Genomic DNA, 55,133 nt, shown 5'->3' on the forward strand with positions numbered 1-55,133 from the left:
GGCTTCACGCCTCGACGGTCTCGCGCGCCATCTCGGGGCGGATGATCCAGACCCCGACACATGCGCTGCCGCTGAAGGCGTTCTTCTCGCGCGCCGTCTCATCCATGGCAGGGGCGCCCGCCGTCTCGCGCGACAGCGCGCTTTGCTTTGTCGAAACCACCGTGCGCAATGAGGACAAGACGCAGCCGCTCTCGGATGACGCGATTGTCGAGCTTGCCGAGCGGGCCGGTCTGCGGATCGCCCGGCGCACCGTGGCCAAATATCGCTCCATGCTGGGGCTCGCCTCGTCTTACCAGAGGCGGCGTGCCGCGGTGGCTGAGTAGGGGGCCGAGTAGGGGGCCGAGTAGGGGCGGCCGAGTCCGGGTGCAGTGATTCTGTCGGGTATCCGTGAGATGTGACCTATTGATGACCCGAACCGCTTTGAGCTGCGTTTTTCTGACGGAAACGGCGCGCGGCTGCTGCAAGCTTGGGCATCGGGCGGGCTGCTGCGTGGGCGAGAGGTATCCTGTTGCCGCTGCCGTGCGAAAGCCCCTCGGATTCTGCCTTCAGTTGATAGAGTGCTCGAACGGACGCCGGGGAGAGGAGCCCCGATACGCGCCCGTTGAAGACGACATCTGGGAGGACGTCACTTCAGGAGAGGGCTCGACATGATCTCTACGACCACGCACGACCCAAGAAATTCCGAGGCGACACACATGCCTGCTGGCCGTGGCGCGGCCGAGCGGCACGCGCTCGATGCGGTCTTCGAGATCGCCAAGTCTTTTGCAACGGCGCCCGATCCGATCGACGTGGTGCCGGACATTTTAAATGTTCTTTCATCTTTCCTCGATCTGCGACACGGGGTTCTGGCCTTGCTGGCAGAGCCCGGCAGCGCGCCGCCCCCCGGCACGGTGAACCCCTATCATATCGCCGCCACCGCTTTCGTGCATGACGAGAGCATGCCGATCGCAGAGGTGATCCCGGACAAGGTGGTGCAGATGGTGTTCCGCTCGGGGGTGACGCTGGTCTCTTTCGATCTGGCCGATGAATACGGGCCGGACGCGGTGCCCACGCGGCTGCGGGACTGCGGGCAGACCTTGGTGGCCGTGCCGCTGCGCGACCCCGAGCGCAGCCAGTTCGTGCTGGGGGTGCTTTGTGCCTTCCGCAGCCATGACAGCGATCTCACCGGCGCCTCGGATCTGGATGTGCGGGTGATGACGATGGTGGCCGCGCTGCTCGAACAGGCGCTGCGCTTCCGCCGCCGCATCGCCCGCGACCGCGAGCGCGCGCTGACCGACACGCGGCGCATGCTGCAAAGCGTCACCGACGGCCGGACCCGGCAGCGCCCGCCGGTCAACATCGACGGCATCGTCGGCGACAGCCCGGCCATTGCCGATGTGATCGCGCAGGTGAAACGGGTGGCCGGAACCCGTGCCCCGGTGCTGCTGCGCGGCGAAAGCGGCACCGGCAAAGAGCTGTTCGCCCGCGCCGTGCACACCGCCTCGGACCGGGCGCGCGGGCCGTTCGTGCGGGTGAACTGCGCCGCGCTGTCGGAAACGCTGTTGGAGTCGGAGCTTTTCGGCCATGAGAAGGGCGCGTTTACCAGCGCCGGGGCGCTGAAGAAAGGACGGTTCGAACTGGCCGACAAGGGCACGCTGTTCCTTGACGAGATCGGCGAGATCTCGCCCGCGTTTCAGACCAAGCTTCTGCGGGTTTTGCAGGAGGGCGAGTTCGAACGGGTCGGCGGCACCAAGACGATCAAGGTCGACACGCGCATCGTCGCCGCCACCAACAAGGATCTCGAGCGCAGCGTCGCCGAGGGCAGTTTCCGCGCCGATCTTTATTTCCGTATCTGCGTCGTGCCCATCGTGCTGCCGCCCCTGCGCGACCGCAAGAGCGACATCCGCCCGCTGGCGCAGCTGTTCCTCGATCGGTTCAACCAGATGAACGGCACCAGCGTGGTGTTCGCGCCCGATGCCTTCGAGACGATCTGCAAATGCAGCTTCCCCGGCAACGTGCGCGAGCTGGAAAACTGCGTGAACCGCGCTGCGGCGCTGTCGGATGGCGTGGTGGTGCTCGGGCAGGAACTGGCCTGTCAGCAGGGCACCTGTCTGTCGTCGGAATTGTCGCGGCTACAGGAAGGCGCGGCCTCGCCGATTGGCGGGCTTGGTGTGGGGCGGGTGGTGACACCCACCGTGCGGCGCACACCGCCGCCGCCGCCCGCACCGCCCGTGGCCAGCAGCCCCGACGACACCTTGGGGTATCCGCGCCGCAAGACCGCCAATACCGCCCGCGAAGATCTGATCGCGGCGATGGAAGAGGCGGGCTGGGTGCAGGCCAAGGCCGCGCGGCTGTTGGGTATGACACCGCGGCAGGTGGCTTACGCGCTGCAGAAACACGGCATCGAGGTGCGCAAGATCTGATCCCTCCCAAGCGCGCCTATGGCGGCCCGGTCCGAAACGGATCGGGCCGTTTGCGTTCGCCAATCCCTGCCTAACCACGCGCGTTTGTAGGGCCACGGCGCTTGGGATGTTGCAGGCTTTGTGCCCTTAGCGACATCCGGCGCGACAATCGCCCGCCGGAATGTCGCAAAACCCAAGGCCCCGGCGTTTGGCACGGCGCTTGCTGAAAGACATGGAAACGCTCCGAACCTCCAGCATGAAGGAAACGCGCGCATGTCCAATGTCATTTCGATCGGCGACCTCTCGGTCGGCTCCAAGGATACGCTCACCAAGGCGATGGAATCCGAAGGCTGCTCCTCCTCGGCCTGTGGCTCCTCCGATGCGCCCGAGGATATGGACCCGGCCACTTGGGAAAAGGTGAAGGATCACCCGTGCTATTCGGAAGAGGCGCATCACTACTTCGCGCGCATGCATGTGGCCGTGGCGCCCGCCTGCAACATCCAGTGCAACTACTGCAACCGCAAGTACGACTGCGCCAATGAATCCCGCCCCGGCGTGGTCTCGGAACGGCTGACGCCGGAAAAGGCCGCGCGCAAGGTGATCGCCGTAGCCAATGAGATCCCGCAGCTTTCGGTGCTTGGCATCGCCGGGCCGGGTGACAGCGCCTACGATTGGAAAAAGACCCGCGAGACCTTCCGGCTGGTCCATGAGCAGTTGCCCGACATCAAGCTGTGCCTCTCGACCAACGGTCTGGCGCTGCCCGATCACGTGGATGATCTGCTCGACATGAACATCGACCATGTGACGCTGACGATCAACATGATCGACCCCGAGGTCGGCACGAAGATCTACCCGTGGATTTTCTGGGACCACAAGCGCCGCACCGGGCTCGAAGCCAGTCAGATCCTGCACGAGCGGCAGATGCAGAGCCTCGACATGCTGCACGAGCGCGGCATCCTCGTGAAGGTCAACTCGGTGATGATCCCCGGCATCAATGACGAGCATCTTCTTGAGGTGAACAAGGAGGTGAAGAAGCGCGGCGCATTCCTGCACAACATCATGCCGCTGATCTCGGCCCCCGAGCATGGCACGGTCTTTGGCCTCGAAGGCCAGCGCGGGCCGACCGCCGCCGAGCTGAAGAAGCTGCAGGACGCCTGCGCGGGCGGGGCCAACCTGATGAAGCACTGCCGCCAGTGCCGCGCCGATGCGGTGGGCTTGCTGGGCGAGGATCGCGGGCAGGAGTTCACCATGGATCTGGTGCCCGACGAGGTGACCTATGATCCCTCGAAGCGCGAAGCCTACAAAGAGTGGGTCGCCGAAGAGCGCGGCGAGCGCCGCGCCGCCGCCGAGGAAGCCAAGGCCGAAACGCAGGCCGCGGTGGCGGGCGATGCCGGTGCGATGCTGATCGCGGTAGCCACCAAGGGTGGCGGGCGGATCAATCAGCACTTCGGACATGCCACCGAATTCCAGATCTTCGAGGTGGATGCGGACGGCGTGCGCTTTGTCACCCACCGGCGCTGCGACAATTACTGCGTCGGCGGCTACGGCGAAGAGGACAAGCTCGATCTGGTGATCAAGACGCTCGAAGGGATCGACACGATCCTCGTGGCCAAGATCGGCGACTGCCCGCGTGAAGACCTCGAAGCCGCCGGGATCGAGGCCATTCAGGACTACGCCTATGAGTACATCGAGACCGCGGTCTCGGCGGTCTACCGCACCAAGGCGGGGCTTCCCGCCGCTGAAATCGCCTGACCGCAAGTTCCCCCGGAGGGCGCAGCCCGCGCCCTCCGACAGCCGTTCGCATCAGGAGTGAGCACGCCATGGCCCTGACCATCGTCCAGAGCAATTGCACCGTCTGTGGTGCCTGCGAGTTTGAATGCCCCAACGCCGCGATCCGCTTCGAGGATGACACCTACATCATCGACGCCGACCTCTGCACCGAGTGCAAGGGGCACTACGATATCCCGCAATGCGCCGAGATCTGCCCGGTGCCGGAAACCTGCGTGCCGGCCTGAGCATGCCCGATGGACCAGAGCCTCTCGACTGGCAGGGCGCGCCGCTTGACTGCACGGACTGCCGGTTTCGTGCCCGGCTGGCACCGGGGCGCTGCGGGCTGGGTTGGTCCTGCCTGCAGGACCGTTATGCCAAGCGGATCGAGCGGTTCTTTCTGCTCAACCGCGATCTGGCCGACGAATGCCTGACGCACCCTTACTTCGAGGTGCGGATGAATGCCGCAAGGGTGGCCTCGGTCTTTCGCCTGCCGCGGATGCTGTCGGACCCGGATGCCGGGGTGCGCGCCATGGCGATCCTGCGCCTGCCCAGCGTGCAGGCGGCGCGGCGGGTGCATGATCCGGACCGGCGGGTGCGCATCGCCGTGGCGCATCGGCTCGATGTGGACGCGCTGGTGGCGATGGCTGACGACGCCGACAGCTACGTGCGCAGCATCGTCGCACGGCGCGCCGCGCCGGGAATGCTGCCGGTGATGCTCGGCGATGACGACCCCGAGATCCGCCGCATCGTCGCGCGGCGCATCGGCGAGGGCTGGCTCGACCGGCTGCGGCTTGATCCCGACCCGCTGGTGCGCCGCGAGGCGGCGGCGCGCTGCCCGGCGCCCTTTGTCGGGGACGCGGACATGCGGGTGCGCCACACGGTCGCCGAAAATGGCACCACCGCCGAGGCCGAGGCGCTGCTCGACGATCCAGAGGAAATCATCCGCGAGACCGCCCGCGCGCGGCTCGCCCAGCTGAAGGAGAATGCCTGATGTCTACCGATGACCGCGAGATCGAGGTCTACCGCGACCCGGCCTTCGAGCCGGGCGACAAGGTGATCTCGAAAAAGAACGTCAAGAACGATGGCACCATGGCCGGGGTCGAGATCGGCGAGACCGTGGTGCGCAAGGGCGACGAGGGCTACGTGCGCGATATCGGCGTGTTCCTCCAGCAGTTCTATATCTACGCGGTCGATTTCGTCGGGCGCGGCAGCATCGTTGGGATGCGCGAACGCGAGCTTATTGCGGCCGACCCGGACGCGTCGCGCCGGGTGGACGACCCAAGCGCGCTGCAATCCCACATCGTCACACGCACCAGCAGGGAGGCGGCAGAATGAAGGTCATCATCCGCGAAACGCCGAAGGGGCTCGAGGCCTATGTGCCCAAGAAGGACCTCGAGGAAATGGTCGTCGAGACCGAGAACGAGGGGCTCTGGGGCGGCTGGGCCCGGCTGTCGAACGGCTGGGTTTTTGCCATGCCCGCCTTTGACGAACCGCCACGTCTGCCGATCACCGTGGACGCGCGCCGCCTGACCACCGCCGAGGAGGAGTGAGCCATGTCGCCCTATGACCAGCTTGAACAGGCGATGATCGAGGTCGCCGCCGGACGTCGCATCGCCTATCTCGGCCCCGAGGTCTCGGCGCTCTCGGGCGGCAGCGCGCCAAGCTCTCCGGCTGCGCTCTGTGCGCAGATCGAGGCGCAGGTGCGTGCGCCGCGCCGGGTGCAGGGCAACCTGTGGTCGGTTGCGCAATATGTCGAGAGCCGCAAGTTCCGCGCCACGCTCGACAAGCTGGTGCAGGACGCCTTTGCCGGAGATACGCCCGGCTCCAATCCGGTGCACGACTGGCTGGCGCGGGTACGCCCCTCGATGGTGGTGGACACATGGTATGACGACGGGCTGCTGCGCGCCTTCGATGCCGCAAGCCAAGGCACCGAAGATTGGGGGCTGGTGCAGGGCGTCAGCCGCAATGGCGAATGGATCGACATCTTCACCCGCGCCTATGACAACACTGGCGCCGAGGTCGAAGCCGCCGATCCCGCGTGGAAGACCTTGATCTACAAGCCGCACGGGCTGGCGCGCAAGGGTGGCTCGATGCTGATCTCCGACAGCGATTACGTCGAGGTGCTGACCGAGATCGACATCCAGCGCCCGATCCCCGAGGAGGTGCAGCGCCGCCGCACCGGCACGCCCTTCCTGTTCCTCGGCTGCCGGTTCGATGACCAGATGCTGCGCATCTTCGCGCGGCAGATCGCCAAGCGCTCGGGGCAGGGGCATGTGATCGTCACCCCCGGCCCGCTGAGCCGCATGGAGGCGCGCTTTGTCGAGGAGATGGGTGCCACATGGCTCGACCTGCCCGCCGAAGCAGTGGCCGAGGCGCTGTCGGTGCCCGAGGGCTGAACAGCGCCCGCCCGCTTGGGCCCGGCCCCCGCATGCGCGGCCTTTTGAGCTGTTGCCTTCAGCCCGTGTAGTCCGCGTCGGAGACCTTCTCCAGCCATGTCACCGGGGTGCCGTCGATGCTTTCCTGAATGGCAATGTGCGACATGGCAGTATCGGGCGATGCGCCGTGCCAGTGTTTCTCGTCGGCGGGGAAGAAGACCACGTCGCCGGTTGTGACCTCTTCGATCGGGCCGCCTTCGCGCTGCACCCGGCCGCGGCCAAAGGTGATGATGATGGTCTGTCCCGCCGGATGGGTGTGCCACGCGGTTCGGGCGCCGGGCTCGAAGGTGACATGGGCACCGCTGGTGCGGCCCGGCGCGTCAGCTTGGAACATGGGGTCGATCCGCACGGTTCCGGTAAAGTAGTCCTCGGGACCGGGGGCGGAGGGCGTGCTGCCAGCTCGGATGATCTTCATGGAATGTCTCCGTTGGTGAGGCGGCGGGGCCGTGGCCGCGCCGCGGGATTTCAGTCTGCGCGGCTCTCGAACACCTGCCGCGCCACGGGCATCGCCGAGAACACCTTGGGCCAGCCCGCATAGAAGGCAAGATGCGAGAGCATCGCGCCTGCCTCGTCCTGCGTCAGCCCGTTGTCCATCGCGCGGTTCAGGTGAAAGGTCATCTGCTCGGCTTGGCCGGCGGTGATCAGCGCGGCGACGGTGACCATGCTGCGGTCGCGGGGCGCAAGGGCCGGGCGCAGCCAGAGGTCGTTGAACAGCAGCTCGCGCGTGGTGTGGACGACGCCGAGGCTAACATTGGCGAAATTGGACTGAACCGTCTCTTCCCGCGCGGCTTCGGCCTCTGCGTCCAGCGGCAGGAGATCGGGGGCGAGAGCGGGCAGCTCTTCGGTGGTCACGCCGCGCGCGTCATAGACCGGGGCCATGGCCTCGGCAGCTGCGGTGGCGTTGCCCCAGCCGGTGTAGAACGCGAGATGGGTGATGGTTTCCGACAGTTCCGCCGGGGTCACGCCCGCGTCGAGTGCCAGTTCGGTGTGAGGGCCGAGCGTGTCCGCCTCTTGGCGTGTGACCAGCGCCGCGAAGGTAACGAGCGCGCGGTCGCGCATCGAGAGCGTCTCATCGGTCTAGACCGAGCCGAAGAGGTCTTCGGTGGCATAGGCGGCGAGGGCCGGAGCCACCGCATCGGCGGCGGCAGGAAGGGTCCGGGCAATGTCCTGCGCCGCGGCGGTGGTGCTGGCGAAAGCGAAGGCGGAGGCAATGATCTGGGTTTTCATGGGAGCATCCTTAGTATCGGGGACTTGGCGAAGTGGCGGGGACCGGTCGCACCGGTCTCCGGTTGCAGGCATTCGGTCTCAGCTGCCGTAGTCCTCGTCGGTCACGAGCTCCCCCCATGTCACCGCGGAGCCGTCCTGAACCGCCTGGATCGCGTAGTGGGTGACAGAGGTTCCTGCTGTCGCGCCGTGCCAATGGTTTACGCCAGCCGGAGCGAACACCACATCGCCGGTGCGCATCACCTGTTTGTCCGCACCTTCTTCTTGGTACCAGCCGGTCCCTGCGGTCACGACGAGATATTGGCCCACCGGATGCGTGTGCCACGCCGATCGGGCGCCGGGCAGGAAGGTCACTTCACCTGCGCTGACATCGTTCATCTCGGGGCCGAAAACCGGCGCGACGAAGACCGTGCCGGTGAAGGTCTCGGGGCTGCCGATCTGGCCGCCCCGCTCCAGAGGCGTGGTCTGCGTCATCTGCTGGGCGAGGGCTGCGGGGGCGGTGAGGCTCAGTGCAAGCGCGGCGAGGGTCATCTTCATTGGGGCGTCTCCTTGATCGGGAAAGGGGCGATGAGACCTGCCCCACATTCGGGGGCAGGCCCGGGGACTTACGCGAGATGGCCTTTGAAAAACGCCTGAAGGCGGTCGAAGGGGATGATGTTCTTCTGGTCGTAGAGATCGCAGTGATCCGCACCGTCGATGATCACCAGTTCCTTGGGGTCGCGCGCCGCGGCATAGGCGTCTTCGCTGAAATAGCGGGAATGCGCCTCGGACCCGGCGATGATCAGCGCCGGACGCGGCGAGATTTCATGGATGTAGGTGAGCTGCGGCATGTTCATGAAGGACATGGCCGAGGTGACGTTCCAGCCGCCGTTCGAGTTCAGCGAGCGCGGGTGATAGCCGCGGTCCGTCTTGTAGTAGGCGTGATACATGGCGATTACCGGGTTATCGATGCCGTCCAGCGTGTCGGGCAGACCACCGGCCAGCTTCGGAGCCTCCTCCGACGCGGCGTCTTCCCAGCGTTGCAGGCTCATGGCGGTCAGCGCCTCGGTGCGATCTTCCTCGGTCATCGCATCGAAATAGCCGCGGGCGTTGACCCGGCTCATGTCGTACATGGACGTCACAGCCACTGCCTTGACCCTCTTGTCGGGCGAGGCGGCGTTGAGCGCCATGCCGCCAAAGCCGCAGATGCCGATCATACCGATGCGGTCGCGGTCCACCGCGTTCTGCAGGCCAAGGAAGTCGACCGCGGCCATGAAGTCCTCGGTGTTGATGTCGGGCGACGCGACGTAGCGCGGCGCTCCGCCGCTTTCGCCGATGTAGGAGGGATCGAACGCCACGGCGGCAAAGCCGCGCTCGGCCATCTCCTGAGCATAGAGGCCCGCGGCCTGCTCCTTGACGGCGCCGAAGGGGCCGGCGACCGCAAGGGCCGGAAGAGGCGCGTCGCCGCGGTCTTTCGGCAGGTAGAGATCGCCCACCAGCACGATGCCGTAGCGGTTGGTGAAGCTGACCTTGCGGTGGTCGACGCGGTCGCTCTGCGGGAAGGTCTTGTCCCACTCGGTGGTCGCCTGCGCCAGTACGGCTTCGGCGCTCAGCGAGGCCATGCCAAGAGCGGCGGCGCCCATTCCGGCAGTCAGCAGCAGCTCGCGGCGGGCGGGGTTTTGGGGATCGGTCGGGGTGGTCATCTTGAGAACTCCGGTTCGGATGTGTCGTCTGCCCTCCAATCTGGAGCTGCCCCCGGGGCCGGATAAGGTCGCTTGGCCTTATCGTTGCTATGAGCTGGATTCATGCTTGGGCGGCGCTTTTCCTTTGCGTCAGGCTGTTCGTTGCCCCAGAACACCGCGAGCAACAGAAGGAGCGCGCCATGGACCGTGAATTGCTCGGCGATCTTTCGACCCTGCTTGCCGTCACCGAAGAGGGCAATTTCACCCGTGCCGGGCACCGTCTCGGCGTGTCGCAATCCGCCGTGAGCCACACGATCCGGCGGCTCGAAGACAAGATCGGCGTGCGGCTGCTCAACCGGAGTGCGCGGAAGGTGACCCCCACCGATGCGGGCGAACAGCTTCTCGCGGCGCTGCGCCCCAGCTTTCAGCAACTCGGCAACCGGATCGAGGAAATCCGCACGCTTGGCGAGCGTCCCTCCGGGCTGGTGCGGGTGACCTCCAGCGTGCCCGCCACGCGCGACATCCTCTGGCCGGTGGCCTCGCGACTGGTGCGCGACTATCCCGACGTGCGCATCGAGATCAGCAGCGAAGGCCGGCTTTCTGACCTTGCCGAAGACCGCTCTGACTGCGCAATCCGGCTCGGCGAGCACCTAAGCCCCGACATGATCGCGGTCCCCGTAGGGCCGCAGCTGGAAATGGCAGCGGTCGCCAGCGCGGACTACCTCGCGCGGCGCGGCACGCCGACGCACCCCGACGATCTTGATGCCCACGACTGTATCCTGATGCGGCATCGATCCGACGGGCCGGTCTATGACTGGGAGTTCGAGATCGAAGGCACTGAGGTGGTGAAGAAGCTGACCGGTCCCTTCATCCTGAACGACCCCGGCCTCGTGATGGAAGCGGTGCGGGCTGGTCACGGGTTCGGCTACCTGCCGCTGCCGGAAGTCCGCGCTGACCTCGATACCGGACGTGTGCGCAGGGTCCTGGCGGACTTCTGCCCGCCCTTCGACGGCTACCATCTGTGCTACATGGGGCGGCGGAATCTTAGCTCGGCTCTACGGCTTTTGATCGACCGGCTACGTTCGGCACGATCATGACGTGTGCTCATGGAAGTGATCTTCGGGTCACCAGAAATGACGGCGTCGTTTGGCTGAATGCGAGGGTGCGACGCCGAAACGCTGCTCGCTGCCAGCACTGGCGCTCAGGGGACATTGTAGCAGATCAAGCCGTCTGATCTCTGCAGCGAAGCGAACCGGCGAAAGGCATCTGGCGTGGGCTTCGCTGCCTACAGCACAAATGATCGCTCACGGCCTAAATGTGGGGCGTGACCCTGCAACTCATAGGTCAGGGAATACAGACCTTGAGTAGGCAGATGGAGAATGCCGAGGGCGCCTGAGCGGTATTTTCATTGGCCTAAATGGTGCAGGGGAAAAGCGTTGCACCGGATGTTGGACCTAAGCCCCCTTCTGTTCCCTCATCTACACCGAGACGTTTGCGCTTGATGCCTTTGAGACATCTCCGGTGGTCTCATCACAGCGCTCTGCAATGGACCAGGATCAAAGTCTCCGGGCGCTGTTGTGCGCCCGGAGCGGCTAGAGGCACCGCTTTAGGTGAAGATCATATCATCGTCGGTGCCGTCGATCTGGACCACGAAGTCCGTGTCAGGAAGTCCGGCGGCAACGTCCCCATCCTCCGTCGGGCCAGTTTCGGTCGCGCCGAGGGTGAAGGCCAGTTCGAAGTCGTCAACGTCGATCGCCTGTTCGACCGAGATATTGTTGATCCGCAGCTTGTCGTTGCCGTCGAGACCTGCGATTGCGAGATAGATCTCGTCAAAGTCGATGCCCGGATCGATGAGAGCAGTCTTAACCGTGGTGAACGGGTCCAATTCAAATATGCCCGTCGCGAAATCCGGATCCGAGTCCGGGTCGGGACCATCCGGTCCATAAGCCTCCCACACCATATAGAGCGGCGCGGTGTTGCCGATGCCACCGCCGACCGGATCAAGCTCAAGCGAGAATGCCGAAACGGTTCCGGGGCCGGGGGTGGTGATCTTGATGGCTTCAAGCTGCTCTATGTTGCCGTTGCCGACACCGATGCCGCCCGCATTGTTGGGATTGAGGAAGTAGGAGCCGTCTCCGAACTCTGTGTCCCATGTGCCCGCCAGATCAGCCAAATCATTAACCGATCCACCGTCAAAGATGATACCTGAAGGCTCTTTGGTTTCTTCGGGCCCGCCGGGGTTCACTCCGCCACCGAAGTCCAACGGGATCAGGTCTGTCGGCGCATCCTGCAACAAGGTGAATAGATAGCTTGCCGTGGGATCAGTGTCGTTGATCTCCAACGTGTAAAGCGACTCGCCATCGAACTCCCCGCCGCTGATGGTGCCGGTCACGGTCATTGTCGCGGCATCATAGCTCGATGACACTGTGACCTCGCCGCCAGCGCTGTCGCCGTTGGTATCATACCAAGTAAAGTCCGAAGGCACGCTGGTCACGCTTAGCGTGGAGAGATCGGCCCCGGGGTAATAGTCGAACGTATCTGTACCGGTTGCGCCGTAGACGAGTTGCAGAACGCCTTCGATCGGGTTGTCGACATCGTTGTCGTTGTCTTCATCTGGGGTTGGCAAGTCTCCGAGGAACGGATTGTCATCCATCACGTCGATGGTCACCGTCAGGGCCTGGGAGCCGCCGTTGCCGTCAACCACATAGAGGTTAAAGATGTCCTGAGGTGAACCGCTGTTGTCGTCATGGTCAGCCGGATTGGTATGCAGATAGGTCACCGTGCCATTGGCGTTCAACGTCAGTGTGCCGTAATCTCCGCTCATCGCGCTGGTGTTGGACCCGGCGGCGTCTTGTGCGAGATAGGGGCTGTCGCCCGTGTCGACGTCAGCGATATTCAGGTCGATCGTCTGCGAGATGTCGCTGTTCCCCCCGATGTCCGGAATACCATTCGGTTCCGGCTGCGTACCCGTTGCCAGACCGCGCTCCCAGACTGTGGCTGATCCGTCCGTGCCGGTCGGGTCATCGTTCTCGCCTTGGATTTCGATAACCACAAGAGCGTCGTCGCTGGAACTCAGGGCTCCGTCAAAGGCGGTATATTCAAAGGCGACATAGGCAGAATCTCCAACCGAAAGGTAATTGAAACTGCCTTGCGGGTCGTAGCTGAAGCTGCCGTCGGAATTGAATACGATGTCTCCGGTTCCGGTGGCATCAGAGTTCGCTTCTGCCACTCCCGAGGCGTTGGAGTGGTAGACGTCGGTCTTGAGAACCGCGCCGAGAATGTCATTTTCTGGATCGCTGTCATTGTCCAGAACCCCAATGCCGCCGCCGGGCGTGTCATCGGCATTGAACAGTGTCAGACCGCCTTCTTCTGAAACGGTATAGCTGTCATCCGTCGCCGTAGGTGGCGTATTCGTTGGACCGACAACCACGGTGACCGTCGCTGTGTCGGTTGCACCCCACTGATCGGAAATCGTGTAGGTGAAGGTGTCCACGCCAATGAAGCCGGCATCAGGATCGTAGCTTACAGTGCTGCCATCCGTCGTGACACTGCCGTTGGCACCATCGGTGGTGCTCATGATGTGGATTGTGTCGCCACCGCTATCAGCGTCGTGATCCGTCTCGTTGTCGAAAGTGTCTATGTCGAAGTCATTGGCCAGCACGTCGATCACGGTGGGGCCTGAATCATTGTCGATCACCGAGCCGAAGGTGTCATCGACCGCCGTAGGATCATCGTTGACCCCGGTAATGGTGATCGTCACAAGTTCGGAAGTGGTTCCTTCGCCAGTCGTGTACTCGACGGTGAAAGTGTCGGTCACTGTCGCGCCCCAGGCGAGGGAGTCAAAGCCATATGCGAGCAAGATGTCGTCGCCATCGTCCGCATTCCGGATCTCATCACCCGTGTTGTCGACATAGAGCGGCAGGAGATAGTTCGTGTCGTATGTGAAGATCCCGTTTGCCTTGAACTTGAACAGCGGGTTCACAGGGTTGCTGGTGACAAAACCTTTTTCCCCCGGCCCAAATTGAACATTCAAGTTTCCGGAAAAGTTCTCAGATACGCCTATGTTTGGGTTACCAAGTGCCATGCCGATCTCCAATGGAAATGCTTATGGAAACTGGCGGCTGCAGTAAAGCGCGTTCTCATTCGACATTACCTCAGGGTGAGGTGCGAATAATGGTGATTTAATTTTTCATGATATTGAGATTAGCGCACCCGAGAATTACCGCGCCGACAGGTTCTTTTGAAATTGGGTTAAGTGGAATAAATTTGGCCTCCTGCAATAATTCTTTGCTACCGGTCTCGAATGAGAATAGGTGCTAAGAGCGGTACTCGCCGGTTGGAAACTAGAACGAGTAAAGCTCTTATAATTCTGGAAAAGGAGAAAATTGCGCTGCTCGTCGGTCGAAACTGCGAGCTGCGCAGCACCATGAAAGCGTCGCGCAAAGAAAATTCTTACGGTCAAATTAACTCCGGCGGTGACAGATAAGCTGACCATAGAGAATTGGGTCTGCGAACGACTCACCAATCTGAGGTCTTACTTTTAACATAAAGTGTCTGGATTTTCACGTGGTTTCGCAAATTTATCGAGTGTCTACCTTGAGTTGTTTGGCGCAATCATATTGCAGCTTTTAGGCCGGGCATTGACTTTCTCGACTGTGGAGCTTTCAAGCAGTGTTGGCGTGTCGAAATCTTCATCGCAATCGACAAAACGCCTGCCTTGCAGCCTGGGAAGCAGACTACTCGAAGGGACGAGCCGGGCCAGGTGGAGTGTCGGTGTTCTGTCAGCGCAGATGTGCTACACCGTAGCGATCCAGTATCGAAATTCCCGGTGAACTTGGGTAAACCCCGGAAATCCACGCATCGCGTGCTAGAAGGGGCTCGCCCGGAGTTGAGGTCAAGGTGTTGAAAAATAGAGTGGAATATGCAGCCCGTTTGAGCGTCGCGCCCATGATGGATTGGACCGACCGGCACTGCCGGTATCTGCACCGTATCCTGTCGCGCGAGAGCCTGCTTTACACCGAGATGGTCACGTCGCCGGCGCTGGTGCGCGGCGGGGCGTTGCATCTGCTCACTTATGATCCGTCGGAGCATCCGGTGGCGCTGCAGCTTGGCGGCTCGGACCCCGAGGAGCTTGCGCAGGCGGCCAAGCTGGGGGCCGAGGCAGGCTATGACGAGATCAACCTCAACTGCGGCTGCCCTTCGGACCGGGTGCAGTCGGGCACTTTTGGCGCGGTGCTGATGAAACACCCGCAGTTGGTCGCCGATTGCGTCGCGGCCATGCGCGAGGCGGTGGACGTCGAAGTGACGGTGAAATGCCGCATCGGTGTCGACGAGCAGGAGCCGCGCGAGGTGCTGCCCGAGTTTCTGGAAAAGATCGCCGCAGCGGGCTGCACGCGGGTCACCATCCACGCGCGCAAGGCGTGGCTGCAGGGGCTCAGCCCCAAGGAGAACCGCGATATCCCGCCGCTCGATTACGAGCTGGTGCATGAGATGAAGGCCGCCTTCCCGCAGCTCCATGTCTCGATCAACGGCGGAGTGCGAAGCCTCGATGAGGCCGAGGCGCATCTGGCGCGGGGCCTCGACGGGGTGATGATTGGCCGCGCGGCCTATCACCAGCCGTGGGACGTGCTGGCCGAGGCGGATGCGCGTATCTTCGGGCGGGACGTGGAGACCGTATCGCCGGATGCGGCGGTCGCCGCCATGCTGCCCTATATCGAGCGCCATATCGCGTCGGGCGGGAAGCTGCATCAGATCACACGGCACATGCTGGGGCTCTATGCGGGGCGTCCCGGCGCGCGCAAATGGCGGCAGGTGCTGTCCGAAAAGTCGACGCGCGACGGCGCTGGCCTTGAGGTGATCGGAGAGGCGCAGGGCCGGATGCGCGACGCCGCCGCTTAAGCCTCGCCGCTGCGGCGTCCGGCGCGGCCGCCGCGGCGCTGGCGCAGCAGCGCCTTGCGTTCGGGCAACGCGTCCATGATGGCGCGGCGTTCCTCCGGCGTGTAGCCGCCCCAGCCCGCGATCTCGTCGAGCGTGCGCAAACATCCGGTGCAGAGCCCGGCCGCGCGATGCACCACGCAGATATTGATGCAGGGGCTTTCTATGGGGCTCTGATTGCGCGCATCGCCGGTCATCGGCTCAGGCCTCGCGGATGTGGCGCAGCCGGTCCAGCGCGCCCTGCAGGATGAAGCTCGCCGCCACATGGTCGATCAGTTCGGCGCGCTTCTTGCGCGAGGTGTCGGCCTCGAGCAGCGCGCGTTCGGCGGCGACGGTCGACAGGCGCTCGTCCCAGAAGCTGATCGGCCCATCCCAGAGGTTCGACAGGTTGCGCGCGAAGGCGCGTGTCGATTGCGCACGCGGGCCTTCGGAGCCGTCCATATTGCGCGGCAGCCCGAGGATGATGCCGCCGACCTCGCGATCCCGCACGATCTTTAGCAGCGCCTCGGCGTCGAGGGTGAATTTCTTGCGTTTGATCGTCTCCACCGGGGTGGCGACCGAGAGCAGCCGGTCCGAGAGCGCGACGCCGATGGTCTTGGTGCCAAGGTCGAGCCCGGCAATGGCCCGCATCGGCGGCAGGGCGGCGGCGAAATCGGCGATGTCTTCGTGGATCATCTCGGGGCGTCCTGTGGTGGTTTCGCGCTGTTTAGGCCAGCTCGGGCGGTGAGGGAAGGGAGGGGCGCTGCCCCTCTTGGCCTGTCGGCCAATTCACCCCGGCGTATTTGGAAAGAGAAGAAGGGCCCCGGAATCGTCAGTCGGTGAGACCGGCGCGGGCCGCGCCTTGGCGCACCGTGGCGAGCGCCTCGGGGCGGGTGGCGAAGACCTGCTGCGCTTCGTCCCAGATGGATTGCGCGCGGTCGGTCTGGCCGAGCACGCCGAGCGCGGTGAGCAGGCGGGCCCATTCCTCGGGGCTGCCGCCCTGATCGGCCAGTCGCTGCGAGAGATTGTCGACCATCCCCTCGATCATCGCCTGACGGTCGGCTTCGGACATCTTGGAGGCCGCCTGCATGTCTTCTGTAGTTGGGCCGGGGAGCGCACCCGGAAGATCGGCGCTGGCCATCTGCGGCAGGGTGTAGTCGTTGATCCCGGCGCGCTGCGCCATCTGCGGCATCTGCTCGGCGATGGCGGGCACCCAAGGCGCGCCGGCGTCGCTGTCGCGCAGCAGATTGTCCCAGATGCGGAAGGCGCTGTCCGGGCGGCCGGTCTGGGCCATCATCAGCCCGCCGTAGTAGCGCGCCACGCCGTTTTCGGGATCGCGCTGCATAACCTGATCGAGCACTTTTTCGGCCTCGGGCGAGACGTAGCCACCCGCGGCTAGAACCATCATATCCGCCAGATCGGCATAGTCTTCGGCACCGGCAGTATCGGCCTTGAGGTCGATCACCCGGCGCTGCGCCGCATAGGCGGCGGCGTAATTGCCAAGCGCCGCCTCGGAGCGGGCGAGCAGCATCTGGCCCTGCAGATCGTCCGGGCGCTCTTCAACCGCGCCGCGCAGGCGGGTGACGAGCTGGGCGTATTCCTCGGGCGCGTCGCTGGGCGGGCTGGCGGGCAGGGCGGCTTCGGCCTCCTGTTGCGAGGGGCGGGTCTCGCGCATCTCTTGCGCTGCGGCGATACGGTCGCGCAGCGTCAGATCGCCATAGCCGGGTGCGCCGAGCGTCAGATAGAGCGCATAGCTGCCGCCGATCAGCGCGAGCAGCAGCAGCGCGGCACTCACCCGGCGCGGCCCGCGTGCGGCGCCGCTGGCGGGCGCGGCACCGGCTTGATGGGCGCGGCTGTCGGCGGCGAGAATGCGGCGCGACACTTCGGTGCGCAGCCGCTCGGCCTCGGCCTCGCCGATGGTGCCACGGGCGCGGTCGCGGTCGATCTCGGAAAGCTGGTCACGGTAGACCTGCAGGTCGGAGGCCTCGGCCCCGGTGATCTCGCGGCGCGCGCGCAGCAGCGCCACCACCATCGGGGCGGCCACGGCAAGCACCGCAAGGCCGGTCACGATCCAGAAAATCATCATCCCAAGCTCTCCTTCTGCCCTCCATGTATATGCCCGCGCGCCGGGAAAAAAGGGCAAAGCCCTGCAGCTCTTTGCCGCGTGTTCACCGCGCGGCAAGACAGGCGGTTGCACCGCGCGCCGCCGCGTGCAGGAATTGCAGCAGCCAGTGGATTTTTCACAAAGCGGATTCGAGACCCATGAAACGCTATTCGGTATTTGCCATCGCCCGTGAGGCCGCCCGCTACCACACCGGCTGGGCGCGCGCCTGGCGCAAACCCGAGCCGAAGCGCCGCTATAGCGTGGTGATCATCGGGGCGGGCGGACATGGTCTGGCCACCGCCTATTACCTCGGCAAGAATTTCGGCATCACCGATGTGGCGATCCTCGAGAAGGGCTGGCTCGGCGGCGGCAACACCGGGCGCAACACGACGATCATCCGCTCGAACTACCTGCAGGACCCTTCGGCGGCGATCTATGAGAAGGCCCGCTCGCTCTATGAGGGGCTTAGTCAGGACCTCAATTACAACGTGATGTTCAGCCCGCGCGGCGTGATGATGCTGGCGCAGACCGAGCACGAGCTGCGCGGCTATCAGCGCACGGTTCACGCCAACCGACTGCAGAACATCGAGACCGAGATGATCGGCCCGCGCGAGGTGAAACGCCTGTGTCCGATCATGAACATCGACGGGCCGCGCTATCCGGTGCTGGGCGCGCTCTGGCAGGCGCGCGGCGGCACGGCACGCCACGATGCGGTGGCCTGGGGCTATGCGCGGGCCTGCTCGGACATGGGCATGGACATCGTGCAGAATTGCGAGGTGACCGGCATCCGCTCGGAGGGGGGCAAGGTGCAGGGCGTCAGCACCACCCGCGGCGAGATCGACTGCGACAAGCTTGGCATTGTGGTGGCGGGCCATTCCGGCGTTCTGGCCGAGAAGGCGGGCTTCCGGTTGCCAATCGAGTCGGTGGCGCTGCAGGCGCTGGTCTCCGAGCCGATCAAACCCTGCATGGATGTGGTGGTCATGGCCAATACGGTGCACGGCTATATGAGCCAGTCGGACAAGGGCGAGATGGTGATCGGCGGCGGTACCGACGGCTTCGTCAACTACACCCAGCGCGGCAGCTTCCAGCATATCGAAGAAACCGTGCGGGCGCTCACCGAGACCTTCCCGATGATCAGCCGCCTCAAGATGCTGCGGCAATGGGGCGGCATCGTCGATGTGACCGGCGACCGCTCGCCGATCCTGTCGAAGACCCCGCTGGAGAATTGCTTCCTCAACTGCGGCTGGGGCACCGGCGGCTTCAAGGCGATCCCCGGCTCGGGCTGGGGCTTTGCCGAACTGATGGCCAAGGGGCACTCATCTCTCACCGCCGAGTTCGGGCTGGACCGGTTCCGCGAAGGCCGGTTCATCGACGAAAGCGTGGCGGCGGGGGTGGCCCATTGAGTGCCGCCACGAGCCCCTTCAGAGGCGCCGCTACCCGCGCCTCAGCGGCCGAGCGCGCTGCGCGGCAGGGTGACGGGCAGGGGCGCGGCCAGCCCCATCAGCCCGGTCTGCGCGCCTTGGCCCGCGTTGCAGGGCGGGTGCCAGCTGTCGATGAACTCGCGGGCGATCATCTGCCGGTCCTCGGGGCGCGACAGCGCCACGGCACCCACGGTGTCGAACCCCATTTCGGCGGCGCGGGACCACGGGCCGTTCTCGCGCTTGTCGGCCTCGAGCTGCGCGCCAAGCGCCTCGGCGTCGCCCACATAGAGGATCTGCGCCTGCACGGCGCGCCCCTCGGGCAGGCGCATCAGAAGATACACCGCGCCTTCGTCGGCAAAGGCGGTGTCGGCGGTGAAAAGCTCAACCGGGTAGCGGCGACCGCGATGGCTGGTCAGGGTCAGTGTCAGAAGTCTGCTCATGGGGCCTCCTTGCGTGGCTTCTTGTCTTCCGGTTCGGGCCGGCGTTTCCTCACGGTAGGTCGGGGCGGTGACCAATCATTGACCAAGCGCAACGCAGCGCTGAATTCCGCGTGTATCCAGCGTGTACGCCCGCAAATCAGGCGCGCGCAGGGGGGAGGTGCCCGCACGATGAGCGGAAAATGGATCATTGCCGCATTGCAGCGGAACGGAACCGCCCGGCTGCGCGTTGCGGTCACGCAACGCAGCACCCAAGGAGAGCGCCCATGGCAGGCCACGCCACGCCGCATGACACACCCGCGGCAGAGGCCCGCGCCGCAGATCGCGCAACTGGCCGGGACGCTCCCCGCAAGAGCCGCTCATCGGCGCGCAGTGGCCTCGTGGCGCTGCTCTCCCTGCTTCTGGGCGTGGCGCTCGTGGTCATTGCCGTTGTCCTCTGGGCGCTCTTTGGGGCCGGACCAGAGGCGGGTGCAGGCGACCAAAGCAGCGCTGCCGCCAGCGCCGACAGCCAAAGCCTTGTGGAAGCGGTCGAAGGCGAAAGCGGCACGCTTCAGGACACCGCCGAGCCGCCCGCCGCTGCGGACTGACGGCACCGCTCTTCCTCCGATCCGCCAAATTCCCGCCCCCGCCGCTCCGGCGGGCTGGCGGCGCTCTGCCATGCCCCTGTCTTCCCCAAGCAAAGGAGAGGTCGCATGCTGATCCTCACCTGTCCCTGCTGCGGCCTCGAGGCTGCAGAGATCGAACTCGCCCCCGGAGGCGAGGCGCATTTGCGGCGCGAGGGCCCCGGCAGCTCCGATGCCGAACTTGAGGCCTATCTCTTCAACCGCCACGCGGCGAAAGGCCCGGTGCTGGAACGCTGGCGCCACGCCTATGGCTGCGGCAAGTGGTTCCTTGCGGCGCGCGACAGCGTGACGATGGAGGTCTACGGCACCTACAGCGCCCGCGCGCCCGAACCGCCCGAAGAGATCCTCGCGCGGATCCGCGCCCGCCACCCGGACTGGCAGGTGCCCGCATGAGCTTTCACCTTTCGGCAAATACTCCCGCCGGAGGCTCCGGCGCGTTCCAGACAGCGAGGCACCGCATATGAGCACCCGTCTGGCCAAGGGCGGTCGTTTCATCGACCGCTCCAAGAGCATCCGCTTCACCTTCGATGGCACATCGATGAGTGCCTATCCCGGCGACACGCTGGCCTCGGCGCTCATCGCCAACGACCGGCTGCTGATGGGGCGCAGCTTCAAATACCACCGCCCGCGCGGGGTCATCGCCTCGGGGGCGGAAGAGCCGAACGCGCTGGTCGGGCTTGGCACCGGCCCGCGCTTCGAGCCGAACCAGCGCGCCACGACCACCGAAGTCTTTGACGGGCTCACCGCCGAAAGCCAGAACCGCTGGCCCAGCCTCGAGCATGACATCGGCGCGGTGAATGCGGCGCTCTCGCGTTTTCTGCCCGCGGGGTTCTACTACAAGACCTTCCTCTGGCCGCGCGCCTTCTGGAAGCATCTCTACGAGCCGGTCATCCGCCGCGCCGCCGGACTCGGCAAGGCGCCGCATCCGGAAAGCCGCGACGCCGATGGGTACGAGCATTTCCATGTCCACACCGACGTGCTTGTGGTCGGCGGCGGCATCGCGGGGCTGCAGGCCGCCAAGACCGCCGCGCGGGCCGGGGCCGAGGTGTTGCTGATCGAACAATCGCCGCATTGGGGCGGGCGGGCGCCGGTCGATGGCGGAACGATCGACGGCATGACGCCCGAGGCGTGGGTCGAGGCGACTCTGGCCGAGCTTGACGCGCTGCCGAACCTGCGCCGCGTCGCGCGCTGCATGGGCGCGGCGGTGCAGGATCATGGCTATGTGCTTGGCTACGAGCGGCTGACCGATCACGCGCCGGGCGCGGCGGGTCCGCGTCACCGGCTCTGGCGGATCCGCGCCAAGCGCATCATCACCGCCACCGGCGCGATCGAGCGACCGCTGAGCTTTGCGGGCAATGACGTACCGGGGGTGATGCTGGCCTCGGCGATGCGCGACTATGTGGTCAACTATGGCGTCACGCCCGGAGAAAAGGTGGTGATCGTCACCAACAATGACGACGCTTATCGCACCGCGCTGACGCTGGTCGATGCCGGTGTCATCGTCGAGCGGGTGCTCGACGCGCGGCCTATGGGCGGCGGCAAATTGATGGAACTGGTGCGCGAGCGCGGTGTGCGCGTCGATCCCGGACGCGCGGTGGCGAAAGTCACCGGCGGGGCGCGGGTGGCGACGGTGCACAGCTGTCTCGCCGATGGCACCGGCAATGTGCTCGAGGATATTCCCTGCGATGCGCTTGCCATGTCGGGCGGCTGGTCTCCGGTGGTGCATCTCTGGTCCCATTGCGGCGGCAAGCTGCGCTGGGACGAGGATGGCGCCTTCTTCAGACCCGATCCCGCGCGGGCCGCCAGCAGTGCCGATGGCATGGCAAACGTGATTGCGGCAGGCGCGGCTGATGGCGAAATGAGGCTGAATTATGTCCTGCAAAGTGCTGATAAGGCGGGTCGAAAAGCCGCTCTTGAAGTGGGGTGTGAAGACGCGCAAGGTATCGCTGCGACGGGCGAGGACCTTGGCGAGACCCCGCTTCTGGCCACATGGATCATGCCGAGCAAGGCGACGCCCGATCTGCGGATGAAGGCCTTCCTCGACTATCAGAACGACGTGAAAGTGTCGGACCTGCAGCTTGCCGCCCGCGAGGGCTATGAGAGTGTCGAACACGCCAAGCGCTACACCACGCTTGGTATGGCGACAGATCAGGGTAAGCTAAGCAATATCAATGGTCTGGCTGTTCTTTCTGATGCATTGGGTGAGGCCATTCCTCAGGTCGGCACCACCACGTTCCGCCCGCCTTACACGCCGATCTCTTTTGGCGCGATCACCGGCGAGGCGCGGGACGAGCTGTTCCAGCCGCTGCGCCGCACGCCGATGGATGCGTGGCACGAAGCGAATGGTGCCACCTTCGAACCGGTGGGCCAATGGCGGCGGCCCTATTGCTACAAGCGCCCGGGCGAGACCACCGAGATGGCGGTCAATCGCGAGATTCTTGCGACACGTCAAAGCCTTGGGCTGCTGGATGCATCCACGCTGGGCAAGATTGTCCTCAAAGGGCCGGATGCGGGCAAATTCCTCGACATGCTCTACACCAACATGATGAGCACGCTGCCGGTGGGCAAATGCCGCTACGGGCTGATGTGTACCGAGAACGGCTTTTTGATGGATGACGGCGTTGTGGTTCGGCTGGCCGAGGACACTTGGCTCTGCCACACCACGACGGGCGGCGCCGAGCACGTGCATGCCCTTATGGAAGATTGGCTTCAATGTGAATGGTTTGACTGGCAAGTCTACACCGCCAATGTAACCGAAGCCTACGCGCAGGTCGCCGTGGTCGGCCCGCAGGCACGGTGCCTTCTGGAAAAGCTCGGCGGCATGGACCTCAGCAAAGAGGCGCTGCCGTTCATGAGCTTTGCCGAAGGTACGCTCGGCGGCTTCCCGGCGCGGGTGTTCCGCATCTCTTTCTCAGGGGAGCTCAGCTATGAGGTGGCGGTTCCGGCGAGCCTCGGGCGGGCGTTCTGGGGGCGTTTGCTGGAGCTTGGCGCGGAATGGGACGTCACGCCCTATGGCACCGAGGCGCTGCATGTGATGCGCGCCGAGAAGGGCTTCATCATGATCGGCGACGAGACCGACGGCACGGTGATCCCGCAGGATCTGAACCTTGGCTGGGCGATCTCGAAGAAGAAGGAAGACTTCCTCGGCAAGCGCGCTCAGGAGCGGGTGCATATGGCTGATCCGACCCGCTGGAAACTGGTCGGGCTCGAGATGGACGACGGCGGTGTGCTGCCCACGGGCGCGCTCGCCATTGCGGCGGGCAAGAACGCCAACGGCCAGCGCAACACCGAGGGGCGGGTGACGTCCTCTTATTTCTCGCCGACGCTGGGCAAGGGGATCGCCATGGCGCTGGTGCGCGGCGGCCCGCAGCGGATGGGCGAGGAGCTGACCTTCACCACCGATGACTATGATCCCGCAGACGAGGCCAAGACCACGCTGAAAGCGCGGATCGTCAGCCCGGTCTTTTACGATGCCGAGGGGGCAAGGAACGATGTCTGAGATCACCATGGAGCCGATGAGCCCGTTGATGGGCGCCGTGGCCGAAGGCGCGATCACCCTGCGCGAGATGGGGCCCTGCGGCATGGTTTCGTTGCGCGGCGCGTTCGATCATCCGGCCTTTGCCGGGCCGGTCGAGGTGCTGGCGGGCTGCGCGCTTCCGGGGCGCTGGCAGGTCTCGGGCACGGCGGAGCGGGGGCTGCTGTGGATGTCGCCTGATGAGCTGCTGTTGCTGCTGCCGCATGGCGAAGCTGCCGAGGCGGCGCGGCGGCTGCAGGCCGAGCTTGATGACGCCGGGGCGCATGCGCTGGTGCTCGACGTGTCGGACATGCGGGTGCGGCTGAGCCTGACCGGCGGCTGCCTGCGCGAGACACTGGCGCGGCTCACGCCCACCAATATGGCGCCCGCTGCGTTCCCGGTCGGGGCGCTGCGCCGCACCCGGCTTTCGCAGGCAGCTGCCGCGATCTGGCTGGTCTCGGAAGAGGAGGCGCAGATTTTCGCCTTTCGCTCGGTGGCCGATTACGTCTTTCGGCTGCTGGCCGGCGCGGCGAAAAATGGCCCGGATTTCGAATATTTCTAGGGCGAAGCTCATTGCACCTTTGGCCCGGCACCCGTAGCGTCGGCAGACGTACCGCAAGGGAGAAGGGCGATCGGATGAGGTTTCAAGCGCATACCATCGCCCGCATCGCCCTGCGCCAACTGGGTGTGGCGGCGCAGATCGGTGCGCTTGCGGGGCCGGTTGCGCTGAGCGCTCAGACGCTTTGGGCGGGCGGAGCCCCCGCCGCGCGGCAGGATCGTGCGTTGGACGCGCCGGCGGCGGAGGTGGTGCCGCTGGTGATTCCGGCAGGGGCGATCGGATATTTATGCCGTATTCATGTGCCCTACAGTCAGCGCTGGATTCCGCCCGTGCTGTTCATCGCCCATGATCCCGAAACTGGCCGCGTGATCATCTCGGACCCGATCGCGCTGAGCTATAACTTCGGCCTGCCGGTGCTGGGCAAAGTGGCCAGCGACAGCACGCGCAGGATCAGCTTTACATGGGATTATCCGGTCGGATCAGGGGCGCAGCAGACGCGGCGAATGCTCTACCGCGCAGGGTTCGACAAGCGCAGCGGAGAGGTTGTCGTCACCGCGATCCCGGCGGGATTTGACCGGGTGTTTCAGGCCAGTGGCATCTGCGAAGGCGCACCGCTGAACGAGCTTGCCGCACAGCCCTGAGTGCAATGGTACACGGAACTTAGCTTGACCTCGCGTGTAGCAGGTCTAGGAATACACTCAAACTCACAGACAGGCGAAAGGAAACGCATATGTCCTTTGAACTTCCCGACCTTCCCTATGCCCACGACGCGCTGGCCTCCAAGGGTATGTCCAAGGAGACGCTGGAGTATCACCACGACATCCACCACAACACCTACGTCACCACGCTGAACAAGCTGATCGACGGCACCGAGTGGGCGGACAAGTCGCTGGAAGAGATCGTCAAGGGCACCTACGAGTCCGGCGCTGTCGCCCAGTCCGGCCTGTTCAACAACGCCTCGCAGCACTGGAACCACACCCAGTTCTGGGAAATGATGGGTCCGGGCGAGAACGCGCTTCCGGGTGAGCTGGAAAAGGCGATCACCGAGTCCTTCGGCACCTTCGACAAGTTCAAGGAAGACTTCTCGGCCGCTGGCGCTGGCCAGTTCGGCTCGGGCTGGGCCTGGCTGGTGAAAGACACCGACGGTGGCCTGAAGATCACCAAGACCGAGAACGGCGTGAACCCGCTGTGCTTCGGCCAGACCGCGCTGCTTGGCTGCGACGTGTGGGAGCACTCCTACTACATCGACTTCCGCAACAAGCGTCCGGCCTATCTGGCGAACTTCCTCGACAACCTGGTGAACTGGGAAAACGTGGCCTCGCGCCTCTGATGTCCTGACCACAGGTCGAGATTTGATGCCCCGTACCGCAAGGTGCGGGGCGTTTTCTTTGTGGGGCTGGGGGAGCCGCGAGTCTTCTTACAGGCGGACCAGAGGCCAGGGGGCGACCGCGGGCTGCCGCTTGTGGCGCTTGAGGGGCAGCGCTTTATCGTGCCGCACCGCTGAACCGCCGAGCGCGCGGTAACGTCAAAGAAGCGGCCGCCCGGGGGGGCGGTCGGCCGCTGGCCGGCGGCGCTGCGCGCCTTGCTCCGGCTGGGAAAGTGCCTGGACGGGCCGGAGCCCGCCGGGTGAACGCCGGCCCCTGTCGCGGCAGCGCCGTCTTGCACCGCTCCCTTCCGCAGCGTAGCAGGGGGCGCACCGCTCATTCCGCTCACGGAGGCCCCATGTCCGGCTTTGTCAGTTTCGTCTCTTCCGGTCCCGGAGACCCCGATCTGCTGACCGTGCGGGCGCTGAAGTGCCTGCAGGCCGCCGATGCCGTGCTCTATGACGATCTCGCCTCCGGTCCGATCCTCGAGCTTTGCAACGCGGGCACCGAGATGGTCGCCGTGGGCAAGCGCGCGGGCTGCCCTTCGCCAAAGCAGGAATACGTCAGCGCGCTGCTGGTCGAACATGCGCTGTCGGGGCAACATGTGGTGCGGCTGAAATCGGGCGACGCGGGCATTTTCGGACGGCTCGAGGAAGAAATCGCCGCGGTGACCGAGGCGGGCATTCCCTTCGAGGTGGTGCCGGGCGTGACCTCGGCCTCGGCTGCGGCTGCGGCGGCGTCTATGCCGCTCACCCGGCGGCTCACCGCGCGGCGGCTGCAGTTCGTCACCGGCCATGACGTCACCGGCGCGCTGCCCGAAGAGATGAACCTCCCCGCGCTGGCCGATCCCGAGGCGGTCACCTGCGTCTACATGGGTCGGCGCACCTTTTCGAAGCTGGCAGAGCGGCTGATCGCGGCGGGGCTGCCGCCCGAGACGCCGACGCTGATGGCCGAGAACGTCAGCAAGGCCGGGCAGCGCATGGTCGCCTCCACCGTGGCGGAACTGGGCGAGACGCTGAAGGAAGCGCCGAGCCGCGCCGTGGTGATGATCCTCTATGGCGCGCTTGGCAGCCCGGTGATCGAAGCGGCCACGCGCGAGGGCTGACGCAACGTCCCTCCGCCCGCCTGCTGGACGCGGGGCCTTGGCTGCGGTCATCTCGCGCCCGAGGAGAAACTGGAGGATTTCATGCAGATCGACGAAAATGTCGTGGCCGTGGTGTCGGGCGGCGCTTCGGGGCTTGGCGCGGCGACGGCGGTGCGGCTCGCGGGGCTTGGCGCCAAAGTGGTGCTGCTGGACAAGGATGCCGAGCGCGGGCCGGTGACGGCAAGCGATATCGGCGGCAGCTTTATCGAGACCGATGTCACCGACCCCGAGAGCGTCGCCGCCGCGCTGGCGCAGGTCAGCTCGGCGCAGGGCGCGCTGCATGTGGCGGTCAGCTGCGCCGGGATCGCGCCGGGGGCCAAGACCGTCTCGCGCGGCGTGGCGCATGATCCGGCGCTCTTTGCCAAGACCATCGCCATCAACCTCACCGGCACGTTCAACGTCGCCTCGCAGGCGGCGGCGCTGATGGCGCAGAACGCGCCGCTGGACAAGGACGGCAACCGCGGCGTCATCGTCAACACCGCCTCTGTGGCCGCCTATGAGGGGCAGGTCGGGCAGGTGGCCTATGCCGCCTCCAAGGGCGGTGTGGTTGGTATGACACTGCCCATGGCGCGCGATCTGGCGCCGAGCGGTATTCGCGTCTGCGCCATCGCGCCGGGGCTCTTCCTGACGCCGATGATGCAGGGGCTGCCGCAGGAGGTGCAGGACAGCCTTGGCCAGCAGGTGCCGTTCCCGGCGCGGCTTGGCGATCCGGCGGAATATGCCGCGCTGGTGCAGCATATCGTCGAGAACCCGATGCTGAACGGCGAGGTGATCCGCCTCGACGGCGCGATCCGCATGGCGGCGCGCTGAGGCAGTTTGTGCGGGTGCACAGGTTCGGGCGCGCTGTGTGCGCCTGTGCAGGGTGACGGTGCGGGCATGCGGCGCCTATATCGAGGGTCGACACGACAAAGAGGTTCTCCATGACCCGCATTCCCTACAGCCTGCTCGACCTTTCGCCGGTGCCCGAAGGCGGCACCACGGCGCAGGCGCTGCAGAACACGCTCGAGCTGGCAAAGCACGCCGAGGCCTGGGGCTACGCGCGCTATTGGCTGGCCGAGCACCACAATATGCCCGGCATCGCCTCGGCGGCGACCTCGCTGGTGATCGGACAGGTGGCTGCGGCGACCAAGACCATCCGCGTGGGCGCGGGCGGCATCATGCTGCCCAACCATGCGCCGCTGGTCATCGCCGAACAGTTCGGCACGCTGGAGACGCTGTTTCCCGGGCGCATCGACCTTGGCCTCGGGCGCGCGCCGGGCTCGGATCAGACCACCGCCATGGCGCTGCGCCGCAATATGGCGCAGAGCGCCGATCGCTTCCCCGAAGATGTGGTCGAACTGCTTGGCCTGTTCCAACCCGCCGAGCCGCACCAGCCGGTGCGCGCGGTGCCCGGCGAGGGCACGCATGTGCCGGTGTGGATCCTCGGCTCGTCGCTCTTCGGCGCGCAGCTGGCGGCGCATCTCGGGCTGCCTTACGCCTTTGCCTCGCATTTCGCACCCGACGCGCTGGAGCAGGCGATCGACGTCTACCGCAGCCGGTTCCAGCCGGGGGTGACGCAGGAGCCGCATTTCATGCTGGCGGCCAACGTCTGGGCCGCGGACACCACCGAGGAGGCGTTGCGGCTGAAAAGCTCGCAGCAGCAGGCCTTCATCAATCTGCGCACCGGACGCCCCGGCAAGCTGCCGCGCCCGCTGGACGATATCGAGGCGGCCACCGATCCGCGCTACCTTGCCGCCGCCAATTCGGCGCTGCGGATCTCTGCGGTTGGCGATCGTGCGGCGGTCGCGGAGCAGCTTGAGGCGTTGATCGCGCGCTACCAGCCAGATGAGATGATCCTGACCGGGATGATCCACGATCCCGCGGCGCGGCTGAAAAGCTTTGAGATCGCCGCCGACGTGCTGGGGCAGGGTGCAGAGCCCAAGGCGGCGGCGTCCGCCTGAGCCAGCCCCTTCCGCGATCCGCAAAGCAAAAGGCCCGCAGCATTTCCGCTGCGGGCCGTTTTTGTGGTGCGGTCAACCCTTAGCGGGTCGTGGCCCGCAGCGATTGGATTTGCGTCTGGAGCCGCGCGAGCACCGCCGACAGAAGCATGCTTTCGCGGGTGGTCTGCTCTTCGCGAGGATAGACGACCTGACCATCGGCGAGCGCGGTGGCGGTCTGGATGAGGCGCTGGAACGGGCGCGTGAGGTGGCGGAACAGCAGCGCCGCGCAGAGCAGGGTGCCAAGGGCGACCGCCGCGATCATAATGTTCACGCCGCGCATGAAGTCGGGCAGGGCCTCGGCAAAGCTGTCCGCATGCACATCGACGATCAGCGTCCAGCCAAAGCCCGGCATCGACGCGTGGGTGAAGCTGGGCAGCACGGCATAGAGATGGCCTTCGTCGGTGCGCTGCAGGGCGGTGCGGTCGGCGTCGGGACGGCCTGCGAGGATCATGCCTTCGACGCGCGGCGGCAGTTCTTCGGTGTGGTCGTCGCCGCGGGTGTCGACGATGGTCTGGCCCTTGCGGTCGCGGATGATCGCGCCGACGGCGAGGTTGCTGGCCGCATCGGCCATGTAATCGGCAACCCACGCGATGCGCAGACGGTAAACGGCCACGGCTACGGTGTCACCGTTCTGATCGGTCACCGGCATCGACAGGTTGATGAAGCGCTCGCCGCTTTCGTCGCCGTTCTTCTTGGTCCAGGCGGTCCCCACGGTCTCGCCGCTGAAGCCGGACTTGAACCAGTTCCATTGATCCGCGGCCTCTCCGACCCGCTCGCCGCGAGAACCGGCGATGATCATGCCGTCGGGCGAGGCGAAGCCGACCCAGGCCACCTGACCACCGGCTTGAATGACGGCGTCGGCGAAGTCCTGCATTTCCTCGGTGGAGGCGTCGGCGGTCCGGGCGGCGACGGCGCGCAGCGAGTCCCATTCCCGTTCGATCGCCTTGTTGAAGGTCTGCGAGAGAGCCTGCGCGCTGCGCAGCCCCAGTTCGCGCTGCAGACGCACCTCGTAATCCTCTGCCTGCCAGCGGATGCCAAAGATGGCAGCGGCAGTGGCCGCGATCACGACGAAAGACATGACACCCACAAAAGAGGTGGCGAGTTTCGGGTGGCGATCAAGACGGTCCGGCATGAGGTTTACCCCTTATCACTTATAGTTACTTGCGACCTTGCCCTCAGGCTCTTGGTGCCCGGAGTGGGCATCTGCTCAGTGGTTAATGAATCGTTTAGGTTAACTAAGCGGAGAAACTTTGATCTAACTGTGGCGCAAATTGGTCAAATCACATGCTGGAGGCATGGATTGTCGACCCGGCGCTTGGAAAGCAGAGGGCCGCAGCACCACGTTTGCCTTTGCAGCGCAGAGAGTTGGACGTCAGGGGAATGTTCAAGGGGAGGGATCGCCGAATATGGCGGTTGTGGTAGGCCCGGCAGGACTTGAACCCGCAACCAAGGCGTTATGAGCGCCCTGCTCTAACCAATTGAGCTACAGGCCCACCGTCCCGCCTCACTAGCATCCCCGCAGGTCCGGTCAAGTGGGGTTCTGCCGATCCGGACGCGCATAAGTTGCGGCTGTGGCCGCGGTGGTCTTAACTTCCGCCCGGATGCGGCGCCTCAGGCCAGCAGGAGAGAGCGGATGGACCAAGCAGATGTGCAGCGCCTCGCGCGCTATAACGACTGGCAGAACCGGCTGATGCAGGCGGAGATCGCCTTGCTGCCGCCGCAGGATCTGACGGCGCAGAGGGGCGCGTTCTTTGGCTCCATTCTTGCCACCGCCAACCATCTTCTCTGGGCCGATCGCATGTGGCTCAGCCGACTTTCGGATGTCGCGCGGCCGGAGGGCGGCATTGCAGACAGCTTGGCGCTGACCGATGGGTTGTCTGAATGGTCTTCAGAGCGGCAGACATTGGACGCGCATATGCTGGGCTGGGCGGAGGCCCTCGGCAGCGCCGATCTGTCGGGCGATTTGCGCTGGTGGTCGGGGGCGAGCGGGCGCGAGCAGCAGCAGCCGAAAGCGCTGTGCATCGCGCATATGTTCAACCACCAGACCCATCACCGCGGACAGATCCATGCGATGGTCACCGCGGCGGGCGGCGCGGGCTGGGTCAGCGATCTGTTTCTGATGCCTTCGCAGTGATCCCGGGTCTGGGCTAAGCGAGGGGGCGGGAAAAGCCGCCGCGCTGACGCTGGGGCAGGCTAAGCTTGGTCCGCAGCTAAAATAAATGTAACCTTTACCTCACGTCTCCGTGCGCTAGCTGATGGCGCGCCGGGGGTCCGCCGGGCCGTTGCGGCCCCGCGCCAACGGCAATTGCCCAAGGCTGGCGCGGGCATCGGCCGCCGCGGCGGGTGACAGAGGGGCAGGCGGGATCAGAGGCTCAGCGCCACTGTCGCGCCTTGCTGAAACAGGCACGCAGGCCCGCACAGGGGCCGTGAAAGACGGAGGGACCCATGTTCAAACGCATCATGGTGCCGGTCGATTTGACCCATGCGGATCGGCTGCAGAAGGCTCTGGACGTGGCGGGGGATCTGGCCGCGCATTACGGAGCCAAGCTGATCTATGTCGGGGTCAGCGCGTCGACGCCCTCGTCGATCGCGCACACACCGGAGGAATATGGCGAGAAACTCGCCGTTTTCGCCAAGGCCAAGGCTCTCGCGGCTGGCGTCGAGGCGGAGTCTGTTCCGGTGATCACCCATGATCCGGCGGTGGACCTTGATCCGGCGCTGGTGAAGGCGGTTCTCGATACCGATGCCGACCTCGTGGTGATGGCCAGCCATATCCCCGGCATCGCCGACCACTTCTGGCCGTCCAACGGCGGCACGGTGGCATCCCGCGCAAAAGTCTCGGTCATGGTGGTGCGCTGAGCCACCTCTCAGGCTCATGACACAGGCACACCGCCAAGAACCACACAACAAGACAACACAATAAGGAGGGTCCACACGTGAGCGACAACAACTCCACGGAAGACACCGAGGATCTGGGTATCCCCGCGCCGGAAGGCGCGTCGGACATCATCCAGACCGACTATGAAATCGGTCAGGACAATATCGAAACCACAATCGGCCCGTTCGGCCTCGACATCCACAACCCGGTGTTCCTCATCTCGGGTGCGGTGGTCGTGGCCTTCGTGTTCTACACGCTCGCGCTGCCGGAACAGGCGGGCGCGGTGTTCAGCTGGCTGTTCTCCTTCGCCACGAAGACCTTCGACTGGTTCTTCCTTGGCGCGGCGAACATCTTTGTCATCTTCTGCCTCGTGCTCATCGTCTCGCCGATGGGCAAGGTGCGCCTCGGCGGGGCCGAAGCGACGCCCGATTACGGCTACGCGGGCTGGTTCGCGATGCTGTTCGCCGCGGGCATGGGCATTGGCCTCATGTTCTTCGGCGTGCTCGAGCCGGTCTATCACATGGCGGTCAGCTCGCCGCTCGGCGTGCCGTCGCCCTTTGACGCAGATGGCAACCTGATCCCCGAGAACGTCGAAGCGGCCAAGACCATGGGCCTTGCGGCGACGATCTTCCACTGGGGTCTGCACCCTTGGGCGATCTACGCGGTGATGGCGCTGGCGCTGGCGCTGTTTTCCTACAACAAGGGCCTGCCGCTGACCGTGCGCTCGGCCTTCTATCCGCTGCTGGGCGAACGTGTTTGGGGCTGGTGGGGCCATATCATCGACATCCTTGCGGTCTTTGCCACGCTCTTCGGTCTTGCCACCTCGCTGGGCTTTGGCGCGCAGCAGGTGAACGCGGGCCTCAACCATGTGTTCGGCGTTCCGATCGGCTCGACCATGCAGGTGCTGATCATCTCCGGCATCACCGCGATTGCGCTGGTCTCGGTGGTGCGCGGTCTCGACGGCGGGGTGAAGGTCCTGTCCGAGATCAACATGGGCCTTGCGGCGCTGCTGCTGGTGTTCGTGCTGGCGGTTGGCCCGACGATGATGATCTTCTCGGACTTCTTCAGCGGGCTCGGCGCCTATCTGGTGGACCTCGTGCCGCTGTCGAACCCGGTTGGCCGCGAAGACACCGACTTCGTGCAGGGCTGGACCTCGTTCTACTGGGCGTGGTGGATCAGCTGGTCGCCGTTCGTGGGCATGTTCATCGCCCGCGTCAGCCGTGGTCGCACCGTGCGTGAGTTCGTGATCTGCGTGCTGATCATCCCGAGCCTCGTCTGCGTGCTGTGGATGGCGGTGTTTGGCGGCGTGGCGATTGACCAAGTGCTGAGCGATCCGGCCAACAGCATGGTGAAAGCCAATGTGATCGACAGCTACAACCCGCCGCTCTCGCTCTTTGCGATGCTGGAGGGGCTGCCGATGTCGTCGATCACCTCGGTAATCGCGGTGGTGCTGGTGATCGTGTTCTTCGTCACCTCGTCGGACTCCGGCTCACTGGTGATCGACACGATCACCGCAGGCGGCAAGGTCGATGCACCGGTTCCGCAGCGTGTGTTCTGGGCGGTCTTCGAAGGTGCGGTGGCGATCGTGCTGCTGCTTTCGGCGGGCGGCCTGTCGTCGCTGCAGTCGATGGTCATCTCGACCGGTCTGCCGTTCACCATCGTGCTGCTGATCATGTGCCTTGCGATCTGGCGCGGCCTGCGCGCCGAGCCGCGCGGCTGACCCGACGGGTCTGACCTCTGGAAAGAAAAAGCGCGGGCCCCTCTGGGCCCGCGTTTGGTTTTCGCGCTACGCGGTTTGAAGCCCGCTGGGTTCAGTATTCGAGCCCAAAGGCCTCGTGAAACCGCAGCGCACCCTCGGGCATGGCCTCGTGGAACGGCAGCGCAAGGATCGCTTCGGGCGGGATGCCCGTCAGCGCGATTCCCGGTGCCGCACGAAAGCCGAAGCGGGTGTAGAAGGCCGGATCGCCCACCAGCACGATGCCATGCGCGCCAGAGGCCCGCAGTTGTTCGACCGCCGCGTGCATGAGCGCCGCGCCAATGCCGGTACCCTGCCGCTCGGGCAGCACCGAGATCGGCCCCAGCCCCTGCCAGCCCCAATGCCCGTCCACCTGCACTGGCGAGACGGCCACATGGCCCAGAAGGGTGCCGCCCTCATCGGCGACCAGCGAGAGGGTCAGCGCGCTGGACGCGCGCAGCCCTTCGACGATCTGCGCCTCGGTGCCATCCGCATGCGGGGCGGTGGCAAAGGCGTGGGTGGTGAGGGCCGAGATCGCTTCGGCCTCTTCCGGTCGTTCCGGTCTGATCTGCATGTTTGCCTCCCTGAACGAGCCTAAACTCGGTTGTCGGGGCGGGCTGCGACCAGCCGCCGCCCGCGCTCGGAGATACGATACGCGCCGCCGCCCTTCGAAGCGACCAGCCGTTTTCGTCGAAGTCGCTGGAAAATCTCCAGCGAGCAGGACGACAGGATCATCCCGTCGGTGGTGATGCAGGTGATGTCGGTGATGCGGCTGCCGCAACGTTCGTGTGAGATGCGGCCACCCTGTGCCAGCACGTGCAGCACACGGTTTTCGTGTTTCGAGATATTCATGATATTTGCCTGAATGAAAAACGCGATAACGCAGGCCCTCGAAAGGACCCGGTTCTGCGGGGTTTTCAGCGGCTCCGGCGCATCGGCGCGGGAGCCTATTCAGACAAGCTCGAGCATTTACTCTCCATTGCGGCCGCCACGATCGGCGGTGCTGAGAGAAAGATAAGCGCGCAGGCGCCGCACCGCAAGCACCTGTGCCGCCGCGTCACCACCTTGACCCTGCCGCGCGGCGCGGCTTTGGTGCGGGAGAATTTGCGCAAATTGCAAGGAGCGCCTGATGCTTGACGTCGATTTCACCCGTGCCCAGTTCCCCGCCTTTGCCGAGCCCTCGCTGCGGGATCTCGCCTTCTTCGAGAACGCGGGTGGCTCCTACACCTGCGGTGCGGTGATCGACCGGCTGACGCGCTTTTACCATCAGCGCAAGATGCAGCCCTATGGCCCCTATGCGCCCGCCGAGGCCGGGGGCGCCGAGATGGATGAGGCCCGCAGCCGCATGGCGGCGCTTCTGGGCGTGGAAACCGAGGAGTTGAGCTTTGGCCCCTCGACCAGCGCCAACACCTTCGTACTGGCCAACGCCTTCCGCCGCTTCCTGAAGCCGGGCGAGGCGATCATCGTCACCGATCAGGACCATGAGGCGAACTCCGGCCCGTGGCGGCGGCTGGCGGAGGAGGGGATCGAGGTGCGGGAGTGGCGGATGGATCCCGAGACCGGCCATCTCGACCCGGCGGCGCTCGCCGATCTGCTCGACGAGAAGGTGCGGCTGGTGTGCTTCCCGCATTGCTCGAACGTGGTGGGCGAGATCAACTCGGTGGCCGAGATTTGCACGATGATCCACGCCGCCGGGGCCTATGCCTGCGTCGATGGGGTGAGCTATGCGCCGCATGGCTTTCCCGATGTGGGCGCGCTGGGGGCGGATATCTACCTTTTTTCCGCCTATAAGACCTACGGGCCGCATCAGGGGTTGATGGTCATCCGCCGCGCGCTTGGCGAGGCCCTGCCGAACCAAGGACATTTCTTCAACGCGGGCACCCTCTACAAGCGTTTCACCCCCGCCGGGCCGGACCATGCACAGGTCGCCGCCTGCGCCGGGATGGCCGATTACATCGACGCGCAGGCCGCCCATCACGGCACCGATGCGCGCGGCGTGGCGGACATGATGCGCGCGCAGGAAGTGGCGCTGACCGCGCCTTTGCTCGACTATCTCTCGGGCCGCAATTCCGTGCGCCTGCTGGGGCCGTCGGACGCCGAGCGCCGCGCGCCCACCGTGGCGCTGGAACACGCGCGTCCCGCCGCCGAACTGAACGAGGCGCTGGCGGCGCGCGGCATCATGGCGGGGGGCGGCGATTTCTACGCGGTGCGCGCGCTGCAGGCGCAGAGTGTGGACCCCGAGAAAGGCGTGCTGCGGCTGTCGTTCACCCATTACACCTCGGAGGCGGAGATCGCGAAGCTGATCGCGGCTCTGGATGAGGTTCTTTGAGGGGCCGGTGATCCGCGGGGTGGCGGGCTGCGTATTTAAGGGAACAATGAAAGGTGGGGGCGGGCATCTGCCGCGCGCCGCGTCCTGTTGGGGCGCGGTGCTTGAGTATTTTGGGAAAGATGAAAGGGCTTGTGCCGTCTGTGCTTGACCGCCTGCGCTTGCGGGCCAGCTTGGGGCACGAGCAGGAGGTGAGCGATGAGTGACCAGTCCCCGACATTGGTGTGGATCCGGCGCGATCTGCGGCTGTCCGACCACGCGGCGCTTTCGGCTGCGGTGGAGCGCGGCGGGCCGGTGATGCCGGTGTTCGTGCGGGACAGCACGGTCGAGGCGCTTGGCGCGGCGCCGAAATGGCGGCTGGAGCAGGGGCTGGCGGCGTATATGGAGGCGCTGGAGGAGAAAGGGTCGAAGTTGATCCTGCGGGCGGGGCCTGCGCGCGAGGTGATCCCGGCGCTGGTGCGCGAGACCGGGGCGGGCGCGGTCTATTGGCAGCGCGCCTATGACCCGGCCTCGGTGGAGCGCGACGCCGACATCAAATCGGCGCTGAAGGAAGACGGGATCGACGCGCGCAGCTTTGCCGGGCATGTGATGTTCGAGCCATGGACCGTGGAGACCAAGCAGGGCGGGTATTACAAGGTCTACAGCCCGTTCTGGCGCGCGGTGAAGGAGCGCGAGGTGCCTGCGCCCTTGCCGGAACCTTCGGACCTGCGCGCGCCAGCGGACTGGCCGGAGAGCGAGGCGCTGACGGATTGGCAACTCGGCGCGGCGATGAACCGGGGTGCCGAAGTGCTCGCCAAACATGTGAAGCCCGGAGAGGCGGCGGCGCAGGCGCGGCTCGGGGCGTTCATCCGCGATGGGGTCGGGGATTATGGTGAGATGCGCGACCGGCTCGATGTCGAGGGCACCTCGCGCATGTCGGAATATCTCAGCCTAGGCGAGATCAGCCCGGCGCGCTGCTGGCACGCGGGGCTGCGGGCGCAGGCGGACGGCAAGGCGGGCGCGGGAAAATTTCTCGCCGAACTGGCGTGGCGCGAGTTTGCCTATCATCTGATGTGGCACACGCCGCATATGCTCGAGGACAACTGGCGTGAGGAATGGAAGGCTTTTCCGTGGAAGGAGGACCGCCGCCTCAGGGAAGTGCGGGCGTGGGAGCAGGCCCGCACCGGCATGGAGGTCGTCGACGCGGCGCTGCGCGAGATGTATGTCACCGGCTATATGCACAACCGTGCGCGGATGATCGTCGCAAGTTACCTGACGAAACATCTGATGGTGCATTGGCGCATCGGCATGGCGTGGTTCGACGATTGCCTCGTGGACTGGGATCCGGCCTCGAACGCCATGGGCTGGCAATGGGTGGCGGGCTGCGGCCCCGATGCGGCGCCCTATTTCCGCGTCTTCAACCCCGAGACGCAGGCCGAAAAATTCGACCCCAAAGGCGCCTACCGCCGCCGCTGGATCGCCGAGGGCCAAAGCCAGCCGCCGCAGGACGCATTGGATTACTTCGAGGCGGTGCCGCGCAGCTGGGACCTGTCGCCTAAGGATGGCTATCCAAAGCCGGTGGTGAGCGCCTCTGAGGGGCGGCAGGCGGCGCTGAGCGCTTATGAAGAGCGCGATTTCTGACAGGCACGCGCGGCGCAACGGCAACGGCCCTCACGGAAGCTTACGGGCTCTCTTGCATCCATCGGGAGAGCGGAGTTAGCTGACACGGTATTTTTACGTACGTGTTTCCGGGGGGTCTTGTTAATGACGACTGCTGCGCGCCTTGTTGGCGCCCTGTGCCTTGCGGGATTGGCCTATCTCGCCTCGGGGTACCTGATGGTGACCTTGGAGCAGATGCAGGACTTCGGCTATTTTCGCTGGGTCAATGTCGTGCTCGGTCTGGTGATTGGCTGGGTCTTGCTGGGCGGGCAGGCGTCCCGCGGCTATGCGCATGGCATCTCGGCGGGGCTGACATCGGCGGCGGCGCTGGTGGCCTGCGGGCTCTTCGTGCAGGCGATCAATGAGATGACCCGCCTTGCGATGCGGCATCGTTACGACGGTGTGATGGAAGCCTTCGCAGCCGTGTTCGAACTTACTCTGGACTTCGGCGCGCTTCTGTTCGATGGCGGGTTCATCTTTCTGATGCTCGCCGGTGCTGTCATCGCCGGCATGCTGACGGAGCTTGCAGCACGCAACTGGAGATAAGCGCGATGACGATGTTTCTGACCGGCACGCTGGCCTATCCGCCGCTGCTGGAGATCGTTCTTGGCCGGGTGCCGGTGCTGGTTCCGGCAGAATTGCCCGATCACGCGGTGCTGGCACCTGCGGGCGGCGCGGACACGCTGACCCGCCTGTGCAAGGCCCAAGGCGAGAGCGCGGCGGGCGTTCTGGTGACGGACGGCGGGGCGCAGGATCTGGAGCGGCTGTGCTATTTCACCGGCTGGTCGGAGAGCGATTTTGTGCCGGTCGACGTGCCGCAGGTGCAGGAATCCGTTCATGCGCCTGTGTCGGAAGAGAGTGCCGAGGGTCAGCCGCGCTTTGACGCCGAGACTTGGGCACACGCGCAGGGTGCCCTGGCGTGCGAGATCGCGCGGGAGATCATGCGCGGCTATGGCCAACGGCCCGCCGCCATGGTCCGGGCGATCCGTCCTTACCTTGCCGCGCGCGCATGGTCGCGGGCGCTCGCGGACCGCGAGACCCCGTGTGTGCTGCGCTCTGACCGGACGCGCGAGACTGCGGTGCGGATCGTCTCGGACAGTTCGGCGCATGACGGGTTTTTCCGGATGCGGCAGTTTTCCTTGCAACATGAGCGCTTTGATGGCGCGATGTCGGATGTGATCCAGCGCGAGGGCTTCGTGGCCTATGATGCTGCGCTGGTGCTGCCCTATGACCCCGAGCGCGATCTGGTGCTTTTGATCGAACAGATGCGCTATGGCCCGATCCTGCGCGAGGACCGCCATCCGTGGATTCTCGAGCCGGTGGCGGGGCTCGTCGATGCGGGCGAAAGCCCCGAGGATTGCGCCCGGCGTGAGGCGGTCGAGGAAGCGGGGCTGCATCTGGGGTCGCTGGAGCCGATGATGCGGGTCTATGCCTCGCCGGGCTACACCAGCGAATTCTTTCATTGCTTCCTCGGGCTCTGCGATCTGGGCGAGCACGGCGGCGGTCTGGGCGGTCTCGACAGCGAGAACGAAGACATCCGCAGCCATGTGCTGCCCTTCGAGGACGCCATGGCGCTGGTCGAAAGCGGCGAGGTGAACGCCGGGCCGCTGGCGATGATGCTGCTGTGGCTGGCACGTCAGCGTGAAAGGCTCCGCGCGGCGGCTTGAGTTCACCCCCCTCACGCCCTACACCTGTGCTCCAACGGTTAGACCAAGGGGAGATACCCATGCGCGTGGCACAAGATCTTGCACAAGCGGTTGGCAATACGCCGCTGATCCGGCTGCGGAAAGCCAGCGAGATGACGGGCTGCGAGATCCTCGCCAAGGCCGAATTCATGAACCCCGGCCAGTCGGTGAAGGACCGCGCGGCGCTGTTCATTATCAAGGACGCGATGGAGAAGGGGCTGCTCGAGCCCGGCGGCACCATCGTCGAGGGCACCGCGGGCAACACCGGCATCGGCCTTGCGCTTGTCGGCGCCTCGATGGGCTTCCGCACGGTGATCGTGATTCCCGAGACCCAGTCTCAGGAAAAGAAGGACATGATCCGTCTGGCCGGTGCCGAACTGGTGCAGGTACCGGCGGCGCCTTACCGCAACCCCAACAACTATGTGCGCTATTCGGGCCGTCTGGCGGAAGAGCTGGCCAAGACCGAAAAGCACGGCGCGATCTGGGCCAACCAGTTCGACAATGTGGCCAACCGGCTGTCGCATGTGGAAACCACCGGCCCCGAGATCTGGGAGCAGACCGGCGGCAAGGTCGACGGCTTCATCTGCGCCGTGGGCTCGGGCGGCACGCTGGCCGGCACCGGTATGGCGCTGCAGCCCAAGGGCGTGAAGGTGGGGCTGGCCGATCCGATGGGCGCGGCGCTCTACAGCTATTACACCACCGGCGAGTTGAAATCCGAGGGCGACTCGATCACCGAGGGCATCGGGCAGGGCCGCATCACCGCCAACCTCGAAGGGTTCACCCCCGATTTCGCTTATCAGATCCCCGACGCCGAGGCGCTGCCGGTGGTGTTTGATCTGCTGGCCGAGGAAGGGCTCTGCGTCGGCGGCTCGTCGGGCATCAACGTCGCCGGGGCCATCCGCATGGCCAAGGAGATGGGTCCGGGCCACACGATCGTCACGGTCCTCTGCGACTACGGCACCCGCTACCAGTCGAAACTGTTCAACCCGAGCTTCCTGCGCTCGCGCGATCTGCCGGTTCCCGGCTGGCTCGACCGCTCGCCGGCGTCGATCCCGGGTGTTTTCGAGGACGTATGACTGCCCTGATCCGGCGCGGCCTCGCCGCGATTGCCATGCTGCTTCTCTGCGCGACCTTCACGGTCGCGCAGGCGCAGTCTGACATAGACTACAAGGAATGGCTGAGCACCGTCGAGAAGGCCGACACGCTGATCGACGGCGGCGAGGCGACGGTCAAGGAATACGAAGATCTGCGCCGCGAGATCGCTGGCTGGCGCGACAGTTTCCTGCAGGCCGAAAGCACCAACGCGGGCCGGATCGACACGCTTCAGTCGCAGCTTGAGACGCTGGGGCCGCCCCCGGCGGAGGGCGAGAGTGAGGCTGAGGACATTGCGCAGCGCCGCGCGGATCTGAACGATCAGCTGTCGCAGGCGCAGGCGCCGGGGCGCCGCGCGCAAGAGGCCTATACGCAGGCCAACGGTCTGATCAGCGAAATCGACGGCAATATCCGGGAATTGCAGACCAACCGGCTGCTGACGCTCGGACCGTCACCGCTCAACCCGCAGCTCTGGGGGCCCGCGTTCAGCGAAGTCATGGGCGCGGGCGCGTCGGTGGTGCAGGGCGTGCGCGACAACCTTGCCTCCGAGACGATCCGGGCCACCGCCCGCGAAAACCTGCCGGTGATCGTGCTTGTGGTGGGTCTGTCGATCCTGCTGCTGCTGCGGGGACCGCGCTGGATCATCAAGCTCGAAGAGATGCTGCGCCGGCGCACCCGGCGGGGCACCGGCGTGTGGCGCTTCGTCGCCTCGCTGGGCTCGATCATCGTGCCGCTGGCGGGGCTGATCCTGCTGGTGGTGGCCGCCGAGATCTCGGGGCTGCCGGGCGAGAACCTGAACGTCATCCTGATCAGCGTGCCGATCTGGGGGATGGTGCTGCTCTACATCCGCTGGCTCGCGGATCAGAGCTTCAACAGCGACGACTCGATTGCCACCATGCCGCTACCCAGCTGGCAACGCACCGAAGCGTGGCTCTATTCCTCAGTGCTGGCGGTGCTCTTCGTGCTGCGCGGCATGGGCGAAACGCTGGCCCAGCTTTACGACTTCAGCGAAGAAACCATCGCGGTTCTCGACTTCCCGCTGCTGCTTCTGTCGGCGCTGATGCTGTTCCGGCTCGGGCTTATCCTGTCGGCGCTGAGCGAAGAGGACAGCGAAGACACGGACGGCGAGGGCACGCTGCTGGAAGGCTCGACCTTCCGCATGCAGATCGCCCGGCTGATCGGACGCGGCGCGATTTTCCTTTCCGTCGCCGGCCCGATCCTTGCGGCCATCGGTTATCACCGCGTCGGCCAAGGCATGGTGTTCCCGGCGGTGCAGACGCTGTCGCTGCTGGCGCTGGTGCTGGTGCTGCAGCGTTTCGTGCGCGATCTCTATGCGCTGATCACCCGCAAGGATCCTAACGACAGCCTCGTCACGGTGCTGGCGGGCTTTGTGATCATCCTGCTGGCTCTGCCCGCGCTGGCGCTGATCTGGGGCGCGCGGATCGCCGATCTGACGGAGCTTTGGGCGCGCTTTCAGGAAGGCTTCCTGCTGGGCGACACGCGCATCTCGCCGACCAGTTTCCTGACCATGCTGGTGGTCTTTGCGGTGGGCTATAGCGTCACGCGGCTGCTGCAGAGCGGGCTACGCAGTTCGATCCTGCCCAAGACGCGGCTCGACATCGGCGGACAAAACGCGGTGGTGTCGGGGCTCGGCTACGCTGGCGTGATGCTGGCGGCGGTCTTTGCGATCACCGCGGCGGGCATCAACCTCACCGCGCTTGGCTATGTCATCTCGGCGCTGTCGGTCGGCATCGGTTTCGGCCTGCAGAACATTGTGCAGAACTTCGTGTCGGGCATCATTCTGCTGATCGAACGGCCCATCAGCCAAGGCGACTGGATCGAGGTCGGCCCCAATATGGGCATCGTCAAAGATATCTCGGTGCGCGCCACACGGATCGAGACCTTCGACCGCACCGATGTGATCGTGCCGAACTCGGACTTCATCTCGGGCACGGTGACCAACTTCACCCGCGGCAACGTCATCGGGCGGGTCTTCGCCTCGGTGGGTGTGGCCTATGGCACCGACACGCGGCTCGTCGAAGACATTCTGCTGCGCATCGTGCGTCAGCACGATATGGTGCTGCTGAACCCCGAACCCTCGGTTGTCTTCGCACGCTTTGGCGCGGATTCGCTGGAGTTCGAGATCCGCGCCATCGTGCGCGACGTGAACCAGAAGCTGAACATCCTGTCGGACTTCAACCACGAGATCGCCCGCCGCTTCACCGAAGAAGGGATCGAGATCCCCTTCGCGCAGCGCGACATCTGGCTGCGCAATCCCGAGGCGCTGCGCAGCAATGCGGTGCCGCCGCAGGCCAAAGATGGTGGCAAGAGCGGCGAGAAACAGGTGCCGCGCGATAGCGATACAGAGACCACGGCCGAGCATCGGGACGAAGACTTCCCGACCGCCGGGCCGGATGATGCCTAGGAGAGAGAGTTGACCGAGCGTCTGTTCCTTGAAGATGCCTACCGCCGCGAGGCGCCGGGCGAAGTGATCGGCCTGACCGAAGAGGGCGGGATAATCCTCGATGCCTCGCTGTACTATGCCACCGGCGGCGGCCAGCCCGGCGACAGCGGGCGGCTCAGCTGGCCCGGCGGCGAGATCGAGATCGCCACAGCGGTGAAGGGCGAGGACGGCGCGATCGTGCTGGTTCCCGCCGAGCCGAAACCGCTGCCGATGGTCGGCGCGCATGTCACCCAGCACCTCGATTGGGAGCGTCGGCACCGCCACATGCGCGTGCACACCGCGCTGCATCTTCTGTCGGTGGCGCTGCCGCTGCCGGTCACTGGCGGCCAGATCGGCGCAGGCAAGGGGCGGCTGGATTTCCTCATGCCCGAACCGCCCGAGGACCGCGAGGCGATGGAAGCGCAGCTCAACGCCTTTGTCGCCGCTGATCTGCCGGTGAGCGAAGACTGGATCACCGAGGCGCAGCTCGACGCCAACCCCGAGCTTGTGAAGACCATGAGCGTGCAGCCGCCGCGCGGCGCGGGCCATGTGCGGCTGGTGCGGATCGGCGAAGGCGACGAGCAGATCGACCTGCAGCCCTGCGGCGGTACCCATGTGGCGCGCACCGGCGAGATCGGGGAAATCCGCCTCGGCAAGATCGAGAACAAGGGCAAGCAGAACCGGCGGGTCAACCTGCTGGTCGAGTGAGGCGCTGTTCGGCGGTGTGCTCGGACGTGTGAGAGAGGCCTGTGAGAGCGCCGGTCGCGACCCCTCAGGGGCGCGCGGCTGGCGGGCGAGCAGGGGGCTCCGCCCCCTCGGCGCAGGGCGCCTCACCCCCGGCGTATTTGGAAAGAGAAGAAGCCGGGACCGGACGGCGCCGCGTGCTGAGGATGTAAAGCGCGAGGCTTGCCACCACGATGGCGCCGCCAAGCAGCATCCGGGGCCCCGGGCTCTCGGGCAGGAAGGCCCAGACCCAGACCGGGCCCAGCACCGTCTCGAGCAGCATCAGCAGGCTGACGTTGGCCGCCGCCGTGTGGCGCGAGGCCGAGCTGAGGCAGAAGAAAGAGATTGGCAGGATCAGCAGGCCGGTGGCGAGGATCGGCAGCGCGTTTCCATCGGTCAGCGCGCCCGGCGCGATCAGCACCAGCCCACAGAGCCCCGAGATCAGCGCGCCGCTGCCCATCGCCGGCAGCAGCGGCAGGCGCGGCGCATGGCGCAGGGTGACGAAGCTGAGCCCGAGGGTCAGCGCCACACCCAGCCCGCAGAGCGCGCCGATCAGCGTGTTGCTGGCCTCGGTGGTGCCATGGCCCGTGCCGCCCTTGCCGCTGACCGCCAGCGCGATGCCGAGCAGCACCGCCGCCATGGTGATCCATGTGGACCGCCGCGTCGGCTCGCCATAGAGCAGCCGCGACAGCAACGCCGCCCAGACCGGCATGGTTGCCACCGCCAAGAGCACCACGGCCACCGGCGCCATGGAGATGCCGAGCGAGAAAAGCGCGGCATTGGCGCTCTGGCAGGCGATCACCGTCAGCCCGGGCCGGGTCAGCAGCAGGCCAAGGTTGCGCGGCGCGCGGCTGGTGAGCAGGAAGATCGCCCAGAACACCGCGCCGAGCGCCAGCGCGCGCCAGACCAGCATCGCCAGCCCGTCCATCTGCGACAGCCGCATAAGCAGCGTGTCGGGGGTCAGGACGAGAGCGCCCAGGGCGGCGAGCCCCAGGCCATAGTGCGGCGGTCTTTGCATGCGGGCCTTCGGGTAAGTCAGGTGTAGAGCGGCTGCAGGCCCATCTGCATATGCAGCGCGTTGACTGCGGTCTCAGGCAGGCCCATCGCCTTGGCGAGGCGATCCAGATACTCCGCCTCTTTCTGCGTGTCCACCGTGATGGTCATCAGCGAGGCCGAATAGACCTGCGTCTTTTGCGCGTCCGGCGTGTCCTTGGCCAGCGCCTCTGGGTCGACCTTTGCCGCAAGCTGCGCCTTGAGGAAGGCGATATCCTCGGCGCTGGCGTCATCGCCGAGCGTGTCCATCAGCTTGGCCTGCTCGGCCTTGTCGATGTCGCCGTCTGCCTTGGCCGCCTGGATCATCGCCCGCAGCATCAGCCCGGCGGCGGTTTCGGCCTCGGGGGCGGCCTGCGCGGTGCTCATCTGGTCGAGCATCGAGCCGAGGTTCTTGCCCCCCATATTGGCGGCCTTGGCCATGGCGGCGAGCATCCCCGCAAGGCCAGAGCTTGCCGCCTGACCGGCCTGATCCATCCCCGGCAGGTTGCCCAGACCGCTCTTTTGCAGTTGCTCGACGATGGCGCCCAGCGGATTGCCGCTGCCGCCGAGCATCTTGCCCATCTGCGCCTGCAGGTTGGTGCCGGGCTCCGAGCCGGGCAATTGCGCCTTGCCGCCGATCAGCGGCCCGAGCCCCTGTTCGCCCGAGAGACGGTCGACCCCGCGCGCAGCGGCGTATCCGACGGCGATCTTCGCCAGTGTGCCCATGAGGCTCATCTTCTCTCTCCCTTGGTTGTGGTCAACTCACGTCAGTGTCCCTAGGGCAGCTTGCCGGAAGCACCAGCAGGGGTGAAGAGAAAACCTCGGCTTAAAGAGCGGCGGCGCGGGCCCGAGCCGGTTTTGGCGAAATGACGCCGAAGCGGCTCAGGTGCCGCAGAAGGTCGCCTGCACCACTTCCGACGGCGCGGGCGGGCGGCGTAACTCCTCGGCCTCCGGCTGGTCCTCATAGGGCCGGGCGAGCACCGCGTTCAGATGGTGGAAGGGCCGGTCGTCACCTTCTAGCGCGGCGGCGATCATCTGCTCGATCCGGTGGTTGCGCGGGATGAAGGCCGGGTTGGTGCGCCGCATGAGCGCTTCGGGGGCGTCCGCCCGGGCGATGCGTTCCTGCCAGCGGGCGTGCCAGAGGTCATAGGCGCTGCGGTCGGTGATCTCGTCGCGTGCCGAACCGCTGGCGAGCGCTCGGAAGGTATTGGTGAAATCAGAGCCGCCCGCCTGCATCATCCCCAGCAGATCGGCGATCAGCGGCGCGTCCTCGGCCTGCGCATCGGCGATCCCGAGCTTGGCGCCGAAGCGGCGCAGCCAGGCGGCGCGAATGAGGTTGGGCATGCCGTTGACGATGGTGGTGAACTCATCCACCGCCGCCTGCTGGTCCTGCACCAGCGGCACCAGCGCCGTTGCCAGCTGCGCCATGTTCCACACGATCACATCCGCCTGCGCCTGATAGGCATAGCGCCCATAGCGGTCGATCGAGGAATAGACGGTGTTTGGATCATAGTGATCCATGAAGGCGCAGGGACCATAATCGATGGTCTCGCCCGAAAGCGTGCAATTGTCGGTGTTCATCACGCCATGGATGAACCCCAGCGACATCCATTGCGCCACCAGTTCGGCCTGCCGCGCGCACACCGCCGCCAGAAGCGCGCCGGGGGTCTCGGCCTCGGGGTAATGCCGGTCGCGGGTGTAGTCGAAAAGCTGCTGCAGCTGATCGTATTGCTGGCGCGAGGCGAACAGTTGGAAAGTGCCGACGCGGATGTGGCTGGCGGCAACACGGGTGAGCACCGCGCCGGGCAGCACTGTCTCGCGGTAGACCTGCTCGCCGCTGCGCACAGCGGCAAGGGCGCGGGTGGTGGGCACGCCAAGCGCATGCATCGCTTCCGAGACCACATATTCGCGCAGCACCGGTCCCAGCGCCGCGCGCCCATCACCGCGCCGGGAAAAGGGCGTGGGCCCCGATCCTTTGAGCTGGATGTCGCGGCGGGTGCCGCTGCGATCCACCACCTCGCCCAGCAGCAGCGCGCGGCCATCGCCGAGCTGCGGCGAGAAGCCGCCGAACTGATGCCCGGCATAGATCTGCGCCAGCGGCTCGGCGCCGCCGGGCAGGGTGTTGCCGGCAAAGATCGCGGCGAGCAGGGGATCGTCCTCGCCGCTGATTCCAAGATCCTGCGCGAGGCCGCTGTTGAAGGCGATAAGCTCGGGCGCGGCGACGCGCGCCGGATCGAGCCGGGCGTAAAAGCCCTCGGGCAGGCGGGCGTAGCTGTTGTCGAAGGGGATGCTAAGGGTCATTCCCCAGAGATAAGGCCGCGCGGCAGGAACGAAAAGCCCCCGCGAGGTTCCCTGTCTCACGCCCAGCAATTCCGCCAGATGGATGCCCTTAGTTCCCCATTTGCCGGACACGGCTGATGGAATTCCTGCTCGAGCGTGGACACCAAGCCGCCGGGTCTTCTTCTCTTTAAAAATACGCCGGGGTGAATTGGCCGCAGGCCAAGAGGGGCAGCGCCCCTCAGCCCCAGTCCTTAGCCCCGCCCTCAGAGCGCGCAGCGCATGAGCATCGCGCCGTCCCGGTCCTGCAGCCGGGCGCGGCGGCAGAAGCGCAGCAGCGGCTCGTCGCTGGCCGAGACCTCCATCTGCAGCGCCGTGACCCCGCCCTGACGCAGCGCCTGGGTAAGCTGGAACAGCGCTTCGCTGCCCATGCCGCGGCGGCGCACCGCGGGGCGCACGTAGATCTGGTCGAGCGTTGCGGTCAGCCCGCCGCTTTCCACCGACCAGCCGAAGGCCGCCACCACATAGCCCACCGGTGCCTTGCGCGGCCCGATAAGCCAGATCGCGCCCTGCGGCGCGCCTTCCAGCAGCGGCGTCAGGGCGGCGGAGAGATGCTCTTCGTCGGGCTGCTGCCCGGCGCGTTCGGTCTGAAAACTGGCCACCATGGGCAGCAGCCGCTCGAGGTCGTCGGGGCCGGCAAGATGCAGGGATTTCATAGGTTGGCCAGTCTTTCGGTCAGCAGGGTGAAAAAGGCATCGGCATCGAGATCGCCGATGAAAGTGGCATTGGGCGCGCGATCAGAGACCCGCCACCAGTCGGCGACGGTCATGCCGCGGGTCAGTTCCGATGTGGTCTCGATCTCGACGTTGATGTGCCGCCCCGAGAAGATGCCGGGCGCAAGCAGATAGGCGGTGACGCAGGGATCATGCAGCGGCGCGCCGTGCGATCCGTATTTCTCCAGATCGAAGCGCTCGAAGAAATCGGTCATCTCGGCGACCGCCGTGCCGACTTTGCTGCCCAAGGCGCGGAAGGCCTCGTTGCGGGCGGGGGTGACCAGCGCCTTATGGGTGACGTCGAGCGGCATGACCACCAGCGGCACGCCTGCGCCAAACACCTCGGCGGCCGCTTCGGGATCGACGAAGATGTTGAACTCGGCGGCGGGGCTGATGTTGCCGACCTCGAAATAGGCGCCGCCCATGAGCACGATCTCCTGCACACGCGGGATGATGTCCGGCGCGCGGCGGAAGGCGGTGGCGATATTGGTCAGCGGCCCCAGCGGGCAGAGGGTGACGCTGCCCGCTGGCTCGCGGCGCAGCGTCTCGATGATGAAATCCACCGCATGGGCCTCCTGCAGCGCCATCTGCGGCTCGGGCAGCACCGGTCCGTCGAGGCCGGTTTTGCCATGCACATGTTCGGCGGTGACCAGCGGGCGCGCGAGCGGCGTGTCGCAGCCCGCATAGACCGGCACATCGGTGCGCTCGGCAAGTTCCAGCACCATCCGTGCATTCCGCGAGGTCAGCGCCAGCGGCACGTTTCCGGCGACCGCGGTCAGCCCCAGAACCTCTAGCTCGGGCGAGGCCAGTGCCAGCAGGATGGCAATCGCGTCGTCCTGTCCCGGATCGGTGTCTATGATGATGCGTCGTGCCATGATCTGCCCGTAACTTTCTGGTGTCCTTGCGTCGCACGGGGGCGGGTCCGGTTCAAGCGGACTGTCGGCTTTCGGCAATCGGTCACCGGCTGGTTACCCGCTGCGGTTAATCTTGCCGCGACCATTGCCGTGTGGTCGCAGGATGTTAGACTCGGCGGCAGCAATGGGGTAGGCAGAGGGCGGTTAGCGCTAACCGCCACAGATACAAGAATCGGAGTCAGCCCGAGATGGTTTCCCGCGTTATTCCCGTCGATCCGTTCGACTTGGTCATTTTTGGGGGCACCGGCGATCTGGCCCGGCGCAAGATCCTGCCCGGCCTGTTCCGCCGCTATTGCTCGGGGCAGATGCCCGCGGGCTCGCGGGTGATCGGTGCCGCGCGCTCGGAGATCAGCGTGGACGAGTTTCGCGACATGGTGCGCGAGGCGATCCGCGAATTCAGCAAGGCCAAATGCGACGATGCCGCGCTGGAGGAGTTCCTTGGCCTGCTCAATTATGTGGCCGTGGACGCCCGCGGTGAGGGCGGCTGGGACGAGCTCAAATCCGCGCTGCGCGACGACGAGGACATCGTGCGCGCCTTCTATTTCTCGGTGGGGCCGAGCCTCTTTGGGGATCTGGCAGAGGGGCTGCGCAGCCACGGGCTGACCAATCCCGCCGTGCGGATCGTTGTCGAGAAGCCCTTTGGCCACGATCTCGAAAGCGCCCGCGCGCTCAATGAGGAACTGGCGCGGCACTTCCACGAGACGCAGATCTACCGCATCGACCATTACCTCGGCAAAGAGACGGTGCAGAACCTCATGGCCGTGCGTTTCGGCAATATGCTGTTCGAGCCGCTGTGGAACGCGCAATACGTCGATCACATCCAGATCACCGTGGCCGAGACCGTCGGCGTGGCCGGGCGCGGCAGCTATTACGACAAGTCGGGCGCCATGCGCGATATGGTGCAGAACCACCTGATGCAGCTTCTGTGCCTGATCGCCATGGAGCCGCCCGCGCGGTTCGAGCCCGATTCAGTGCGCGACGAGAAGCTCAAAGTGATCCGCGCGCTCGATCCGGTGGACCCCGAGAGCATCGTGCGTGGGCAGTATACTTCGGATGGCGAGATGAGTTCTTACCGCGAAGACGTGGAGAACCCCGCCTCGAAGACCGAGAGCTTCATCGCGATGAAGTGCTATATCTCCAACTGGCGGTGGGCGAACACGCCGTTCTATCTGCGGACCGGCAAGCGGCTGGCGGCGCAGGCGTCTGAGATCGCCGTTGTGTTCAAGGACGCGCCGCATTCGATCTTTGGCATGGACGCGGGGCGGCATCGCAACATGCTGTCGATCCGCCTGCAGCCGAACGAGGGCATGACGCTTGGCGTCACCATCAAAGAGCCGGGTCCGGGCGGGATGCGTCTGGTGGATGTGCCGCTGGATATGTCCTTTGCCGATGCGCTGGGGCCGGATGCCGAGGATGCGCCGGACGCCTACGAGCGGCTGATCATGGATGTGATCCGTGGCAACCAGACGCTGTTCATGCGCGGCGACGAGGTCGAGGCCGCTTGGGCGTGGACCGATCCGCTGATCGAGGGCTGGGAGCGCCGCGGCGATCACCCCAAACCCTATGACGCGGGCAGCACCGGGCCGGATGACGCGGCCTTCCTGATCAACAAGGACGGCCGCCGCTGGCGGGCGATCAAGACATGACCTACGAATTCCGAGAATACCCCGACCGCGAGATGCTGGCCATTGATCTGGCCAATATGATCGCCGGAGAACTGCGCGCGCAGCTGGATCATTCCAAGCGGGTGTCGCTGGCGGTGCCCGGCGGCACCTCGCCGGGGCCGATCTTTGACGCGCTGAGCGCCACTTCGCTCGACTGGGACCGTGTGGACGTGCTGCTGGGCGACGAACGCTGGGTGCCCGAAACCTCCGAGCGGTCGAACACGCGCCTGCTGCGCGAGCGGCTCCTTACCGGCAAGGCGGCGGCGGCAACACTGCTGCCGCTCTACGCCGAGGCCGAGACCCCCGAGGAGAAGCTTGCCGATCTGGCCGAGGCGATCGAATCTGCGCTGCCGCTGGGTGTCGTGCTGCTGGGGATGGGGGCCGATCTGCATACCGCCTCGATCTTCCCCGGGGCCGACAAGCTCGCAGAGGCGCTGTCGCCCAAGGCGCCGGTGCTGCTGCCCATGCGCGCGCCCGGTGCGCCCGAGCCGCGCATCACGCTGACCGCCCCCGTGCTCGACGGGGCGCTCAGCAAACATGTGCTCATCTATGGCGCCGAGAAACGCGCGGCCCTCGAAAAGGCCAAGGGCCTGCCTGCCGAAGAGGCGCCGATCAATGCGGTGCTCGATCAGGCGGTGGTACACTGGGCCGAGTGACGCTAACTCTGGGCGCAGCTTTTGGGCCCCGCCTTTTGGGCCACGGATCAACACGGGAAGAACCTATATGTGGGATGACCTGAAACGCCTCGCGGCAGCACGTGACGGCCGCCGGATCGATGCGCTCTTTACCGAAGATGCCGACCGGGCGCAGACCTTCTCGGTCGAGGCCGAGGGCATGCTCTTCGACTACTCCAAGACGCAGATCGACGATGAGGTGCTGGCCGCGCTTCTGGCGGTGGCGCAGAATGCCAATGTCGCGTCGCGGCGTGAGGCGATGTTCGGCGGTGCCAAGATCAACGAGACCGAGGGCAGGGCGGTTCTGCACACCGCGCTGCGCAACCTCGCGGGCACGCCGGTCGAGGTGGACGGTACCGACGTCATGCCGCAGGTGCTGGACACGCTGTCGCGCATGGAGGCGCTGGCCAAGGACGTGCGCGGCTCGGCGATTACCGATGTGGTGAACATCGGCATCGGCGGCTCTGATCTGGGGCCAAAGATGGGGACCATTGCGCTCGCGCCACACCATGACGGTCCGCGCTGCCATTTCGTCTCGAACGTCGATGGCGCCGATATCGCCGACGCGCTGGCGCATTGTCAGCCCGAGACCACGCTCTTCATCATCGCGTCCAAGACCTTCACCACCATCGAGACCATGACCAACGCGCGCACCGCCTGGGACTGGCTCGAGGCGAAGGGCGTGTCGACCGAGGGCAAATTCGTGGCTCTGTCGTCCAACGCCGAGAAGGCGGGCGAATGGGGCATCCCGGCGTCGCGCGTCTTCGGCTTCGAGGATTGGGTCGGCGGGCGCTATTCCATGTGGGGCCCGATCGGCCTTTCGATGATGATCGCCGTGGGGCCGGAAAACTTCCGCGCCTTCCTAAGCGGCGGGCAGGCGATGGACGATCACTTCCGCAGCGCTCCGCTCGAGGCCAATATGCCGGTGCTGCTGGCGCTGGTGGGCATGTGGCACAATCAGGTGCTGGGCCATGCGACCCGCGCCGTGCTGCCCTATGAGAACCGCCTTGCGCGGCTGCCCGCCTACCTTCAACAGCTGGAGATGGAGAGCAACGGCAAGTCGGTGGCGATGGATGGCGAGACGCTGGCCTTTGACAGCGGCCCGGTGGTTTGGGGCGAGCCCGGCACCAACGGCCAGCACGCCTTCTACCAGCTGATCCACCAGGGCACGCGGGTGATCCCCTGTGAGTTCATGGTCGGCGCGCGCGGCCACGAGCCGAACCTGCGCCATCACCATGAGCTGCTGCTGGCCAATTGCCTCGCGCAGTCCGAGGCGCTGATGCGTGGCCGCGATCTCGACGAGGCGCGGAGCAAAGTCGCGGGCAAATTTGAAGGCGCGGAACTGGAGCGTCAGGCCAAGCACCGGGTGTTCCCCGGCAACCGTCCCTCGACCACGCTGATGTACCAGCAGCTCGATCCGCGTACCCTTGGCATGATCGTCGCGCTCTACGAGCATCGGGTGTTTGTCGAAGGGCTGATCCTCGATATCAACTCCTACGATCAATGGGGCGTGGAACTGGGCAAAGAGCTGGCAACGGCGCTCGGCCCGATCGTTTCGGGGCAGGCCAGCGCCGACGAAAAGGACGGCTCGACCCGCCAACTCGTCGCATTCGCGCAGCGGAATGTCTGAAAAAGTTCCATAGATAATAAGTAATTAATTCTGGGGCCCGGCAGGAACACTGCCGGGCCCCGCGTGTTGTGGTGGCAGACAAGATGACGATCCCATGAAGGAGGAGACACCATGAAACGTCTTACCACCACTGCCGCCCTCATCGCCCTCACTGCGGGTACCGCTGCTTATGCGGACAACCACAACATGGACGCCGCGAAGGACAACGCCGACGCCGCCATGCAGAACGCCGAGCAGGCGATGGAGAACACCGGCGACGCGATCGAAAACGAAACCAAAGAAGCTGTCGCCGAAGGCGAGCAGGCCATGGAAGAGGCCGGCGATGCGATGGCCGAAGCTGGCGACGAGATGAAGCAGGAAGCCAACGAGATGGGCAATGAGATGGCTCAGGCCGTTGACGGCCCGTTCGGCGCCGACTCCGATGGCCTGATCCGCACCCGCGACATCACCGGCGGCACCGTCTACGCCATCGACGCCGACGGCGAAGCGACCGACTGGGACGAGTCGATGTCCTATGACGCCGTCTCGGAAGAATGGGACAACGTGGGCGAGATCGAAGACATCGTTCTCAACGCCGACGGCTCGTTCCGTGGCATCGTGGCCGAGGTTGGCGGTTTCCTCGACATCGGCGACAAGCACGTGCTGCTTGAGATCGACAACGCCAAGTTCGTTCCGATCGACGACGGTTCCTACTCGGTGGTCACCAACATGACCTCGGAAGAGCTGGAGAGCCTTGAAGACATCGACGAAGGCCCGATGAACTAAGGCTTTTACGCCAAAGTATCTCTAAGGCACGGAAAGGCCGGGGCAGATCGCCCCGGCCTTTTTCATGCGCATATTGTCAGCGAGCGATCAGAGGATATCGAACCCCGGAGCGGCAAGTTCGAACCCCTCGAAGCGAAACGCGGGCGAGACAGTGCAGCCCACCAATGTCCAGTCCCCCAAGCTGCGTGCGGCCTGCCAATGGCCCTGCTGCACGAGGAGCTGCGGGCGTGCGCCAGCGGCGAGATCCGGGCCCAGCAGATGATCCTGCCGCGGACCGGCATCGCTGGCGGCCATCGACAGCTCCAAAGGTGCGCCCGCGTAGTAATGCCAGATCTCTGCGGCATCCACCCGGTGCCAATGACTGCGCTCTCCGGCCTTCAGCAGAAAATAGATGCAGGTGCCCGCCGGACGCGCCGCACCCTCTCCTTCGGCGATCCACGTCTGGCGATAGTGCCCGCCCTCGGGATGCGGCGAAAGCTCTAGGAGCGCGATGATCTCTTCGGCGGTCATGGTCTGGGTCACGGCATCCTCCGTTCGCTGCGCTGATCGGCTGTTTACGCTTTGTGGCAAACCATGGGCTCGGGAAAAAGCCCAGAGGCACGCAGCAGGAGCAGTGAGATGAGCGACGACACAGAGGTCCGCCGCATGGCCGAAGACATCGTCGCCCGTGAGGGCGGCTATGTGAATGATCCCGACGATCCCGGCGGCGCCACCAACCATGGCGTCACCTTGGGCACGCTGCGGCAGTTGGGGCGCGATATGGATGGCGATGGCGATATCGACGCGCAGGATGTGCAGCAGCTGCAGCCCTCGGACGCCACAGAGATCTTTCTGCGGCATTATTTCCACGGCCCCGGCATTTCGCGGCTTCCGGCGCTGCTGCAGCCCTCAGTCTTCGACATGTATGTCAACGCGGGCGGCGGGGCGGTGAAGCTGCTGCAGCGGCTTCTGTGCGATATGGATCAGAGCGTGAGTGTCGACGGGGTGATCGGCCCGCAGACCGAGGCGGCGGCGGCGCGCGCCGCCTCCGAGGCGCCGGAGCATATCGCCGACGCGTACGGTATCGCGCGCCGGAACTATTATTTCGCGCTGGCCGACCGCCGCCCCGCGAGCCGCAAATTCGCGCGCAGCCGGGCAGGCGGCAAGGGGGGCTGGATCCGCCGCGCCGAAGGGTTCATCTCGCCGCGCTTCCATCTCACGCAGGCGCAGTTCGAGGCGCGCACCGCAGCATGGGGGGCGACAGGATGATCGACCGGATGTTTCAGCTTCTTTTCGGCAGCGGCGGCAATGTGATCCGCGACACCACCGAGGTGTTCCGGGTCAATGCCGAGGCCGAGGCCAGCCGCCGTGCTGGGCTCAGCGCGGCGGCCCTCGCGCAGTTTGGGCAGGAGTTTGCCCGCGCGCCCGCGACGCGCTTTGATCGGGTGATCGACGGGGTGAACCGCGTGCCGCGCCCCGCCATGGCCCTCGGCACGCTGGCGCTTTTGGCCAGTGCCATGGCCGCGCCGGAGTGGTTTGCCGCCCGCATGATGGGCCTTGCGCTTGTGCCCGAGCCGCTCTGGTGGCTGCTGGGCGCGGTGGTCAGCTTCTATTTCGGGGCGCGCCATCAGGCCAAGGGGCAGGATCTGCAGCGCCAGATCATCGCCGGCATGGCCGCCGCCAGCGCGCCGCCCATTGATAAGGCGCCCGAGGCCGCCGAAACCGACAACGCCGCGCTCGCAGAATGGCGCGCGTTGCGCAAAGGCACTTAGCCCCTTCCTCTTGGCACAAATTTCCCGGGGGAGCCGCGCACCGCGCGGCGGGGGCAGAGCCCCCTAAATGCAGCCCCGCCAAAAAGAACAAAGGCGCCCCAATGGGGCGCCCGTGTCACATAAAGACGTGTTTTGCGCTCGCAGCGTGGTCAGCTGCCCCAGCTACGCACCGGGCCGCAGTCCATATGGACGAAGTTCGAGCTGGTGTAGCGGCCAACGCCGCCTGCAGCGCAGGCCGAGGCCGCGCGCGCCATTTGGTTCACCGAGCGCGAGTTGAGCCGCAGATCGGCCGCTTCGCCCTTGAGGTGACGCGAGTTTTTCGCCACGCCCGAGGAGCGAGCCCGCAGCATCGCGTTGGTCTTCGGGCAGCGGTAGCCCGAGATCAGCATGTAAGGCTCGCTCACGTCCATGAGGTTATGGGCTGCCGTCATGATGTCGATGGTGCGCGGATCGATGTGTTTCACATCGTTGGTCCGCCAGTCGCGCATGAAGTAGGAAATCTCTTTCAGCGCATCGGGGATATATTCCCCTTCGATCCAGTAGATCATGTTGAGCGTTTCGCCAGTGCGCGAGGAGTACGCCCGGAGTCTCCGGACATCACCTG

General features: G+C 65.6%; 57 protein-coding genes and 1 tRNA gene (2 of these 58 cut by a window edge). 37 read left to right on the forward strand and 21 right to left on the reverse strand.

Annotated features, from left to right (window positions below; genetic code table 11):
* From rpoN to AYJ57_RS00335, 8 genes are all read left to right on the forward strand, one after another.
* Nucleotides 1-323, forward strand: partial view of an RNA polymerase factor sigma-54 gene (gene rpoN / locus AYJ57_RS00300; RefSeq protein WP_066099603.1) — the 3' end only. The gene continues 964 nt to the left of window position 1, outside the view; the window shows 323 of its 1,287 coding nt (coding positions 965-1,287); the start codon falls outside the window, past its left edge; its stop codon occupies nt 321-323.
* Between the two features lie 372 nt (nt 324-695).
* Nucleotides 696-2,402 carry a nif-specific transcriptional activator NifA gene (nifA, locus tag AYJ57_RS00305; protein WP_066099606.1) on the forward strand — a complete coding sequence of 569 codons (1,707 nt, stop codon included), beginning with the start codon at nt 696-698 and terminating at the stop codon, nt 2,400-2,402.
* A gap of 252 nt (nt 2,403-2,654) precedes the next feature.
* Nucleotides 2,655-4,133, forward strand: a complete 1,479-nt coding sequence (gene nifB, locus AYJ57_RS00310; RefSeq protein WP_066099608.1) for a nitrogenase cofactor biosynthesis protein NifB — start codon at nt 2,655-2,657, stop codon at nt 4,131-4,133.
* Between the two features lie 68 nt (nt 4,134-4,201).
* Complete coding sequence (locus AYJ57_RS00315; protein WP_066099609.1) at nt 4,202-4,396, forward strand: 4Fe-4S binding protein; 195 nt, start codon at nt 4,202-4,204, stop codon at nt 4,394-4,396.
* Nucleotides 4,351-5,142, forward strand: coding sequence for a 4Fe4S-binding leucine-rich repeat protein (locus tag AYJ57_RS00320; protein WP_237220169.1), 792 nt, complete (start codon nt 4,351-4,353; stop codon nt 5,140-5,142). Before AYJ57_RS00315 ends, AYJ57_RS00320 begins: the two co-directional genes overlap by 46 nt.
* Nucleotides 5,142-5,486 carry a nitrogen fixation protein NifZ gene (locus AYJ57_RS00325; protein WP_066099615.1) on the forward strand — a complete coding sequence of 115 codons (345 nt, stop codon included), beginning with the start codon at nt 5,142-5,144 and terminating at the stop codon, nt 5,484-5,486. Before AYJ57_RS00320 ends, AYJ57_RS00325 begins: the two co-directional genes overlap by 1 nt.
* Complete coding sequence (gene nifT / locus AYJ57_RS00330) at nt 5,483-5,701, forward strand: putative nitrogen fixation protein NifT (protein WP_066099617.1); 219 nt, start codon at nt 5,483-5,485, stop codon at nt 5,699-5,701. Before AYJ57_RS00325 ends, nifT begins: the two co-directional genes overlap by 4 nt.
* Nucleotides 5,702-5,704: 3 nt before the next feature.
* Nucleotides 5,705-6,547 carry an SIR2 family NAD-dependent protein deacylase gene (locus AYJ57_RS00335; RefSeq protein WP_066099619.1) on the forward strand — a complete coding sequence of 281 codons (843 nt, stop codon included), beginning with the start codon at nt 5,705-5,707 and terminating at the stop codon, nt 6,545-6,547.
* Nucleotides 6,548-6,605: 58 nt separating this feature from the next.
* Here the strand turns inward: AYJ57_RS00335 and AYJ57_RS00340 are convergent, their stop codons facing one another.
* The 5 genes from AYJ57_RS00340 to AYJ57_RS00355 form a co-directional block, all read right to left on the reverse strand.
* Entirely contained in the window at nt 6,606-7,001 is a 396-nt protein-coding gene (locus AYJ57_RS00340; RefSeq protein WP_066099621.1) for a (R)-mandelonitrile lyase, read from the reverse strand.
* Nucleotides 7,002-7,051: 50 nt separating this feature from the next.
* On the reverse strand, nt 7,052-7,645 hold the full coding sequence (locus AYJ57_RS00345; protein WP_237220170.1) for a carboxymuconolactone decarboxylase family protein: 594 nt from the start codon (nt 7,643-7,645) through the stop codon (nt 7,052-7,054).
* 18 nt (nt 7,646-7,663) lie between these two features.
* Nucleotides 7,664-7,813: a hypothetical protein gene (locus tag AYJ57_RS26300; RefSeq protein ID WP_237220171.1), complete on the reverse strand. Its 150-nt coding sequence runs from the start codon at nt 7,811-7,813 to the stop codon at nt 7,664-7,666.
* A 78-nt stretch (nt 7,814-7,891) separates the two neighbouring features.
* Nucleotides 7,892-8,347, reverse strand: coding sequence for a (R)-mandelonitrile lyase (locus AYJ57_RS00350; RefSeq protein WP_066099623.1), 456 nt, complete (start codon nt 8,345-8,347; stop codon nt 7,892-7,894).
* A gap of 68 nt (nt 8,348-8,415) precedes the next feature.
* Entirely contained in the window at nt 8,416-9,492 is a 1,077-nt protein-coding gene (locus AYJ57_RS00355; RefSeq protein WP_066099625.1) for an alpha/beta hydrolase, read from the reverse strand.
* A 179-nt stretch (nt 9,493-9,671) separates the two neighbouring features.
* Between AYJ57_RS00355 and AYJ57_RS00360 the strand changes: the two genes are divergently transcribed.
* Complete coding sequence (locus AYJ57_RS00360) at nt 9,672-10,568, forward strand: LysR family transcriptional regulator (protein WP_066099627.1); 897 nt, start codon at nt 9,672-9,674, stop codon at nt 10,566-10,568.
* A 509-nt stretch (nt 10,569-11,077) separates the two neighbouring features.
* Here AYJ57_RS00360 and AYJ57_RS00365 read toward each other — a convergent pair.
* Nucleotides 11,078-13,555 carry an Ig-like domain-containing protein gene (locus tag AYJ57_RS00365; protein ID WP_157373883.1) on the reverse strand — a complete coding sequence of 826 codons (2,478 nt, stop codon included), beginning with the start codon at nt 13,553-13,555 and terminating at the stop codon, nt 11,078-11,080.
* An 863-nt stretch (nt 13,556-14,418) separates the two neighbouring features.
* On the opposite strand from AYJ57_RS00365, the gene dusA reads away from it, so the two are divergent.
* Nucleotides 14,419-15,369: a tRNA dihydrouridine(20/20a) synthase DusA gene (gene dusA, locus AYJ57_RS00370; protein ID WP_066099631.1), complete on the forward strand. Its 951-nt coding sequence runs from the start codon at nt 14,419-14,421 to the stop codon at nt 15,367-15,369.
* Here dusA and AYJ57_RS00375 read toward each other — a convergent pair.
* From AYJ57_RS00375 to ccmI, 3 genes are all read right to left on the reverse strand, one after another.
* Complete coding sequence (locus AYJ57_RS00375) at nt 15,366-15,602, reverse strand: DUF1289 domain-containing protein (RefSeq protein WP_066099633.1); 237 nt, start codon at nt 15,600-15,602, stop codon at nt 15,366-15,368. The two genes, dusA and AYJ57_RS00375, sit on opposite strands and share 4 nt — an antisense overlap.
* Before the next feature lie 4 nt (nt 15,603-15,606).
* Complete coding sequence (gene ruvX, locus AYJ57_RS00380; protein ID WP_066099635.1) at nt 15,607-16,080, reverse strand: Holliday junction resolvase RuvX; 474 nt, start codon at nt 16,078-16,080, stop codon at nt 15,607-15,609.
* 136 nt (nt 16,081-16,216) lie between these two features.
* A complete protein-coding gene (gene ccmI / locus AYJ57_RS00385; protein WP_157373885.1) occupies nt 16,217-17,470 on the reverse strand; it encodes a c-type cytochrome biogenesis protein CcmI in 1,254 nt (417 codons plus the stop codon).
* Between the two features lie 176 nt (nt 17,471-17,646).
* On the opposite strand from ccmI, the gene AYJ57_RS00390 reads away from it, so the two are divergent.
* The gene (locus AYJ57_RS00390; RefSeq protein ID WP_066099637.1) at nt 17,647-18,891 is read left to right on the forward strand and encodes a sarcosine oxidase subunit beta family protein; all 1,245 of its coding nucleotides are present in this window, start codon (nt 17,647-17,649) and stop codon (nt 18,889-18,891) included.
* A 41-nt stretch (nt 18,892-18,932) separates the two neighbouring features.
* Here AYJ57_RS00390 and AYJ57_RS00395 read toward each other — a convergent pair whose 3' ends face one another.
* Nucleotides 18,933-19,349: a hypothetical protein gene (locus AYJ57_RS00395; RefSeq protein WP_066099639.1), complete on the reverse strand. Its 417-nt coding sequence runs from the start codon at nt 19,347-19,349 to the stop codon at nt 18,933-18,935.
* A 263-nt stretch (nt 19,350-19,612) separates the two neighbouring features.
* Between AYJ57_RS00395 and AYJ57_RS00400 the strand changes: the two genes are divergently transcribed.
* The 9 genes from AYJ57_RS00400 to AYJ57_RS00440 all read left to right on the forward strand — a co-directional run bounded on the left by AYJ57_RS00400 (nt 19,613) and on the right by AYJ57_RS00440 (nt 28,490).
* Nucleotides 19,613-19,933 (forward strand): hypothetical protein, encoded by a 321-nt coding sequence (locus AYJ57_RS00400; protein ID WP_066099641.1) that lies wholly within the window; start codon nt 19,613-19,615, stop codon nt 19,931-19,933.
* 105 nt (nt 19,934-20,038) lie between these two features.
* Nucleotides 20,039-20,362: a sarcosine oxidase subunit delta gene (locus AYJ57_RS00405; RefSeq protein ID WP_066099643.1), complete on the forward strand. Its 324-nt coding sequence runs from the start codon at nt 20,039-20,041 to the stop codon at nt 20,360-20,362.
* A 67-nt stretch (nt 20,363-20,429) separates the two neighbouring features.
* Nucleotides 20,430-23,468, forward strand: coding sequence for a sarcosine oxidase subunit alpha family protein (locus AYJ57_RS00410; RefSeq protein WP_066099645.1), 3,039 nt, complete (start codon nt 20,430-20,432; stop codon nt 23,466-23,468).
* Nucleotides 23,461-24,045 (forward strand): sarcosine oxidase subunit gamma, encoded by a 585-nt coding sequence (locus AYJ57_RS00415; RefSeq protein WP_237220172.1) that lies wholly within the window; start codon nt 23,461-23,463, stop codon nt 24,043-24,045. Before AYJ57_RS00410 ends, AYJ57_RS00415 begins: the two co-directional genes overlap by 8 nt.
* Before the next feature lie 74 nt (nt 24,046-24,119).
* Nucleotides 24,120-24,683 carry a hypothetical protein gene (locus AYJ57_RS00420; RefSeq protein ID WP_066099646.1) on the forward strand — a complete coding sequence of 188 codons (564 nt, stop codon included), beginning with the start codon at nt 24,120-24,122 and terminating at the stop codon, nt 24,681-24,683.
* A gap of 89 nt (nt 24,684-24,772) precedes the next feature.
* Entirely contained in the window at nt 24,773-25,372 is a 600-nt protein-coding gene (locus AYJ57_RS00425; RefSeq protein WP_066099648.1) for a superoxide dismutase, read from the forward strand.
* Between the two features lie 392 nt (nt 25,373-25,764).
* A complete protein-coding gene (gene cobA / locus AYJ57_RS00430; RefSeq protein ID WP_066099651.1) occupies nt 25,765-26,511 on the forward strand; it encodes a uroporphyrinogen-III C-methyltransferase in 747 nt (248 codons plus the stop codon).
* Nucleotides 26,512-26,592: 81 nt separating this feature from the next.
* A complete protein-coding gene (locus AYJ57_RS00435) occupies nt 26,593-27,360 on the forward strand; it encodes an SDR family NAD(P)-dependent oxidoreductase (protein WP_066099653.1) in 768 nt (255 codons plus the stop codon).
* A 110-nt stretch (nt 27,361-27,470) separates the two neighbouring features.
* Nucleotides 27,471-28,490: an LLM class flavin-dependent oxidoreductase gene (locus tag AYJ57_RS00440; RefSeq protein WP_066099656.1), complete on the forward strand. Its 1,020-nt coding sequence runs from the start codon at nt 27,471-27,473 to the stop codon at nt 28,488-28,490.
* A gap of 79 nt (nt 28,491-28,569) precedes the next feature.
* Here the strand turns inward: AYJ57_RS00440 and AYJ57_RS00445 are convergent, their stop codons facing one another.
* Entirely contained in the window at nt 28,570-29,661 is a 1,092-nt protein-coding gene (locus tag AYJ57_RS00445; protein WP_066099658.1) for a cache domain-containing protein, read from the reverse strand.
* A 284-nt stretch (nt 29,662-29,945) separates the two neighbouring features.
* A tRNA-Ile gene (locus AYJ57_RS00450) sits at nt 29,946-30,022 on the reverse strand.
* Nucleotides 30,023-30,162: 140 nt separating this feature from the next.
* Here AYJ57_RS00450 and AYJ57_RS00455 point away from each other — a divergent pair.
* From AYJ57_RS00455 to AYJ57_RS00465, 3 genes are all read left to right on the forward strand, one after another.
* Nucleotides 30,163-30,663, forward strand: coding sequence for a DinB family protein (locus AYJ57_RS00455; protein ID WP_066099660.1), 501 nt, complete (start codon nt 30,163-30,165; stop codon nt 30,661-30,663).
* A gap of 311 nt (nt 30,664-30,974) precedes the next feature.
* A complete protein-coding gene (locus AYJ57_RS00460; protein ID WP_066099661.1) occupies nt 30,975-31,388 on the forward strand; it encodes a universal stress protein in 414 nt (137 codons plus the stop codon).
* Between the two features lie 77 nt (nt 31,389-31,465).
* Complete coding sequence (locus AYJ57_RS00465) at nt 31,466-33,127, forward strand: BCCT family transporter (protein WP_066099663.1); 1,662 nt, start codon at nt 31,466-31,468, stop codon at nt 33,125-33,127.
* Between the two features lie 91 nt (nt 33,128-33,218).
* On the opposite strand, the gene AYJ57_RS00470 is transcribed toward AYJ57_RS00465, so the two are convergent.
* Both AYJ57_RS00470 and AYJ57_RS00475 read right to left on the reverse strand, forming a co-directional pair.
* Complete coding sequence (locus AYJ57_RS00470; protein ID WP_066099666.1) at nt 33,219-33,716, reverse strand: GNAT family N-acetyltransferase; 498 nt, start codon at nt 33,714-33,716, stop codon at nt 33,219-33,221.
* A 20-nt stretch (nt 33,717-33,736) separates the two neighbouring features.
* The gene (locus AYJ57_RS00475) at nt 33,737-33,994 is read right to left on the reverse strand and encodes a YjhX family toxin (protein ID WP_066099669.1); all 258 of its coding nucleotides are present in this window, start codon (nt 33,992-33,994) and stop codon (nt 33,737-33,739) included.
* Between AYJ57_RS00475 and AYJ57_RS25790 the strand changes: the two genes are divergently transcribed.
* The 8 genes from AYJ57_RS25790 (at nt 33,977) to AYJ57_RS00510 (ending at nt 43,034) form a co-directional block, all read left to right on the forward strand.
* Nucleotides 33,977-34,279: a hypothetical protein gene (locus AYJ57_RS25790; protein WP_157373887.1), complete on the forward strand. Its 303-nt coding sequence runs from the start codon at nt 33,977-33,979 to the stop codon at nt 34,277-34,279. The genes AYJ57_RS00475 and AYJ57_RS25790 overlap by 18 nt on opposite strands.
* Nucleotides 34,272-35,471 carry an aminotransferase class V-fold PLP-dependent enzyme gene (locus AYJ57_RS00480; protein ID WP_193789496.1) on the forward strand — a complete coding sequence of 400 codons (1,200 nt, stop codon included), beginning with the start codon at nt 34,272-34,274 and terminating at the stop codon, nt 35,469-35,471. Before AYJ57_RS25790 ends, AYJ57_RS00480 begins: the two co-directional genes overlap by 8 nt.
* A gap of 195 nt (nt 35,472-35,666) precedes the next feature.
* Complete coding sequence (locus AYJ57_RS00485) at nt 35,667-37,088, forward strand: cryptochrome/photolyase family protein (protein WP_066099673.1); 1,422 nt, start codon at nt 35,667-35,669, stop codon at nt 37,086-37,088.
* A gap of 123 nt (nt 37,089-37,211) precedes the next feature.
* Nucleotides 37,212-37,652, forward strand: a complete 441-nt coding sequence (locus AYJ57_RS00490; protein ID WP_066099676.1) for a TrgA family protein — start codon at nt 37,212-37,214, stop codon at nt 37,650-37,652.
* A gap of 5 nt (nt 37,653-37,657) precedes the next feature.
* A complete protein-coding gene (locus AYJ57_RS00495; RefSeq protein WP_066099677.1) occupies nt 37,658-38,773 on the forward strand; it encodes an NUDIX domain-containing protein in 1,116 nt (371 codons plus the stop codon).
* A gap of 59 nt (nt 38,774-38,832) precedes the next feature.
* On the forward strand, nt 38,833-39,867 hold the full coding sequence (locus AYJ57_RS00500; protein ID WP_066099679.1) for a cysteine synthase A: 1,035 nt from the start codon (nt 38,833-38,835) through the stop codon (nt 39,865-39,867).
* Nucleotides 39,864-42,308 (forward strand): DUF3772 domain-containing protein, encoded by a 2,445-nt coding sequence (locus AYJ57_RS00505; protein ID WP_066099682.1) that lies wholly within the window; start codon nt 39,864-39,866, stop codon nt 42,306-42,308. The genes AYJ57_RS00500 and AYJ57_RS00505 overlap by 4 nt, the downstream gene beginning before the upstream one ends.
* A gap of 9 nt (nt 42,309-42,317) precedes the next feature.
* Nucleotides 42,318-43,034, forward strand: coding sequence for an alanyl-tRNA editing protein (locus AYJ57_RS00510; RefSeq protein WP_066099684.1), 717 nt, complete (start codon nt 42,318-42,320; stop codon nt 43,032-43,034).
* A 64-nt stretch (nt 43,035-43,098) separates the two neighbouring features.
* Here the strand turns inward: AYJ57_RS00510 and AYJ57_RS00515 are convergent, their stop codons facing one another.
* The 5 genes from AYJ57_RS00515 to AYJ57_RS00535 form a co-directional block, all read right to left on the reverse strand.
* On the reverse strand, nt 43,099-44,067 hold the full coding sequence (locus AYJ57_RS00515) for a DMT family transporter (RefSeq protein ID WP_066099686.1): 969 nt from the start codon (nt 44,065-44,067) through the stop codon (nt 43,099-43,101).
* Between the two features lie 17 nt (nt 44,068-44,084).
* A complete protein-coding gene (locus AYJ57_RS00520) occupies nt 44,085-44,816 on the reverse strand; it encodes a DUF533 domain-containing protein (protein ID WP_066099688.1) in 732 nt (243 codons plus the stop codon).
* 147 nt (nt 44,817-44,963) lie between these two features.
* Nucleotides 44,964-46,382: a protein adenylyltransferase SelO gene (locus AYJ57_RS00525; RefSeq protein WP_066099690.1), complete on the reverse strand. Its 1,419-nt coding sequence runs from the start codon at nt 46,380-46,382 to the stop codon at nt 44,964-44,966.
* A gap of 242 nt (nt 46,383-46,624) precedes the next feature.
* Entirely contained in the window at nt 46,625-47,074 is a 450-nt protein-coding gene (locus tag AYJ57_RS00530; protein WP_066099692.1) for a GNAT family N-acetyltransferase, read from the reverse strand.
* Complete coding sequence (locus AYJ57_RS00535) at nt 47,071-48,006, reverse strand: nucleoside hydrolase (protein ID WP_066099694.1); 936 nt, start codon at nt 48,004-48,006, stop codon at nt 47,071-47,073. Before AYJ57_RS00535 ends, AYJ57_RS00530 begins: the two co-directional genes overlap by 4 nt.
* 227 nt (nt 48,007-48,233) lie before the next feature.
* On the opposite strand from AYJ57_RS00535, the gene zwf reads away from it, so the two are divergent.
* The 4 genes from zwf (at nt 48,234) to AYJ57_RS00555 (ending at nt 52,778) form a co-directional block, all read left to right on the forward strand.
* Entirely contained in the window at nt 48,234-49,691 is a 1,458-nt protein-coding gene (zwf, locus tag AYJ57_RS00540) for a glucose-6-phosphate dehydrogenase (protein WP_066099696.1), read from the forward strand.
* A complete protein-coding gene (gene pgl / locus AYJ57_RS00545) occupies nt 49,688-50,365 on the forward strand; it encodes a 6-phosphogluconolactonase (protein ID WP_066099698.1) in 678 nt (225 codons plus the stop codon). Before zwf ends, pgl begins: the two co-directional genes overlap by 4 nt.
* A 67-nt stretch (nt 50,366-50,432) precedes the next feature.
* A complete protein-coding gene (pgi, locus tag AYJ57_RS00550) occupies nt 50,433-52,013 on the forward strand; it encodes a glucose-6-phosphate isomerase (RefSeq protein ID WP_066099701.1) in 1,581 nt (526 codons plus the stop codon).
* Between the two features lie 111 nt (nt 52,014-52,124).
* Nucleotides 52,125-52,778 carry a PRC-barrel domain-containing protein gene (locus tag AYJ57_RS00555; protein ID WP_066099704.1) on the forward strand — a complete coding sequence of 218 codons (654 nt, stop codon included), beginning with the start codon at nt 52,125-52,127 and terminating at the stop codon, nt 52,776-52,778.
* An 87-nt stretch (nt 52,779-52,865) separates the two neighbouring features.
* On the opposite strand, the gene AYJ57_RS00560 is transcribed toward AYJ57_RS00555, so the two are convergent.
* Entirely contained in the window at nt 52,866-53,288 is a 423-nt protein-coding gene (locus tag AYJ57_RS00560) for a cupin domain-containing protein (protein ID WP_066106457.1), read from the reverse strand.
* A 108-nt stretch (nt 53,289-53,396) separates the two neighbouring features.
* Here AYJ57_RS00560 and AYJ57_RS00565 point away from each other — a divergent pair, with 108 nt between their 5' ends.
* Nucleotides 53,397-54,026, forward strand: coding sequence for a holin-associated N-acetylmuramidase (locus AYJ57_RS00565; RefSeq protein ID WP_066099707.1), 630 nt, complete (start codon nt 53,397-53,399; stop codon nt 54,024-54,026).
* 8 nt (nt 54,027-54,034) lie between these two features.
* Nucleotides 54,035-54,529 (forward strand): holin family protein, encoded by a 495-nt coding sequence (locus tag AYJ57_RS00570; RefSeq protein WP_442974575.1) that lies wholly within the window; start codon nt 54,035-54,037, stop codon nt 54,527-54,529.
* A gap of 149 nt (nt 54,530-54,678) precedes the next feature.
* On the opposite strand, the gene AYJ57_RS00575 is transcribed toward AYJ57_RS00570, so the two are convergent.
* A protein-coding gene (locus AYJ57_RS00575; RefSeq protein WP_066099713.1) for a YcbK family protein crosses the window boundary here: on the reverse strand, nt 54,679-55,133 show its 3' portion. 115 nt of this gene lie beyond the right edge of the window; the window shows 455 of its 570 coding nt (coding positions 116-570); its start codon lies beyond the right edge, outside the window — the gene reads right to left on this strand; its stop codon occupies nt 54,679-54,681.

It is taken from the genome of Salipiger sp. CCB-MM3 (assembly GCF_001687105.1).
In the GTDB taxonomy this organism is placed as follows: Bacteria; Pseudomonadota; Alphaproteobacteria; order Rhodobacterales; family Rhodobacteraceae; genus Salipiger.

Coding starts and splice junctions, on each gene's coding strand:
- AYJ57_RS00315 (WP_066099609.1), top strand. CDS start 4,202: ATGGCCCTGACCATCGTCCAGAGCAATTGCACCGTCTGTGGTGCCTGC.
- ccmI (WP_157373885.1), bottom strand. CDS start 17,470: ATGATGATTTTCTGGATCGTGACCGGCCTTGCGGTGCTTGCCGTGGCC.
- nifA (WP_066099606.1), top strand. CDS start 696: ATGCCTGCTGGCCGTGGCGCGGCCGAGCGGCACGCGCTCGATGCGGTC.
- AYJ57_RS00415 (WP_237220172.1), top strand. CDS start 23,461: ATGTCTGAGATCACCATGGAGCCGATGAGCCCGTTGATGGGCGCCGTG.
- AYJ57_RS00490 (WP_066099676.1), top strand. CDS start 37,212: ATGACGACTGCTGCGCGCCTTGTTGGCGCCCTGTGCCTTGCGGGATTG.
- AYJ57_RS00455 (WP_066099660.1), top strand. CDS start 30,163: ATGGACCAAGCAGATGTGCAGCGCCTCGCGCGCTATAACGACTGGCAG.
- AYJ57_RS00425 (WP_066099648.1), top strand. CDS start 24,773: ATGTCCTTTGAACTTCCCGACCTTCCCTATGCCCACGACGCGCTGGCC.
- AYJ57_RS00480 (WP_193789496.1), top strand. CDS start 34,272: ATGCTTGACGTCGATTTCACCCGTGCCCAGTTCCCCGCCTTTGCCGAG.
- nifT (WP_066099617.1), top strand. CDS start 5,483: ATGAAGGTCATCATCCGCGAAACGCCGAAGGGGCTCGAGGCCTATGTG.
- AYJ57_RS00525 (WP_066099690.1), bottom strand. CDS start 46,382: ATGACCCTTAGCATCCCCTTCGACAACAGCTACGCCCGCCTGCCCGAG.
- AYJ57_RS00375 (WP_066099633.1), bottom strand. CDS start 15,602: ATGACCGGCGATGCGCGCAATCAGAGCCCCATAGAAAGCCCCTGCATC.
- nifB (WP_066099608.1), top strand. CDS start 2,655: ATGTCCAATGTCATTTCGATCGGCGACCTCTCGGTCGGCTCCAAGGAT.
- AYJ57_RS26300 (WP_237220171.1), bottom strand. CDS start 7,813: ATGAAAACCCAGATCATTGCCTCCGCCTTCGCTTTCGCCAGCACCACC.
- AYJ57_RS00390 (WP_066099637.1), top strand. CDS start 17,647: ATGAAACGCTATTCGGTATTTGCCATCGCCCGTGAGGCCGCCCGCTAC.
- AYJ57_RS00460 (WP_066099661.1), top strand. CDS start 30,975: ATGTTCAAACGCATCATGGTGCCGGTCGATTTGACCCATGCGGATCGG.
- AYJ57_RS00495 (WP_066099677.1), top strand. CDS start 37,658: ATGACGATGTTTCTGACCGGCACGCTGGCCTATCCGCCGCTGCTGGAG.
- AYJ57_RS00500 (WP_066099679.1), top strand. CDS start 38,833: ATGCGCGTGGCACAAGATCTTGCACAAGCGGTTGGCAATACGCCGCTG.
- AYJ57_RS00395 (WP_066099639.1), bottom strand. CDS start 19,349: ATGAGCAGACTTCTGACACTGACCCTGACCAGCCATCGCGGTCGCCGC.
- AYJ57_RS00470 (WP_066099666.1), bottom strand. CDS start 33,716: ATGCAGATCAGACCGGAACGACCGGAAGAGGCCGAAGCGATCTCGGCC.
- AYJ57_RS00560 (WP_066106457.1), bottom strand. CDS start 53,288: ATGACCGCCGAAGAGATCATCGCGCTCCTAGAGCTTTCGCCGCATCCC.
- AYJ57_RS00440 (WP_066099656.1), top strand. CDS start 27,471: ATGACCCGCATTCCCTACAGCCTGCTCGACCTTTCGCCGGTGCCCGAA.
- AYJ57_RS00570 (WP_442974575.1), top strand. CDS start 54,035: ATGTTTCAGCTTCTTTTCGGCAGCGGCGGCAATGTGATCCGCGACACC.
- ruvX (WP_066099635.1), bottom strand. CDS start 16,080: ATGATCCACGAAGACATCGCCGATTTCGCCGCCGCCCTGCCGCCGATG.
- AYJ57_RS00555 (WP_066099704.1), top strand. CDS start 52,125: ATGAAACGTCTTACCACCACTGCCGCCCTCATCGCCCTCACTGCGGGT.
- AYJ57_RS00485 (WP_066099673.1), top strand. CDS start 35,667: ATGAGTGACCAGTCCCCGACATTGGTGTGGATCCGGCGCGATCTGCGG.
- AYJ57_RS00350 (WP_066099623.1), bottom strand. CDS start 8,347: ATGAAGATGACCCTCGCCGCGCTTGCACTGAGCCTCACCGCCCCCGCA.
- pgi (WP_066099701.1), top strand. CDS start 50,433: ATGTGGGATGACCTGAAACGCCTCGCGGCAGCACGTGACGGCCGCCGG.
- AYJ57_RS00535 (WP_066099694.1), bottom strand. CDS start 48,006: ATGGCACGACGCATCATCATAGACACCGATCCGGGACAGGACGACGCG.
- AYJ57_RS00340 (WP_066099621.1), bottom strand. CDS start 7,001: ATGAAGATCATCCGAGCTGGCAGCACGCCCTCCGCCCCCGGTCCCGAG.
- AYJ57_RS00515 (WP_066099686.1), bottom strand. CDS start 44,067: ATGCAAAGACCGCCGCACTATGGCCTGGGGCTCGCCGCCCTGGGCGCT.
- AYJ57_RS00320 (WP_237220169.1), top strand. CDS start 4,351: ATGCGCCGAGATCTGCCCGGTGCCGGAAACCTGCGTGCCGGCCTGAGC.
- AYJ57_RS00435 (WP_066099653.1), top strand. CDS start 26,593: ATGCAGATCGACGAAAATGTCGTGGCCGTGGTGTCGGGCGGCGCTTCG.
- AYJ57_RS00410 (WP_066099645.1), top strand. CDS start 20,430: ATGAGCACCCGTCTGGCCAAGGGCGGTCGTTTCATCGACCGCTCCAAG.
- AYJ57_RS00400 (WP_066099641.1), top strand. CDS start 19,613: ATGGCAGGCCACGCCACGCCGCATGACACACCCGCGGCAGAGGCCCGC.
- dusA (WP_066099631.1), top strand. CDS start 14,419: ATGATGGATTGGACCGACCGGCACTGCCGGTATCTGCACCGTATCCTG.
- AYJ57_RS00520 (WP_066099688.1), bottom strand. CDS start 44,816: ATGAGCCTCATGGGCACACTGGCGAAGATCGCCGTCGGATACGCCGCT.
- AYJ57_RS00360 (WP_066099627.1), top strand. CDS start 9,672: ATGGACCGTGAATTGCTCGGCGATCTTTCGACCCTGCTTGCCGTCACC.
- AYJ57_RS00405 (WP_066099643.1), top strand. CDS start 20,039: ATGCTGATCCTCACCTGTCCCTGCTGCGGCCTCGAGGCTGCAGAGATC.
- AYJ57_RS00530 (WP_066099692.1), bottom strand. CDS start 47,074: ATGAAATCCCTGCATCTTGCCGGCCCCGACGACCTCGAGCGGCTGCTG.
- AYJ57_RS00420 (WP_066099646.1), top strand. CDS start 24,120: ATGAGGTTTCAAGCGCATACCATCGCCCGCATCGCCCTGCGCCAACTG.
- AYJ57_RS00355 (WP_066099625.1), bottom strand. CDS start 9,492: ATGACCACCCCGACCGATCCCCAAAACCCCGCCCGCCGCGAGCTGCTG.
- AYJ57_RS00365 (WP_157373883.1), bottom strand. CDS start 13,555: ATGGCACTTGGTAACCCAAACATAGGCGTATCTGAGAACTTTTCCGGA.
- AYJ57_RS00325 (WP_066099615.1), top strand. CDS start 5,142: ATGTCTACCGATGACCGCGAGATCGAGGTCTACCGCGACCCGGCCTTC.
- cobA (WP_066099651.1), top strand. CDS start 25,765: ATGTCCGGCTTTGTCAGTTTCGTCTCTTCCGGTCCCGGAGACCCCGAT.
- AYJ57_RS00565 (WP_066099707.1), top strand. CDS start 53,397: ATGAGCGACGACACAGAGGTCCGCCGCATGGCCGAAGACATCGTCGCC.
- AYJ57_RS00445 (WP_066099658.1), bottom strand. CDS start 29,661: ATGCCGGACCGTCTTGATCGCCACCCGAAACTCGCCACCTCTTTTGTG.
- AYJ57_RS00335 (WP_066099619.1), top strand. CDS start 5,705: ATGTCGCCCTATGACCAGCTTGAACAGGCGATGATCGAGGTCGCCGCC.
- zwf (WP_066099696.1), top strand. CDS start 48,234: ATGGTTTCCCGCGTTATTCCCGTCGATCCGTTCGACTTGGTCATTTTT.
- AYJ57_RS00505 (WP_066099682.1), top strand. CDS start 39,864: ATGACTGCCCTGATCCGGCGCGGCCTCGCCGCGATTGCCATGCTGCTT.
- pgl (WP_066099698.1), top strand. CDS start 49,688: ATGACCTACGAATTCCGAGAATACCCCGACCGCGAGATGCTGGCCATT.
- AYJ57_RS00475 (WP_066099669.1), bottom strand. CDS start 33,994: ATGAATATCTCGAAACACGAAAACCGTGTGCTGCACGTGCTGGCACAG.
- AYJ57_RS00345 (WP_237220170.1), bottom strand. CDS start 7,645: ATGCGCGACCGCGCGCTCGTTACCTTCGCGGCGCTGGTCACACGCCAA.